59 protein-coding genes and 1 tRNA gene (2 of these 60 only partly in view) are annotated in these 57,671 nt (G+C 38.0%); 25 read left to right on the top strand and 35 right to left on the bottom strand.

Features of this window, described 5'->3' with window-relative positions:
- From G6W45_RS07385 to G6W45_RS07370, 4 genes are all read left to right on the top strand, one after another.
- Positions 1-1,040: the 3' portion of a GntP family permease gene (locus tag G6W45_RS07385; RefSeq protein WP_021091588.1), read on the top strand. Its footprint begins 355 nt before the window's first position; only the last 1,040 of its 1,395 coding nucleotides appear in the window; the start codon falls outside the window, past its left edge; its stop codon occupies positions 1,038-1,040.
- On the top strand, positions 1,037-2,170 hold the full coding sequence (locus G6W45_RS07380; protein WP_194168051.1) for a glycerate kinase family protein: 1,134 nt from the start codon (positions 1,037-1,039) through the stop codon (positions 2,168-2,170). Before G6W45_RS07385 ends, G6W45_RS07380 begins: the two co-directional genes overlap by 4 nt.
- Positions 2,171-2,364: 194 nt before the next feature.
- A complete protein-coding gene (locus G6W45_RS07375; protein ID WP_194168050.1) occupies positions 2,365-3,102 on the top strand; it encodes a 4Fe-4S dicluster domain-containing protein in 738 nt (245 codons plus the stop codon).
- 13 nt (positions 3,103-3,115) lie between these two features.
- Positions 3,116-6,106: a molybdopterin-dependent oxidoreductase gene (locus G6W45_RS07370; protein ID WP_194168049.1), complete on the top strand. Its 2,991-nt coding sequence runs from the start codon at positions 3,116-3,118 to the stop codon at positions 6,104-6,106.
- A 222-nt stretch (positions 6,107-6,328) separates the two neighbouring features.
- Here the strand turns inward: G6W45_RS07370 and G6W45_RS07365 are convergent, their stop codons facing one another.
- The 12 genes from G6W45_RS07365 to G6W45_RS07310 all read right to left on the bottom strand — a co-directional run bounded on the left by G6W45_RS07365 (position 6,329) and on the right by G6W45_RS07310 (position 15,099).
- A complete protein-coding gene (locus G6W45_RS07365; RefSeq protein WP_194168048.1) occupies positions 6,329-7,390 on the bottom strand; it encodes a tyrosine-type recombinase/integrase in 1,062 nt (353 codons plus the stop codon).
- 76 nt (positions 7,391-7,466) lie between these two features.
- A complete protein-coding gene (locus G6W45_RS07360; RefSeq protein WP_194168047.1) occupies positions 7,467-8,327 on the bottom strand; it encodes an AMIN domain-containing protein in 861 nt (286 codons plus the stop codon).
- A gap of 5 nt (positions 8,328-8,332) precedes the next feature.
- Positions 8,333-8,623: a hypothetical protein gene (locus tag G6W45_RS07355; protein WP_054197225.1), complete on the bottom strand. Its 291-nt coding sequence runs from the start codon at positions 8,621-8,623 to the stop codon at positions 8,333-8,335.
- Positions 8,620-9,870 (bottom strand): phosphopyruvate hydratase, encoded by a 1,251-nt coding sequence (gene eno, locus G6W45_RS07350; RefSeq protein WP_194168046.1) that lies wholly within the window; start codon positions 9,868-9,870, stop codon positions 8,620-8,622. The genes G6W45_RS07355 and eno overlap by 4 nt, the downstream gene beginning before the upstream one ends.
- A complete protein-coding gene (gene recA, locus G6W45_RS07345) occupies positions 9,870-10,967 on the bottom strand; it encodes a recombinase RecA (protein ID WP_002940852.1) in 1,098 nt (365 codons plus the stop codon). The genes eno and recA overlap by 1 nt, the downstream gene beginning before the upstream one ends.
- 62 nt (positions 10,968-11,029) lie before the next feature.
- Entirely contained in the window at positions 11,030-11,518 is a 489-nt protein-coding gene (locus G6W45_RS07340) for a hypothetical protein (RefSeq protein WP_194168045.1), read from the bottom strand.
- An 8-nt stretch (positions 11,519-11,526) separates the two neighbouring features.
- The gene (locus G6W45_RS07335; protein ID WP_194168044.1) at positions 11,527-12,324 is read right to left on the bottom strand and encodes a UDP-N-acetylmuramate dehydrogenase; all 798 of its coding nucleotides are present in this window, start codon (positions 12,322-12,324) and stop codon (positions 11,527-11,529) included.
- Entirely contained in the window at positions 12,321-12,590 is a 270-nt protein-coding gene (gene fliQ / locus G6W45_RS07330; RefSeq protein ID WP_223154231.1) for a flagellar biosynthesis protein FliQ, read from the bottom strand. Before fliQ ends, G6W45_RS07335 begins: the two co-directional genes overlap by 4 nt.
- Positions 12,587-13,402 (bottom strand): menaquinone biosynthesis family protein, encoded by an 816-nt coding sequence (locus G6W45_RS07325; RefSeq protein WP_242039082.1) that lies wholly within the window; start codon positions 13,400-13,402, stop codon positions 12,587-12,589. Before G6W45_RS07325 ends, fliQ begins: the two co-directional genes overlap by 4 nt.
- Before the next feature lie 112 nt (positions 13,403-13,514).
- Entirely contained in the window at positions 13,515-13,805 is a 291-nt protein-coding gene (locus G6W45_RS07320; protein WP_194168042.1) for a hypothetical protein, read from the bottom strand.
- Positions 13,799-14,002 carry a hypothetical protein gene (locus G6W45_RS07315; RefSeq protein WP_194168041.1) on the bottom strand — a complete coding sequence of 68 codons (204 nt, stop codon included), beginning with the start codon at positions 14,000-14,002 and terminating at the stop codon, positions 13,799-13,801. The genes G6W45_RS07320 and G6W45_RS07315 overlap by 7 nt, the downstream gene beginning before the upstream one ends.
- Positions 14,003-14,010: 8 nt before the next feature.
- Positions 14,011-15,099 (bottom strand): nicotinate phosphoribosyltransferase, encoded by a 1,089-nt coding sequence (locus G6W45_RS07310; RefSeq protein WP_194168040.1) that lies wholly within the window; start codon positions 15,097-15,099, stop codon positions 14,011-14,013.
- Between the two features lie 124 nt (positions 15,100-15,223).
- On the opposite strand from G6W45_RS07310, the gene modA (G6W45_RS07305) reads away from it, so the two are divergent.
- On the top strand, positions 15,224-15,922 hold the full coding sequence (gene modA / locus G6W45_RS07305; RefSeq protein ID WP_194168039.1) for a molybdate ABC transporter substrate-binding protein: 699 nt from the start codon (positions 15,224-15,226) through the stop codon (positions 15,920-15,922).
- A gap of 8 nt (positions 15,923-15,930) precedes the next feature.
- Positions 15,931-16,590: a molybdate ABC transporter permease subunit gene (locus G6W45_RS07300; RefSeq protein WP_194168038.1), complete on the top strand. Its 660-nt coding sequence runs from the start codon at positions 15,931-15,933 to the stop codon at positions 16,588-16,590.
- 6 nt (positions 16,591-16,596) lie between these two features.
- On the opposite strand, the gene G6W45_RS07295 is transcribed toward G6W45_RS07300, so the two are convergent.
- Positions 16,597-16,694: transfer RNA gene (locus tag G6W45_RS07295), tRNA-Sec, on the bottom strand.
- A gap of 75 nt (positions 16,695-16,769) precedes the next feature.
- On the opposite strand from G6W45_RS07295, the gene G6W45_RS07290 reads away from it, so the two are divergent.
- The gene (locus tag G6W45_RS07290; RefSeq protein ID WP_087580773.1) at positions 16,770-17,345 is read left to right on the top strand and encodes a BON domain-containing protein; all 576 of its coding nucleotides are present in this window, start codon (positions 16,770-16,772) and stop codon (positions 17,343-17,345) included.
- Positions 17,346-17,352: 7 nt separating this feature from the next.
- On the opposite strand, the gene G6W45_RS07285 is transcribed toward G6W45_RS07290, so the two are convergent.
- Genes G6W45_RS07285 through G6W45_RS07275 form a run of 3 tightly spaced genes read right to left on the bottom strand, consistent with a single transcriptional unit; the run spans position 17,353 to position 21,112 of the window.
- Positions 17,353-19,797 carry an efflux RND transporter permease subunit gene (locus tag G6W45_RS07285; protein ID WP_194168037.1) on the bottom strand — a complete coding sequence of 815 codons (2,445 nt, stop codon included), beginning with the start codon at positions 19,795-19,797 and terminating at the stop codon, positions 17,353-17,355.
- Positions 19,797-20,399, bottom strand: a complete 603-nt coding sequence (locus G6W45_RS07280) for a Tgt2/MlaC family protein (protein ID WP_194168036.1) — start codon at positions 20,397-20,399, stop codon at positions 19,797-19,799. Before G6W45_RS07280 ends, G6W45_RS07285 begins: the two co-directional genes overlap by 1 nt.
- A gap of 2 nt (positions 20,400-20,401) precedes the next feature.
- The gene (locus tag G6W45_RS07275; protein WP_194168035.1) at positions 20,402-21,112 is read right to left on the bottom strand and encodes an MlaA family lipoprotein; all 711 of its coding nucleotides are present in this window, start codon (positions 21,110-21,112) and stop codon (positions 20,402-20,404) included.
- 165 nt (positions 21,113-21,277) lie between these two features.
- Between G6W45_RS07275 and modE the strand changes: the two genes are divergently transcribed.
- Genes modE through G6W45_RS07240 form a run of 7 tightly spaced genes read left to right on the top strand, consistent with a single transcriptional unit; the run spans position 21,278 to position 26,846 of the window.
- A complete protein-coding gene (modE, locus tag G6W45_RS07270; RefSeq protein WP_194168034.1) occupies positions 21,278-22,060 on the top strand; it encodes a molybdenum-dependent transcriptional regulator ModE in 783 nt (260 codons plus the stop codon).
- Positions 22,061-22,816 carry a molybdate ABC transporter substrate-binding protein gene (gene modA, locus G6W45_RS07265; protein WP_194168033.1) on the top strand — a complete coding sequence of 252 codons (756 nt, stop codon included), beginning with the start codon at positions 22,061-22,063 and terminating at the stop codon, positions 22,814-22,816.
- Complete coding sequence (locus tag G6W45_RS07260) at positions 22,813-23,208, top strand: TOBE domain-containing protein (RefSeq protein ID WP_194168032.1); 396 nt, start codon at positions 22,813-22,815, stop codon at positions 23,206-23,208. The genes modA (G6W45_RS07265) and G6W45_RS07260 overlap by 4 nt, the downstream gene beginning before the upstream one ends.
- Complete coding sequence (locus tag G6W45_RS07255) at positions 23,205-24,062, top strand: sulfate/molybdate ABC transporter ATP-binding protein (protein WP_194168031.1); 858 nt, start codon at positions 23,205-23,207, stop codon at positions 24,060-24,062. The genes G6W45_RS07260 and G6W45_RS07255 overlap by 4 nt, the downstream gene beginning before the upstream one ends.
- Positions 24,059-24,736, top strand: coding sequence for a molybdate ABC transporter permease subunit (gene modB, locus G6W45_RS07250; RefSeq protein WP_084109623.1), 678 nt, complete (start codon positions 24,059-24,061; stop codon positions 24,734-24,736). Before G6W45_RS07255 ends, modB begins: the two co-directional genes overlap by 4 nt.
- Before the next feature lie 47 nt (positions 24,737-24,783).
- Positions 24,784-25,281 (top strand): redoxin family protein, encoded by a 498-nt coding sequence (locus tag G6W45_RS07245; RefSeq protein ID WP_194168030.1) that lies wholly within the window; start codon positions 24,784-24,786, stop codon positions 25,279-25,281.
- An 8-nt stretch (positions 25,282-25,289) separates the two neighbouring features.
- A complete protein-coding gene (locus G6W45_RS07240) occupies positions 25,290-26,846 on the top strand; it encodes a methyltransferase regulatory domain-containing protein (RefSeq protein WP_194168029.1) in 1,557 nt (518 codons plus the stop codon).
- Between the two features lie 3 nt (positions 26,847-26,849).
- Here the strand turns inward: G6W45_RS07240 and G6W45_RS07235 are convergent, their stop codons facing one another.
- The 3 genes from G6W45_RS07235 to G6W45_RS07225 are packed head-to-tail and all read right to left on the bottom strand — an operon-like array spanning position 26,850 to position 30,096.
- Complete coding sequence (locus G6W45_RS07235; protein ID WP_194168028.1) at positions 26,850-27,656, bottom strand: 3'(2'),5'-bisphosphate nucleotidase CysQ family protein; 807 nt, start codon at positions 27,654-27,656, stop codon at positions 26,850-26,852.
- Complete coding sequence (locus G6W45_RS07230) at positions 27,653-28,930, bottom strand: citrate synthase (RefSeq protein WP_084109619.1); 1,278 nt, start codon at positions 28,928-28,930, stop codon at positions 27,653-27,655. Before G6W45_RS07230 ends, G6W45_RS07235 begins: the two co-directional genes overlap by 4 nt.
- Positions 28,931-28,932: 2 nt before the next feature.
- A complete protein-coding gene (locus tag G6W45_RS07225) occupies positions 28,933-30,096 on the bottom strand; it encodes a cation:proton antiporter (RefSeq protein WP_194168027.1) in 1,164 nt (387 codons plus the stop codon).
- 117 nt (positions 30,097-30,213) lie between these two features.
- Between G6W45_RS07225 and G6W45_RS07220 the strand changes: the two genes are divergently transcribed.
- Positions 30,214-30,696 (top strand): hypothetical protein, encoded by a 483-nt coding sequence (locus G6W45_RS07220; protein WP_107710061.1) that lies wholly within the window; start codon positions 30,214-30,216, stop codon positions 30,694-30,696.
- A 417-nt stretch (positions 30,697-31,113) separates the two neighbouring features.
- Here G6W45_RS07220 and crcB read toward each other — a convergent pair whose 3' ends face one another.
- The 3 genes from crcB to topA all read right to left on the bottom strand — a co-directional run bounded on the left by crcB (position 31,114) and on the right by topA (position 35,107).
- The gene (gene crcB / locus G6W45_RS07215) at positions 31,114-31,467 is read right to left on the bottom strand and encodes a fluoride efflux transporter CrcB (RefSeq protein WP_194168026.1); all 354 of its coding nucleotides are present in this window, start codon (positions 31,465-31,467) and stop codon (positions 31,114-31,116) included.
- The gene (locus G6W45_RS07210) at positions 31,467-32,306 is read right to left on the bottom strand and encodes a biotin synthase (RefSeq protein WP_194168025.1); all 840 of its coding nucleotides are present in this window, start codon (positions 32,304-32,306) and stop codon (positions 31,467-31,469) included. The genes crcB and G6W45_RS07210 overlap by 1 nt, the downstream gene beginning before the upstream one ends.
- A 683-nt stretch (positions 32,307-32,989) precedes the next feature.
- The gene (gene topA, locus G6W45_RS07205; RefSeq protein WP_194168024.1) at positions 32,990-35,107 is read right to left on the bottom strand and encodes a type I DNA topoisomerase; all 2,118 of its coding nucleotides are present in this window, start codon (positions 35,105-35,107) and stop codon (positions 32,990-32,992) included.
- A gap of 192 nt (positions 35,108-35,299) precedes the next feature.
- Here topA and G6W45_RS07200 point away from each other — a divergent pair, with 192 nt between their 5' ends.
- A complete protein-coding gene (locus tag G6W45_RS07200; RefSeq protein ID WP_103577495.1) occupies positions 35,300-36,793 on the top strand; it encodes a flagellin B in 1,494 nt (497 codons plus the stop codon).
- Between the two features lie 215 nt (positions 36,794-37,008).
- Here the strand turns inward: G6W45_RS07200 and G6W45_RS07195 are convergent, their stop codons facing one another.
- From G6W45_RS07195 to dcd, 11 genes are all read right to left on the bottom strand, one after another.
- Entirely contained in the window at positions 37,009-37,779 is a 771-nt protein-coding gene (locus tag G6W45_RS07195) for an oxidoreductase (protein ID WP_194168023.1), read from the bottom strand.
- Positions 37,766-38,473, bottom strand: a complete 708-nt coding sequence (locus tag G6W45_RS07190) for an acylneuraminate cytidylyltransferase family protein (RefSeq protein WP_107812058.1) — start codon at positions 38,471-38,473, stop codon at positions 37,766-37,768. Before G6W45_RS07190 ends, G6W45_RS07195 begins: the two co-directional genes overlap by 14 nt.
- Positions 38,466-39,368, bottom strand: a complete 903-nt coding sequence (locus G6W45_RS07185) for a Gfo/Idh/MocA family protein (RefSeq protein WP_194168022.1) — start codon at positions 39,366-39,368, stop codon at positions 38,466-38,468. Before G6W45_RS07185 ends, G6W45_RS07190 begins: the two co-directional genes overlap by 8 nt.
- A gap of 13 nt (positions 39,369-39,381) precedes the next feature.
- Complete coding sequence (locus G6W45_RS07180; RefSeq protein WP_107812060.1) at positions 39,382-40,428, bottom strand: nucleotidyltransferase family protein; 1,047 nt, start codon at positions 40,426-40,428, stop codon at positions 39,382-39,384.
- Complete coding sequence (gene neuC, locus G6W45_RS07175; RefSeq protein ID WP_194168021.1) at positions 40,425-41,585, bottom strand: UDP-N-acetylglucosamine 2-epimerase; 1,161 nt, start codon at positions 41,583-41,585, stop codon at positions 40,425-40,427. The genes G6W45_RS07180 and neuC overlap by 4 nt, the downstream gene beginning before the upstream one ends.
- Positions 41,582-42,583 carry an N-acetylneuraminate synthase gene (gene neuB / locus G6W45_RS07170; RefSeq protein ID WP_194168020.1) on the bottom strand — a complete coding sequence of 334 codons (1,002 nt, stop codon included), beginning with the start codon at positions 42,581-42,583 and terminating at the stop codon, positions 41,582-41,584. The genes neuC and neuB overlap by 4 nt, the downstream gene beginning before the upstream one ends.
- 23 nt (positions 42,584-42,606) lie before the next feature.
- Complete coding sequence (locus G6W45_RS07165) at positions 42,607-43,218, bottom strand: NeuD/PglB/VioB family sugar acetyltransferase (protein WP_194168019.1); 612 nt, start codon at positions 43,216-43,218, stop codon at positions 42,607-42,609.
- Between the two features lie 2 nt (positions 43,219-43,220).
- Positions 43,221-44,372 carry a LegC family aminotransferase gene (locus G6W45_RS07160; protein ID WP_194168018.1) on the bottom strand — a complete coding sequence of 384 codons (1,152 nt, stop codon included), beginning with the start codon at positions 44,370-44,372 and terminating at the stop codon, positions 43,221-43,223.
- Positions 44,359-45,546, bottom strand: a complete 1,188-nt coding sequence (locus tag G6W45_RS07155; protein ID WP_194168017.1) for a UDP-N-acetylglucosamine 4,6-dehydratase — start codon at positions 45,544-45,546, stop codon at positions 44,359-44,361. The genes G6W45_RS07160 and G6W45_RS07155 overlap by 14 nt, the downstream gene beginning before the upstream one ends.
- Positions 45,547-45,549: 3 nt before the next feature.
- A complete protein-coding gene (locus G6W45_RS07150) occupies positions 45,550-47,511 on the bottom strand; it encodes a motility associated factor glycosyltransferase family protein (RefSeq protein ID WP_194168016.1) in 1,962 nt (653 codons plus the stop codon).
- 197 nt (positions 47,512-47,708) lie between these two features.
- Entirely contained in the window at positions 47,709-48,269 is a 561-nt protein-coding gene (dcd, locus tag G6W45_RS07145; protein WP_194168015.1) for a dCTP deaminase, read from the bottom strand.
- Between the two features lie 118 nt (positions 48,270-48,387).
- Here dcd and G6W45_RS07140 point away from each other — a divergent pair, with 118 nt between their 5' ends.
- The 9 genes from G6W45_RS07140 (at position 48,388) to G6W45_RS07100 (ending at position 55,638) form a co-directional block, all read left to right on the top strand.
- Complete coding sequence (locus G6W45_RS07140; protein ID WP_194168014.1) at positions 48,388-49,230, top strand: DUF3737 family protein; 843 nt, start codon at positions 48,388-48,390, stop codon at positions 49,228-49,230.
- A gap of 109 nt (positions 49,231-49,339) precedes the next feature.
- Positions 49,340-49,786 carry an acetyl-CoA carboxylase biotin carboxyl carrier protein gene (accB, locus tag G6W45_RS07135; protein WP_084041901.1) on the top strand — a complete coding sequence of 149 codons (447 nt, stop codon included), beginning with the start codon at positions 49,340-49,342 and terminating at the stop codon, positions 49,784-49,786.
- Entirely contained in the window at positions 49,786-51,117 is a 1,332-nt protein-coding gene (locus G6W45_RS07130; protein ID WP_194168013.1) for an acetyl-CoA carboxylase biotin carboxylase subunit, read from the top strand. Before accB ends, G6W45_RS07130 begins: the two co-directional genes overlap by 1 nt.
- 78 nt (positions 51,118-51,195) lie before the next feature.
- Positions 51,196-52,554: an MATE family efflux transporter gene (locus G6W45_RS07125; protein ID WP_194168012.1), complete on the top strand. Its 1,359-nt coding sequence runs from the start codon at positions 51,196-51,198 to the stop codon at positions 52,552-52,554.
- Between the two features lie 47 nt (positions 52,555-52,601).
- The gene (locus G6W45_RS07120; protein ID WP_194168011.1) at positions 52,602-53,270 is read left to right on the top strand and encodes a CsgG/HfaB family protein; all 669 of its coding nucleotides are present in this window, start codon (positions 52,602-52,604) and stop codon (positions 53,268-53,270) included.
- Positions 53,255-53,659 carry a DUF4810 domain-containing protein gene (locus G6W45_RS07115; RefSeq protein WP_194168010.1) on the top strand — a complete coding sequence of 135 codons (405 nt, stop codon included), beginning with the start codon at positions 53,255-53,257 and terminating at the stop codon, positions 53,657-53,659. The genes G6W45_RS07120 and G6W45_RS07115 overlap by 16 nt, the downstream gene beginning before the upstream one ends.
- Positions 53,649-54,326, top strand: coding sequence for a DUF799 domain-containing protein (locus G6W45_RS07110; RefSeq protein WP_194168009.1), 678 nt, complete (start codon positions 53,649-53,651; stop codon positions 54,324-54,326). Before G6W45_RS07115 ends, G6W45_RS07110 begins: the two co-directional genes overlap by 11 nt.
- A 5-nt stretch (positions 54,327-54,331) precedes the next feature.
- The gene (locus G6W45_RS07105; RefSeq protein ID WP_194168008.1) at positions 54,332-55,219 is read left to right on the top strand and encodes a DMT family transporter; all 888 of its coding nucleotides are present in this window, start codon (positions 54,332-54,334) and stop codon (positions 55,217-55,219) included.
- A complete protein-coding gene (locus G6W45_RS07100) occupies positions 55,216-55,638 on the top strand; it encodes a threonylcarbamoyl-AMP synthase (RefSeq protein WP_021091590.1) in 423 nt (140 codons plus the stop codon). The genes G6W45_RS07105 and G6W45_RS07100 overlap by 4 nt, the downstream gene beginning before the upstream one ends.
- 9 nt (positions 55,639-55,647) lie before the next feature.
- Here G6W45_RS07100 and G6W45_RS07095 read toward each other — a convergent pair whose 3' ends face one another.
- Together G6W45_RS07095 and dcuC are read right to left on the bottom strand one after the other, a co-directional pair.
- Positions 55,648-57,375, bottom strand: a complete 1,728-nt coding sequence (locus G6W45_RS07095) for a gluzincin family metallopeptidase (protein ID WP_194168007.1) — start codon at positions 57,373-57,375, stop codon at positions 55,648-55,650.
- A gap of 9 nt (positions 57,376-57,384) precedes the next feature.
- Positions 57,385-57,671 carry the end of a C4-dicarboxylate transporter DcuC gene (gene dcuC / locus G6W45_RS07090; RefSeq protein WP_194168006.1) on the bottom strand. Its footprint extends 1,108 nt past the window's final position, so 287 of the gene's 1,395 nt are visible here — the last part of the coding sequence; the start codon falls outside the window, past its right edge; it ends in the stop codon at positions 57,385-57,387.

Below are 57,671 nucleotides of genomic sequence, written 5' to 3'. Positions count from 1 at the left end.
ATAGTGGATTTGTCGTTTTAAACTCTATTCGCGAGGCACTTTATAAGAAAATTTCAGCAAGCCCAGTCGCGATGTCAGTCGCACTTAGTGGCGGCCTATACGCATCTCACGTCTTCATCCCGCCAACTCCTGGCCCAATAGCAGCTGCAGGAACACTTGGTCTTGGCGGAAATTTACTCCTTGTCATCATCATGGGAACAGTCGTTTCAGTGCCTGTGTTGATAGCTGTTTATTTCTTTTCAAAGAGTGTTGGCAAAAGTGTGACTATCAGCGACAAAGATGCTGACGCTACCATCACAGCTACCTACGAAGAGCTTTTAAAGAAATTTGGCACGCTACCTAGCGGATTTTTGAGCCTTGCTCCTATCATCATGCCTATCATTTTTATGGCGATCGGCTCTATTGTCGATGTTTTAGCAAAACAAGGCATGTTTGATAAAACGGCTCTCTTGCCAAAGATACTTTTATTTTTAGGAAATCCTATCATTGCTCTTGCAATCGGCGTGATCTTTTGTGTATTTTTATTGGTCGAAGCCAGAAAGATAAGAGAATTTGACCACATCACGAACGAGTCTTTAAAGATTGCTGGTCCTATACTCTTTATCACAGCAGCTGGCGGTGTTTTGGGTAATGTCATCACTGAGGCTGGCTTTGTAAATTTCATAAAAGAAAATGCAACCGCCATAAAAGCGATAGGAATTTTCTTCCCATTTATCATCTCAGCCGTACTAAAAACCGCTCAAGGAAGCTCGACCGTGGCTATCATCACGACAGCATCTATCATGGGTGCATTTAGTGCCGACAACTCGCTCATGCATACACTTGGCTTTACGACCGAGCTTTCAGCTGCACTTTGTGTCATGGCGATAGCATCTGGTGCGATGTGCGTATCTCACGCAAATGACAGCTACTTCTGGGTTGTGACAAATTTTAGTAAGATGAGCGCAGAACAAGGATATCGCACACAAACAGCTATGACGTTTATAATGGGCATCGTTGGTATAATTAGCGTTTACATATTATCTTTGGTGCTTTTATGAGAATTTTAGTTGCGATTGATTCATTAAAAGGCTCGCTTAGCTCGCTTGAAGCGGGCCTTGCTGTAAAAGAAGGACTAGAAGAGATTGGCTGCGAGGTCGTTGTCAAGCCTATCGCAGATGGTGGCGAGGGTAGTGTAGAGGCGATGGCTGATGCACTTGGTGCGAAATTTATAGATACGATAGTTAAAAATCCACTTGGAATTGAAATTTTAGCTAGATATGCACTAAAAGATGACCTTGCTATACTTGAAATGTCAAGTGCTTCTGGCCTTACACTCATAAATCCAGATGAGAGAAATCCACTAAAAACTAGCACATTTGGCTTTGGTCAGATGATAAAAGATGCCATTGCTAAAGGCGCTAGAAAATTTATCATAGGTATCGGCGGAAGCGCGACAAATGACGCTGGTACAGGTATGCTTAGTGCACTTGGCTTTAAATTTTATGATAAAGATGGTGCTTTACTTGAAGGAAAAGGCGAGAATTTAGCCAAAATTTATGAGTTTACAGATGAAGAGGCACTAAAAGAGCTAAAGGATTGCGAATTTTTAATCGCCTGCGATGTAGATAATCCGCTTTATGGCATGAATGGAGCAGCCCATGTTTATGCCCCTCAAAAGGGTGCAAATGGTCGCATGGTAAAAGAGCTTGATGATGGGCTAAAACGCTTTGCAGCTCTTGTAAAGGAAAAGACTAATAGCAAATTTCACACACAAAAAGGTGCTGGTGCCGCTGGCGGACTCGGTTTTGCATTCGTGGCATTTCTAGGAGCGAAACTTCGCCCAGGTATTGAGATCATTACACAGACTATTGCTCTTGAGGATGAGATCAAAAAGGCTGATCTAGTCATCACTGGTGAAGGCCGTATGGATTTTCAAAGCTCAATGGGCAAGACACCAACTGGGGTTGCAAAACTAGCCAAAAAGTATCATAAGCCAGTGATCGCATTTGCTGGAAGCGTACAAAAATGCGCCAAAGATTGCCATAAAAATGGGATTGATGCCTATTTTTGTATATTAAATGAGCCAGTGAGTCTTGAAGAAGCGATGAGAAAAGATGTCGCGATTAGAAATTTAAAGATGACAGCAGAGCAAGTCATTCGCCTTTATATGCTAAACTACAAAGCATAAATTTAAGAAGATAGAAGTTTATTTTCTATCTTTTTCCCACTTCTTTCTAAATTTTACTATCCAAATTCTATCTTTTAAGTGCTACAAAAATTCTCAAAATTTAATACATTTTGCAAAAATATAAAATAAACTTTAGAAAAAATATTTACTATGTTAAAATAAGAAAAAATTCTAAAAAGAAAGGAGAATTTTTTATGCAACAGACCTTAAATTCTCGTCGCAGCTTCATTGCAGCTGCAGGATTATTTTTTGCTACGACCGCACTAAAGGCTGCACCAAAGGACTTTAGTAGTAGTGGTGTTCGCTACGGCATGGCGATAGATCTAACAAGATGTGTTGGATGTCAGTCATGTACTATGAGCTGTATGTTAGAAAACGACGTTCAGCCAGGCGCTTTTAGAACCATTGTTTCCGAGTACGAGGCAAGAGATAAAAGCGGTAAAATGGCAGTCATTGCGTCACTTCCAAGGCTTTGCAACCACTGCAACAATCCAGCCTGTATTAGCGTTTGTCCAACTGGTGCTAGCCATCAAAGAAGTAATGGCATAGTAAAGATTGACACAAAAGAGTGCATAGGCTGTGCGCTTTGCGTAGAGGCCTGTCCATATCACGCAAGATATCTTAGCCTGCATACCTATAAGGCCGATAAATGTACCTTTTGTGATCACAGACTAAGAGCAGGGCTTCAGCCAGCATGTGTAGAGAGCTGTGTGGGCGGTAGCCGTATAATAGGCGATCTTAATGATCCTAACTCAAATATTAGAAAATTTCTAGCCACACATGAGACTATGGTTATAGATAGCCCTAAAAATACAAATCCACAGGTGTTCTACCACGGAGTTAGCGAAATTTTGGCTAAAAACAATAAAAAACTCGAGCTTAATAATGGATATAAAAAGGTTATCAGCTGGAGCGAAGAGATAGCACAGTAAAAGGAAATAAATAATGCAAAGAAGAGAATTTTTAAAAAGATCAGCCGTGCTCTCAACACTAACCACGAGTGCTATGCTGGCAGATGAAGATAAGGACGACTATAAACCGCAGGCAAACTCACTAGAGCCTGAATTTCGAGTAAAGGACGGCAAAATTTCACTTAGTGATGGACATAGTGTTATTTTTTCGATGTGCCATGGCTGTACGACGAAGTGTGGCATAAGGCTTCATGTGGATGACAAAAACGACCGCGTTTTAAGATGTAGCGGCAACCCATACCACCCACTTTCAAACGTACACTGGGCAAATTTTGACACATCGATAAATGACGCACTTCTTGCCACAACACTAAGTGGCGAAGACGAAAAGCGAGCCACAGTTTGCGCTAGAGGAGCGATATTGCCTGAGATGATAGACTCACCTGCAAGGATACTAACGCCACTAAAGAGAGTTGGTAAAAGGGGTGAGGGAAAGTGGAAGAGCATAAGCTTTGAGCAGCTAGTAGAAGAGGTAGTGGAGGGCGGAGATCTCTTTGGTGAGGGGCATGTTGATGGGCTAAGAGCAATATATAGCGATGAGCTAATCGATAGCGAAAATCCAGAGTACGGTACCAAACGCAATCAATTTTTAAGTTTTTATCTATATGACGGACGCTCTGACATTGTTGATCGCTTTGTTAAAAAGTCATTTGGCACTATAAATCACTACTCTCACGGCGGAATTTGCGGTGGTGGCTTTAGGGTCGGTGGCAAGATCGCTCACAACGCAAAGGGCTTTGCACACACTAAGCCAGACTATGAAAACTCTAAATTTGTCATCTACTGGGGCACTTCGCCGTCAAATGGTGGCAACCCTTTCCAAAAACAGGCAAAAATGCTCTCTTACGCAAGAGGCACTAGAGATGACTTTGCCTATGCAGTGGTCGACCCAAGCGTTACAAACGCTGTAAAATACGCCTCTTCAGACAAAGGTCGCTGGATAGCGATAAAGCCAGGCACCGACTCAGCTCTAGCCATGGCGATGATACGCTGGATCATAGAAAATGAAAAATACGCTACAAACTACCTTATCCAGCCAAATTTAGACCAGGCAAAGCTAGCTGGCGAGATACACTGGTGCAACGCCACGCATCTAGTCATCACCGAAAAAGGTCACAAAGACTACGGCAAATTTGCACTTATCAATAACGAGTGGCAGGTCTGTTCGCAAGATGGCAAGATACAAAGCTACAAGGTAAATGAACCAGCCAAGCTCTACTACAAAGGTAAAATTTTAATAGACGGTAAAAAAGTCGAGGTAAAAAGCTCAATGCAGCTTTTAAAAGAGTCAGCTTATAAACATAGCTTAGAGGAGTACTCAAAAATTTGCGGTGTGAGTGTTGAAGATATCATCTGGCTTTGCGAAAATTTTACTAAAAATGGCAGACAGGTGAGCACAAACGTGCATGGCGGTATGATGCATACTCAAGCTGGTATGACTACTTTTGCGATCCTTTGTCTAAACACGCTAATGGGCACTTACGGCTACAAAGGCGGCAACGTCAATGCAAGTGCCGGCACACACGAGTTTTTAAAGGGCAGATATGACCTTGAGAGCTTTGAGGGTGCTTATAAGCCAAATGGTCTAAATTTATCAAGATCAGGCAAATACTACGAAACAAGCTCTGAGTATAAACGCAAAGTGGCAGCTGGCAGCAGCGGCTATCCATCAACTCAGCCATGGTATCCTATCTCTATGCCACTTGTAAACGAAACACTTACGAGCCACAAGGCTGGCTATCCATACAAAGTAAAAGTTTTTATAAACTATATGACAAACGTACTTTACGGCCAAGCAGGACTTGAAAGAGCGGTTTTAGACGTACTAAAAGATAGTAAAAATTTACCACTTTTTGTGGGCATCGACGCCTTTATAAACGAGACAAACTCCTATGCTGACTACATCGTGCCAGATGGGGTAAATTTAGAAAACTGGGCACTTCCAAACTCTCTTTGGGGAACGATCGCTAAAACTTCAGTCGTGCGCTATCCAGCTGTTAGCTCAAAGCAGGCAAAGGATAAAAACGGCGGCGCGATCGACGTTGAGGCATTTTATATAGCCGTGGCAAAGAGGCTTGGACTAAAAGGCTTTGGCAAAAATGCCTTCAAAGACAAAGACGGAAATTTCATGAACCTTGACGTAAAAGAGCAGTATTACGCGGCTGCACTAGCAAATTTAGCCTTTGATGGCGAGGGTGTAAAAGATATAAGCGACGAGGACAAAAAGCTTAGTAAGATATCAAGAGTGATGACAAAACTCGATCCTTATCTAAAAGACGAAGAGAAGCCAAAAGTAGCGCACATACTAGCAAAAGGCGGCAGATACGATAGCTACGATAGCGCATATAAGGGCGATAAAGCAACCGTAAAAGTGCCAGCGCCTATGCCAGCTTCTATCTACTATGAGCCACTTGGTGGGCATAGACACTCAATAACAGGCGAATTTATGCCAGGTGTGCCAAGTCTAATGCTGCCAGTAGCAAGTGACGGTACGCCGCTTGAGAAATTTTTCCCACGCTCTGAGTGGAAATACACAGTAAGCTCAAGAAAGTCAAATATCCAACACTTCTACACATTTGTTAGTCCAAGGCTAAGATCTGTTCATCCTAAGAATTTCATAAGAGTATCGACAGATGTGGCTAGCGAGCAAGGCATTCGCTCAGGCGATAAGGTCAAAGTGACTACTCCTTATGGTGCGCAAGTTGGTGAGGCGTTTGTGACGGATGGCGTTGCTAGCGGAGTTATTAGTATCGAGCATGGATTTGGCCATGATGAGTTTGGTATAAGAACGCACACTGTCGATGGAAAGCCAGCTTTTGGGATCGCAAATTTAGAAAAAGGGGTCAATCATAATAAACTTGGACTTCTTGATCCAAAAAGAAGTGGCGAATTTAGTTTAAATGACTGGTTGGTTGGTACTTGCGCTAGACAAGCACTTCCTGCAAAGATAAGAAAGATCGGCTAGTTTGATATAAATTTGGCGAGTAGAGTAAAATTTGCTTGCCAAATTTCACTTTTTGTAAGAGCTTTTGACTGGTGGATTGTAAATTTAGATACAGAGCAAGCTTTTAGGCTGCTTGCAAGCTAAAATTTCCTCATATATTTATAGGGTTTCATAGTTAAATAATGTTTTAAATTTTGCATGAGTTAAATTTAGTATTGCTAGTTTGCTTTGGCTTTAAGTGCTCTAGTTTGCTAGATCCTCAGCTACTTTTGCAGCAAGTTTTAGCTTATCGCTATCAAAGTGAGTATAAATTCTTGAGGTATTTAAGCTTGCATGCCCTAGAGCTTCTTGCACTAAAACAAGGTCCTTTTGCTTTTTGTAAAGCATCGTTGCAAAGGTGTGGCGCAACATGTGAGCACCGTTTTTCTCTTTTCTAATACCAGCCTTAAAAAGGATCTGCTCTACTATGCGACTTACGTAGGCTTGCGTCAGTCTGGTACCTTTTTTATTGATAAAAAGATAGCCTTCTTTATTGATGTAGTTTATTGCGATCGCATTTAGATGAGCTTCTATGAGGTGACGTTTTATCATAACGATGCGGTATTTGTTGCCTTTGCCTCGTATCCTAATGATAAAAAGATCGCCATCTTCAGTAATGTCTTTTCGCTTTAAATTTAGAGCCTCACTCACACGAATGCCAGTAAAAATTATCGTTTTTATTATGAGCTTATTGCGATTTGAGTTTTGCTTAAAGTCACTTTCTTCGATCGCATCTAGAAATTTTTTGACCTCATCTTCACCCATAAACTCAGGTAACTTTTGCCCTTTGCTGCCACTAACTCCGCCCCAGTTTTTTAAATTTATATCAAAAACATGAGCCTTGCCATCCTCTTCGTTTTGTTTGTCTAAAAATGCAAAGAAATTTATCACTGAGATGCGGTAATTTTTCTTGCTAGCATCGCTTAGTCCGCCAGTTGTGCTAGCTAATATTTCACTTAACAGCTCTTCATCGATCTGCTTTAGGCTGCTAAGCTCGTAAAATTTCATCGTTTCATATATTTTTTTAAGCGGATTAAAGTAGGTATTTATACCAGTAAGCCCTGCATTTCTCGCACTTTTTACCAAACCATCAAGCTGATCAATGTTCTTTACCTCGCGGCTTAGAGCGAAATTTACACTTGCAAGTGCCTTTGGATCTCGAAGCTCTTTATTCGAAAGTGAGCTAAGTTTAAATTTGACGTAGCGAGTGAGCCAAAATATGAATGAGTTTTCAAAATTATCTTTACAATCAAGTGGATATTTCAAAACAATAACCTTAAATTTTTATTTTGAAAAGTATTATATTTGAAATTTTATAAAATCTACTCTTTTTAAAATTCAACTATAAAAGCTTAAGCAAATATCCATTTTCAGCGGCTTCAAGCTTATATTTATGCATCTTATCAAGTTCTAAAACCACTCTGAAATATCTATCATGCCAGCCTATGATCACATTTTTAAAATATTCATTTTCAAGTTTTAAGCTCTTAGTTTTAAAGCTTCTTGGCGGCTTTGCAAAGTCAAGAACGATCTTATTTTTCTCATAAGCAAAATGCTTTAAATTTTTAGCTTTTGTAGCGATTTTTAGCTCTTTGTCGTTGGCTAGAAAGCTTATAAAACCTAGAAATTTAACATCTTTTCCATTTTTGACACTATCAACGGGTTTTACACTAGGCTCGATCTTTATCTCGACCACCTTTTGTTCAGGCTTTATGGTAGTTTCTTTTGTTTTGTCTGTGCTAAGATCGATTACTACAACATTTGGAGTTGGCATATCTGAAGTTTTATTTCTATCTTTATTTGAAATTTTAGTTTCATTTTTTTCTATTATCACAGGAGTGCTTACTTTTTGACTAGGCATATTTGCCATTGTGACTGAAACATCTAGCTTTTTTGCCACGACTGGTTCTGGATTTTTTACCTTATTTAAAGCAAATTCATCGCTGTAATCGATAGTTTTATTTATATCAGCTAGTCTTTTTTCCTTTATGGTGCCGTCATTTGCTCTATATCTTATGGTGACATCTAGTAAAAGTGCTGCATCGCTTGGAAATTTAAACGAAAGAGAATCAAATCTATCAAATTTTTCTATGATATTTGTTGTCATAACGCTTGTATTTAGCTCGCTAATAGGCATAAATGGGTTCTCTCTAGCAAACACGCTTGCTGCAAATATAGATAAAACTAACCAAATTTTTTTCATCATTCCTACTTTTTATTAAAGTCCGGCTCAAGGCCTTGTAATTCAAAATAATCTTTTTGCAGACGCGCGTTCATTTTTTTTAAAATTTCCACGTCCTCGCTAAGTCTATCTTTTTTACTTTGAAGGCTTAGCATAACATCAAGTGAGCGTTTGCCAAACATCATATTGCCTACGTAAAAAGCAAACATAGCCACACAAATTGTGGCTATGACATATCGTAATGTTGGTCTAATGTATTTTAAAATTTTATGAAATATGCCATCGGTGTTGCCATATTCGTCTAAAATTTCGCTCAAATATTATCCCCCAAAAACTCTCCAGCCTCAAGTTCGATCTCAAGCAAGCGGTTGTATTTTGCGTTACGCTCGCTTCTTGAAGTAGCACCTGTCTTTATCTCGCCAGTATTTAGTGCGACTGCAAAGTCAGCGATGAACGCATCTTCGCTCTCACCGCTTCTGTGGCTCATTATGCAGCGATATCCGTTTCTTTGAGCAAGGCGGACAGTTTGCATGGTTTGTGTGACTGAGCCTATTTGATTTGGCTTGATTAAGATTGCATTTGCGATGTTTTTCTCGATACCTTCGCGTAAAATTTTCTCATTTGTGACAAAAAGATCGTCGCCAACTAGCTGAACCTTGCTGCCAAGCCTTTTTGTAAGCTCAGCCCAGCCACTCCAGTCGTCCTCGCTAAGGCCATCTTCGATAGAGAATATCGGATATTTTTCGCAAAGTTTTTCGTAGTAGCTAATGAGCTCGTCGCTGCTAAATTTCTTGCCCTCAAGCTCGTATTTGCTGTCTTTATAAAGCTCACTTGAAGCGACGTCAAGCGCTAGTTTTATCTGGCTGCCTAGCTCATATCCAGCCTCTTTTACAGCCTGAGAGATAAGCTTTAGTGGCTCTTCGTTGTCTTTTAAATTTGGAGCAAAGCCACCCTCGTCGCCGACAGCCGTGCTGTGGCCGGCTGCGTTTAGGATAGATTTTAGCTTGTGATAAATTTCAGTTGCAGCTCTTAGCGCCTCGCTAAATGTGCTAAAGCCAAATGGCATGATCATAAATTCTTGAAAATCAACGCTATTATTTGCGTGTGCGCCGCCATTTATGATGTTAAACATTGGCACTGGCAAGATACTAGCGTTTGCACCGCCAAGGTAGCGATAGAGTGGGATATTTAGGCTCTTTGCAGCTGCGCGAGCTACTGCCATAGATACGCCAAGGACAGCGTTTGCGCCTAAATTTGAGTAGTTGTGCGTGCCATCAAGCTCAAGCATCTCCGCATCGACTGCTTTTTGGTTGTAAGCATCAAGTCCTATCACTGCTTCTGCGATCTTTTCATTTACGTTTGAAACAGCCTTTAAAACACCTTTGCCAGCGTATCTCTCGTCTTTATCACGAAGCTCTAGCGCCTCACGCTTACCAGTGCTTGCGCCGCTTGGTACGATCGCGCTTGCCTCGGTGCCGTCGCTTAGTCTAACTGTCGCACGAACTGTTGGGTTGCCTCTGCTGTCTAAAACCTCGTGAGCTTCTACATCTTCAATAAATACCATTATTCATCTCCTGCTTCATTTGTGTCGTCGTCTTCGTCTTTTGCGCCGCTGCTTATTAGGTGATCTATCCCCATTGAGCCTTTTATCGCAGCTACTATCTCATCAGAAATTTCTGGGTGCTCTTTTAGGTAGGCTTTGGCGTTTTCTCTGCCTTGACCCAGTTTTTCAGCCTTGTAGCTAAACCATGCGCCTGATTTGTCGATGATGTCGAGCTTTACGCCATAGTCGATGATCTCACCCTCTTTGCTCACACCCTCGCCAAACATGATGTCAAATTCAGCCACTTTAAATGGAGGTGCGACCTTGTTTTTAACCACTTTTGCTTTTGTGCGGTTGCCGATAGGTTCGTCGTTTTGTTTAAGTGTGGCTATCTTTCTAACGTCAATTCTTACAGATGAGTAAAATTTAAGCGCATTACCGCCAGTTGTAGTCTCTGGCGTGCCATATCCCATCATACCGATCTTCATACGAATTTGGTTGATGAAGATAACAGTTGTCTTCATCTTGCTTAAAATTCCAGTTAGCTTTCTAAGCGCCTGACTCATTAGCCTTGCTTGCAGGCCAACGTGCTGATCGCCCATGTCGCCATCTATCTCGCTCTTTGGAGTAAGGGCTGCTACGCTATCAACTACGATAAGATCGATCGCACCGCTTCTAGCAAGCGTCTCAACGATCTCAAGTGCCTGCTCGCCAAAGTCTGGCTGAGAGACGTAAAGGTTGTCGGTATTTACACCTAAATTTGAAGCATATTTTACGTCTAGTGCGTGCTCTGCATCGACAAATGCACAAATTCCGCCAGCTTTTTGTGCTTCAGCGATGATGTGAAGTGTGAGCGTGGTCTTACCAGAGCTCTCTGGTCCGTATATCTCGATGATCCTGCCTTTTGGGACGCCGCCTATGCCAAGAGCCAGATCAAGTCCTAGCGAGCCAGTCGGTATCGACTCGATAGCCTCAACCTCTTTGTCGCCAAGTCTTAAAAGCGTGCCTTTGCCAAAAGCTTTATCGATCTGCTTTAGCGCAAGCTCGAGTGCCTTTTTCTTGTCCGCTTCGCTCTCTGGGATAGCTATCTTTTTGTCACTATCTTTTTCTTTTGCCATTTTTTACCTTATAGTTGAAATTTGGCTTGATTTTATCTAAAAAGAGATGAATTTTACTTGATTTACTCGCAAATTATAATATTTTCGCCAAGCAGTGCAGCGCTATCAATAAGAGCAAAAAGGCGCTCTTTTTCAAACAAAAATCCATAAATTTGATCTTCGTTTTTTAGTATTGCAAGATTTAGTGGCTCTATAAGCGAGCTCGCGCAAAGGTTTAAAAAAGCTTCATCGATATGATTTTGTGAAATTTGGGGTTTGGTTTTGAAATTTTCATCTTTTATAAAAGAGAGAAATTCCTCTTGTGAGGTAGATTTATTAAATTTAAAAATTAGTTTTTCTTTTAAGGCCTCGGCTAAAATTCCATCAAATTTAACTAGATCGATGTAGTTTTGCACACCTAAAATTTGAGCAAAATTTAGCAGATTTTTATCATAATCAGTCATATTTTTCTCATGCTCGCTTTGCGCCTTTTTAGCCCTATAAATGGCATAAAAACCAATCATAATAAACAAAAATGAAAGTGTTAAAACTTCTGCTAAAAACTCACTCATCACTATCCTTATAAAATGCAAACTTCAGTCTTAAGCTCTACGCCAAATTTCTCTAAAACCCTAGCCTTTGCTAAATTTATAAGATTTGTGGCGTCTTCAAAGCTTGCGTGGTTAAAATTTATCAAGAAATTTGCGTGCTCTTCGCTAAATTTCGCTCCGCCGATCACGTATCCCTTTAACCCCACCGCTTCAATCAATGCCCCTGCAAAGTGCCCATCTGGATTAACAAAGCAGCTGCCAAAGCTAGCCCCTTTTGGCTGATTTGCTCTTTTTACACTTATGGTCTCAGAAATGCTCGTATCAAAGCCACTACAAAGCTCAAATTTAGCCCCCAAAATGGCCTCATCTATACCGCTGTGACGGTAGCTAAAGCTTATCTCATCTTTGCCTACCCAGCCACGAGCCAGACGCACATGTGTGAGATTGTCGCTTATGCTAAATTTAAGCAGCCCAGCATTCATTTTTATAAGTCCGCCAAGTGTGCCTGGGATATTTTTTAAAAACTCAAGGCCAGCAATGTTATTTTGCTTGCAGAAGTTATAAATTTTAGCTGATTTTGTTGCAGCACCTATCTCAAGATAAATTTTATCGCCTAAGCGTTCTAAATTTATATAGTCAAAGCTCTTGCCAAGTATCGCCATTTTTGGGGGATTTGGCGAGATGAGTAGATTGTTACCTCCGCCTATCATCACAGCACCCAAGAATTCAGGCGAATTTAGATCATCAAGGCAATTAAGCTCAAAAATTTCATGCACGCCACCTATCCTAACCGAAGTAAATTTAGAAAAATCAACAAACCTCGTCACTGGATAAATTCCGGTATAAAATCAAGCATGCGAGTGGTAAATTCAACCATCATCGAGATCATCCAAGGCATCAAAAATATGATTACAACGACGACTAGCAAAATTTTTGGCACAAAGCTTAGCGTGGTTTCGTTTATCTGCGTGGTCGCTTGAAAAATGGAGATGATAAGACCTGCGATTAGGCCGCTTAGCAGCATCGGAAGGCTGATGTAAAGGGCGATCTTAAAGGTTTCAACTCCAAGCGAGACAAGCGTACTTTGCATCAGCTAAACCTTACTTCGTTGTATTCAGTTGGAATTAAATAGTCGTTTACGTCGATTGGCTTTTCGAAAAAGCCTTTGTCATAGCCTATTTGATAGAGCTTATTTAGCGCTTTTAGCTGCGTTTCGTTCATGCTTATCGACTCGTCATTTGCGTATAAATTTAGATACGTTTTAAGCTCCTCTTTGCCAACTCTGATGAGGTTTCGCTCCATTAGCATGTGAGATAAAAATGGCTTGTGCGAAGTGGCGATCCTAACGGCCTCGCTAAGCACTCTCTCGCATTCAATCGCGTCAGTTATCGGTAGGCTTCGTCTAAGTGCCATGCCGCCAAGTGGAAGCGGTAAATTTTCGCCGTTTAGCTCGCTCCAGATGTCCCAAATTTCACGCTCTACGCAGAGCTGATCGGAGAAATTTAAGATGCTTTCATGTATGAGTACGCCAGCATCGACCTCGCCACTAAGCACAGCATTTTCGATCTCAAGAAAATTTTTATAAACGATCCTTGCCTCTGGGTAGGCTATGCGAAATAGCAGGGCATTTGTCGTGTTTTTGCCAGAGAGCGCGACTTTAAAATTTCGCTTTAGCTGCTTATCTTTTAGCTTGATAAGCTTTGGGCCATATCCATTGCCAAAGCTCACGGCGCAGCGTAAAAGTGCATACTCGTCGCAAATTTTTGGATAGAGTGCAAAGCTGATCGCTGTGGCCTCGTAAGTGCCTTTTAGCGCCTCTTCGTTTAGCGTTTCGATATCAAGCGCCTTTGATGTAAAGGCTAAATTTTTACTGCTAACCCAGCCAAATTTGACCGCGGCATACATGAAAATATCGTCAGCGTCCGGCGAGTGAGCGACGTTTATAGTTTTTAGATTATGCAAAGATGATCCTTTTTTTGATTACGCCATTTTAATGAAATTTATTTAAAATAAAGTTTTAAGGGCGGTTTTTAAACGATTTTACCAGCTTTGCCTCTTTGAAATTTAGCACGTATTTCACGTCTATGGCGTCTTTAGCACCTTTTCTTCGTGCTAGGATCGTTGAGTAAAACGGATGCTTAAGCTCTAACATCTTAAGTAGCTTTTGATCGCTATCTTCTTTTTTTATATTTTCAACGATTATTGTCGTTATAAATTTGCCCTCAAACTCGTAAAATGGCCACACTATTACGCCAGTATCGCTTGTTTTAAAGTCATTGATTTTAGATTTTTTAGGGATATTTAGCATCGAGATGATCTTTTTTCTGCGTTTTGCACCGAGATCACCTTTACAAGCAGGTCTTTTTTGACGCCAAGGCCATTTTGGCTAAAGCGATAAACTCCGTCTTCAAGGATGCCAACCTTTTCAAAAGCGTTAGCATAGTTTGTGGCGGTGCAAGCAGTTAACAAAAGCGACAAAAACATTAAAATTTTTATAAATTTCATCTTTTTTCTTAAAATTTCACTCTTTTTAGTCTATCCGAAGCGAAATTTTTCCTACCAAATTTAGCCTCATCTTTACCGTTTAGCTCGACCAGATCGCCAGTAAAGCCACAAATGTCATTTTTAACAAGATAACTTCCAACGCCATAAGTATCAACTGGTGTGTTATAAGCTTCAAATTCTTTTATAATTTTAGGGCTAAAGCCTGAGCTAACGACGATTTTAACGTATTTAAAACCAGCTTTGTCAAGCGCCTCTCTTAGAGCAAATATAAGCTCCTTGCAAACGCCGTGTGGGTCAAATTTACTCGTGTCTTTGTTCTCAAAATATTTATCTATCAAATTTTTACTAGTATCGACTCTAACCGCGCCAAGCCTCTCTTTTAAGGCATTTGCAGCCTTTAATGCATCTGTGATCACGTCGTTATTATAGTCCACTAAGGCCGTGATCTTCTCATTTCCAAAGGTTTTAGCATAAATTTCTGAGGCTTTTACTATATCTCCACCGCACATTTGAATAAGCGCATGAGGCATGGTACCACCACCTTTTAGCCCTGTAAGCTCGCCCTGAGCGTCAGTAGCGACCTTTTTTATACCGCCAATAAATGAGGCATAGCCGTCACCTGGCTGTGTGCAGATGTCATCTTGTCTATCAGCCATGCTAAAAACCACCTTGCCATTTGCCGCTTTTATCACATCTCTGGAGTTTGTCGCCACGCAGCTTCTTCTAGTAAGCGTCGCGTCGATCACATTTTCTAAAAATCCGAAATTTTCATACTTGCCACTTATCTTTAAAACTGGCTCGTTTGCATTTATGATATCACCATCATCAAGTGCGTAAATCTCAAGCTCGCTTGGATTTTTGGCAAATTTATTGATGATAGCTAAAACCTCGTCAATGCCGCAAAGCACGATATCATCGCGCCTTTGGAAAAACTGCATCGTCACATGTTGATCGGGTAAGTTTTGCTTAATTATCTCATTTACTTTTAGAAAATATTTCGCAGTAAAGTAGCCCTCGCCGATCCTTGGATCTAGCCTAAAAGTCTTATCTGTTAGCCTTTTTATCTTGCCTTGCATCTTTAGCTCAAGTTCGTTCATGTCTGTCCTTTTTTAGCGTGATTATAGCATTTTGGTAGAAAAGTGAAAATTATAAAAATATATTTTAAGAATGTATAAGAGTATATTTTATAAAATCTTGAAATTTTAGTTTTAAAGGAAAAATATGAAAAAGTTCTTACTTTTAATGGTTGCAATTTTTGCATTTGGCAATGAAAATTTGCTAGTAAGTGCGGGCGGCGGATATAAAAAGATAGTCGAAGCAGTCACGCAAAATCTCAAAAAAGATGGCGTAAATATCGACACTTCTTTTGCAAACATCACAGCTATTATGGCTCAGGCAAAAGAGGGCAAAACTGACGTGATCGTAGGCGATGAGGACTTTTTGAAAAAATCTGATCTCAAGATCGCTGAGTATGTAAATTTGGGCTCAGGCGCCTTGGTGCTAGCTACTAAAAAGGGTGTAAAAATTGAAAAAGCTGAAGAGCTAAAAGCGCTTTCTAAGATCGCTATGCCAGACGCAATAAAGACAGTTTATGGTAAAAGAGCAAATGAATTTATGCAAAAAGCAAATTTAAGTGGTGAGCTAAAGGATAAAATTTTAGCAGTTGCTGGCGTGCCACAAGTCGTTACTTATGTATTAAACGGTGAAGTTGATGCTGGGTTCATCAACCAAACTGAAATAAACGCACACAAAGACGAATTTGGTAGTTTTATTTTGATAGACAGAGCGCTTTATACTCCAGCAAACATTGTAGCTGCAAAGCTTGAAGAATGCGATAAAAAGGCTGATTGTGAGAAATTTTTAAATGAGCTAAAAAGTGAAAGATCAAAAGAAATTTACACTAAATTTGGCATAAGATAAGGCGAAATTTGCAAGAGCTCTCTTGGCTGTTTGATCCGCTATTTTTAAGCATAAAGGTCATTTTGTGCCAAGGGGCTTTGCTTATCATTTTTGGGCTGGCTTTGGCTTATTATTTAGCTTTTGGTAAGGCCAAATTTAAAGCTATTTTAGAGATGATCGTAACTTTTCCGCTCATCTTTCCACCCATTGCGACCGGATTTTTACTGCTTTATCTGCTTGGTAAAAATGGCATCGTCGGTAAGGCTTTAAATTTAGAAATTATTTTTAGTTTTAAGGCTCTTGTGTTAGCTGCTTTTATAGCCTCGTTGCCACTATTTGTAAAGCCTGTCGCTTCTGCTCTTGGCTCACTTTCAAAAAGCCTAAGTGAAGCAGCATACAGCCTTGGGAAAGATAAATTTCAAACAGCTATTTTTGTGCTCTTCCCGTGTGTTGCAAAAAGCGTAGCAGCGGCTTTTATCTTAGCGATCTCGCGTGGGCTTGGCGAGGTTGGCATAACACTAATTTTGGGTGGCAATATCATAGGCAAAACAGACACTATTTCGCTTGCCATTTATAATGCCGTATATGATGGTAAAAGTGATGAAGCGCTGATTTTAAGCCTTGTTTTGGTTGTATTAAGCTTTATTTTATTTGGGATTATAAATTTGCTTGATAAAAGTAAAATTTAAAGTGAGTGGCGAGAGGATGAGAGAATCGAACTCCCCACCAGACGGTCAACCGCCCAGTCATCGGGTTTGAAGCCCGTGAGCATCACCAGATTACTTTATCCTCCGTGCGCGTTATTTTAGCAGATTTAGATAAATTTTAGCCCATTTTCTATAAACTTTTTGAAATTACAAAAGGATTTCTGATTTTAAAATTTAGCGTTTTTGCATTTTTGGCTCTATTTTTTTGCTCTTGCTCTTCGGTTCTTTCTCCAGCAACTGCACCACTAAATGTATATGATGCGTACTCTATTTCGCGTGATAAACGTGGTATTTACTCAATCACAAGAGATAAATTTATACAAAGCAAATTGCAAAGCAAAATTTTATTTTCAAAAGGGCTTAGTAATATCGACATCGAGATAGAGGTCTTTTACGGAGATGCCTATCTGATCGGACTTGTTGATAGTAAAGAGCTTGAAGATAAGCTAGTAGAACTAGCCAAAAGTACAGATGGCGTGCGAAAAATTTATACCTATCTTCGTATCAAAAAGCCAGAATATCCATGCGATAGTCTAAAAATTCTCGCAAACTTAAAGCAAAATCTTTTTAAAGATAGTATAGTTGAGGGCACAAATGTGCGTGTTAGCATAGTTGGCTGCGATGTTGTATTTAGCGGCGTAGTTGATAGTATTGAACAAGAAAAACATGCTATTTGGTATGCTAAGCATATTGATGGCGTGGCCGATGTCTACTCGTTCATCAAAGTTATCAAATAAATTTAGCTTAAATATCGCTCTTTTTTACAAAGCTTGCAATGAGGCTTGGTAAGATGATTAGTGCGCCAAGAAGCATAAATACCATAACAAGATCGGTTAGTAAGCCAAAATATATAGTTGGGATAAAGTTGCTGGTTATCATCACACTAAAGCCAAGAAAAATGGTGAATGATGTGTAATACATCGCATATCCGATGCTTGCATGAGCAGCTTTAATACTCTCAAAAACACTTTTTGTAAGCATTTCTTCTTTAAAGCGGTGGATGTAGTGGATGATATCATCAACGCCGATACCTATACTAATGGCTGCGATCGTGATACTCATCACATCAAGCGGAATGCCAAAAAAACCCATCACACCAAAGAGTGTGCAAAGCGGGATTAAATTTGAAACTATCGCAATGGTTGCTAACTTTATACTCCTAAAGATAAAGCAAAATATGACAAAAAGTATAGCGACAGTTAGTCCAAAAGTATCAACTTGTGAGCTAAGTAAATTTTGAAGCATATTGTTATAAAGCACCATCATACCGGCAACTTCTATACTTACATTGTCATTTTTAGTAAGCTGTGCTAGCCCTTCTCTAAGCTCCTTTAGAAATAAATTTCGTCTAAGCTCGGAGTCGCTATCGACGATCCTTATGCTAAATCTAAGCTCATCATCTTCAACGCTTACATAAGGACTTAATAAGATATTTTTATAATTTTGTGGTAATTTCTCATACATCGCAGCTAATAAAAAATCATCACTAGCGCCGTTATTTAGCTCTTTTATGGCTTTTATAAGGGTTGCTAGCGAGCTTACATGTCCGACAAATTTTTGCTCTTTTAGATAATCGTGAATTTTCTCAGCAACCCTTGTGTGATAGCTATTAAACCAGTATTTTGCATCCTTAGCGTTGCTTTCAAACTCATTTTCAAACTCATCTTGCTCAGTATTTTTATCTTGTTTTTGCTCTTTAAATTTCACTATCACATCAACTGGTATCGTGCCACCAAGTTTAGTATCAATGACTTGCATTCCTTGGCGAATTTCTGTGCTTTCTTTAAAGTAGCCAATGAAGCTATTTTCAACCTTTATCTTGCTGATACCATAAATGCCAAAACAGACAACTAGAGCGCAAACTACGTAGATAATCTTTCTTGAGTTTAGAGCTAAATTCGCGCAGTATTTTGTAAATTTAAAGCTATTTTCAAAGGTTCTAATAGGAGCTAATTTTTCTAAATTTACATTTATTGCACCAAATAGCAAAAACGCAAGCACAAGCGAAACGCTAATGCCAGTGCTCATCATAATGCCAAGCATGATAACTGGCTTTATGTCAGCACTCATAAGCGAGCTAAAGCCAATAACCGTGGTAAATATCGCCCAAAAAGATGGAGAGAATTTATCACGAAGCGTTAGATAAATTAGCTGATTTTGGCTATATTTTGGATGCTTTGCGTAAAATTCTCTATAACTAACGACAAGATGAATCACAGTTGAAATGGTAATGATGAGCTGAAGTGCGATGTAGTTTGAGCTAATGACCGTCACTTCCCAGTCAAATATGCCAAAAATTCCGGTCGTAAAAATGGCACTTATGGCACATATAAACATCGGCAAAACTATCCATCTAACCTGTCTGAAAAATAGCCACAAACTAAAGCTAAGAAGAGCAAGTACGCTTAAGCCATAGACCAAAAGATCGCTCTTTATAAAGCCTATCATATCATCGGCGATCATATTTGCACCGCCTAAAAATAGCTCGTCATTTGCGTTAAATTTAGCTATGGTTGCTTTTATAGCCTCAAGGTTTTCGTGATCACTTTTTCTAAGCTCATCTCGGTAGGCTTTAAACTCATAGGCAAGAGCCTCTAGCTTAAGTCGCTCAGCTTGTGTGATAGTGCCGTTTGACTCTTTTTGGCTAAGCAAATTTCTCTCATTTACAAGCTCATTAAATTTCTCATCTTGTTTTAAATTTAGAGCAATTGCTGTGGTTTTTAGATCTTTGCTTATCAAATTTCCGCTGTAAATCGGACTTTTGGCAAACTCAAGCTTTGCTTTTGAAATATTTATATCTTTATCACTTAGCGTTGGAGTATGATCTAAGATGCCCGTAATCCCGCCTTTTACACTATTTAAAAGCGGAATATTTATTATAGAGATGACGCTATTTACCATATCGTTTTTAGCTAGTTCATCGCCTAAATTTTTGATAAGTTCTAAATTTTTAGGTGAAAAAAGATCATCTTTTGGAGTAAAAGCAACCACTAAAAATCCAGGTGAGTCGTAGCGTTTAGCTATCTCTCTATAAGCTTTTAAGTCAGGATCATGCTCAAGTAGTAGCGTTTCAGCTGAAGCATCGACGCTAAGCTTGGTACTAAGATAGCCAAAAACTACGCTTAAAGCTAAAATTAGAGCAATAATAAGCTTGTTTTTAGCAATGATAAATTTAAAAATTTGTCGCATTAAGGGTTAGTTTTATTTTGATCAGGCAAAACAGCTTCGTTTAGCTTTTGTAAAAGAGTATTGAAATCAGCGTTATTTAGCACATCACCAAACTGACTTCTGTATGTTTGAATGATGCTTACACCAACGATATCAAGGTCATAAATGAGCCAGCCATGCTCTTTTGCGTCATAAAATTTATAGACAAATTCGTAGCTCTTTCCGTCATTTACAAGCTCAGATGTTAGCCAGTACCTATTTTTTTGTGGTTCACTCTCGCCAGTTATACGTATCTCTTGATCTTTATACCCTAAAAGTTTATCTATGTATGAGCTTTTTAGTTTTTGCTCAAATGCTGCGTCAAATTTAGCCTGCTCATCGCTACTTAGGCTATTGTAACGTTTACCAAGGCTTATCTTTGCCATTTGTTTATAGTCAAAAAATGGATCAAGAAGAGCAAAAATTTCTTTTGTCTTCGCATTATTGTCTAAATTTGTATCTTTTAAAATTTCAATAACCTTTGTTGTTTTCATCTCTACTTCAGGCTTGATCTGCTCTTTCGAAATAGCAAAAAGGCTAGTTGTAAAAAGTAAAATCATAGTTAAAATTTTTAAAATTTTCATATTTACTCCTTGATAAGCTTGTCGCGTCTTTGCTCGTAAGCATCGCGTAAAAATGGATAAAGATCAATAGCATCTTTTCTTAGTTTTTCATAAGCAGTTGGATCTTGTGAAAAGCTATTAAACGCTCTATATGACTTGATACCAGTTGATAAAAGTATAGGATCAACGTAGCTAATAGGATCAGCAAAATAATCTCCGACCATGCCACCAGTATCTCTTAAATTTGATGGTCCAATAAGTGGCCAAACGATATGAAAACCACCGCCAAGCCCCCAATATCCAAGCGTTTGTCCAAAATCTTCATCGTGAGGCTTAAGATTGTAGTATTTTGCTCCGTCTGTTAGTCCGCCAAAGCCTATTATCGTATTTGCTAAAAATCTTAATGTCTCTTCACCAGCATTTCGAAATTTAAACTGAAGTAAGTTGTTTACAAAGCGAACTGGGAAAAGCAGATTATCAAAGAAATTTGAAACCATTGTTCTAGCTGTTTTTGGCACAACATAGGCATAGCCTTTTGCCACCGGAGTTAGCATATTTACATAGATAAAGTCATTTGCATGTGTCATCATTCTATTGTAGCCACTAAGTGGGTCAAAAACATCTTTTCTTGCTTCAAATTCAACATCAAATTCATCACTTTCGCTATTCGTATTTATGTCCGTATTAGCACAGGCTAAAAGCAAACTAAAAAAGATAGAAAGCAAAAATTTCATACTAAGCCTTATTTTTATTTATAAAATGTAGCTCGATTTTATCTTTTAAAAACTTTACAAGAAATTAAGAGAAATTTATAAATCGACTTAAATCTTTAAGCTTAAGGATTAATATAATTAGATATACTTCACAAATTATTCTCTAATATAGTAAAGGTAAAAATTTTGAAAGCAGATATAAATTTAGAACTATTTTTAGGCGAAGATACACAGGTTTTAGCTAAACATATTACATTATTAAAGGCCATAAAAGAGACAAAAAGTATCACAAAAGCAGCGGAATTGGTTGGTATATCATATAAAAATGCTTGGGACTGTCTTGATACGATAAATAACAAAAGTAGCAAGCCACTTATTATTAGAGCTGATGGAAATAAGAAAAATAGTGGCTCCGAGCTAAGCGAGTATGCCGATAAACTGATAAAAATTTATGATGCCATTCTTGAGACTCAAAAGGACTTTTTACAAAAAATTTGTCAAAAAGTAGATTTTGAGGATGTAGATATTATAAATCTTCAAAGAATGAATATGAACTTAAGTGCTAGAAATCAGCTCTCATGTGAGATTATTGGCATAAATAGAGGTGCGGTAAATTCTCAAATAGTTGCAAAACTAAGTAATGGCTGCACGCTTGAGTCAAACATCACGGTTGAAAGTGAGAAAAATTTAGGCCTAAAAGTTGGACAAAAAGTTATTTATATTTTTAAAGCTCCAGCTGTCATTTTGGCTAAGGATCTAGATATAAAAATAAGCACAAAAAATCAATTAAAAGGCGAAGTGATCGAAGCAAAGATAGGTGCTGTAAATGCTGAAATCACTTTAAAACTAAGTGATGAGCAGACCCTAACTGCCATCATCACAAAAGATAGCGCGATGGATATGCAAATAGGCGTTGGTGACACGCTTTTAGCCATAGTAAAATCATCTCAAACCATAATAGGAGTATAAATGAAAAAGGTTTTTAAATTTCTATGCGCAGTAGCTCTGCTTGCCATAAACGCATTTGGCGCTGAAGTAAATGTATATGCTGCGGCAAACACAACATACGCATTTCCAGAGCTTATAAAAGAGTTTAACAAGCTTCATCCAGACGCTAAGATCAATCTAACTCTTGGCGCAAGCGGTGGCCTTGTCACGCAGATACAAAACTCGGCTCCAGCTGATATCTTCATGGCTGCTGATATGGGCTTTGCGCAAAAGGCCTACGACACAGGCTTTGCAGTGGTTGCTCCAAAAGTTTATGCACAAGGCGCTGTTGCTATTTTTTCTATTAGAAATGTTGATTTCAAAAAAGGTATTGAGGTTGTTCGTGGCTTAAAAGCGATCTCTATCGCAAATCCACAAACTGCGCCATACGGCAAAGCTAGTATAGAGGCTCTTAAAAACGCAAAGCTTTATGATGAAGTAGAAAAAAATATCGTCTATGCTCAAAAAATTTCTGAAACTCTATCTCAAGCATTAAGTGCTTCTGATGTAGGCTTTATCGCAGCTAGTGCACTTTTTGATGAGAAAATGTCAAAATACAAAGAGGGCATTAATTACATCCTTGTTCCACAAAAACTATACACTCCGATCGATCAAGGCATAGTTCTTCTAAAACATGCTGAAAAAAATGATGATGCAAAAGCATTTTATGAGTTTATCTTAGGTGATAAATCAAGAGAAATTTTCAAGAAATTTGGTTACAACGTTCCAGCTAAATGATAAGAGCAAAGATCGTTGGAATTTTAACTAAAGATGACGTTAGCCTATTTGAGCTAAAGGGTCTAAATTTAGAGGCAAATTTATTTATGCTAGTCTTGAATGAGGCTAGCAAATTCGCCTTAGATGATGAGATTGACTTAGGTTTTAAAAGCTCCGATGTTATCTTGGCAAAAGACAAACTAAGTAATAGCTCGCTTGAAAACGAGCTAAAGTGCGTGATTGAGGCTATAAATTTTGGTGAAATTTTAAGTGTTATTAGCTTAAAGTGTGGCGAAATTTACTTTGAAGCTATTATCTCAAATCACGCATTAAAAACCATGAACGTAGGTGAAAACGATGAAGTCTTTGCCTATATAAAATCTACAAGCATTCACATAAGTACACAAAAATGATAGAAATTTCTTGTAAAAAAGAGCTAAATGGCGGTGGCGGAAAATTTTTACTTGAGGCCGACCTTAGCTTTGAAAGTGGTGATTTTGTCGCACTTTATGGAGCAAGCGGTGGCGGAAAGACCACTATTTTACGCTTGATCGCTGGTTTTGAAGCACCACAAAGTGGCTTTATAAAGGTTGGAGATAAAATTTTCTTTGATGAAAAGACAAATTTGGCCCCACAAAAGCGAAATATCGGCTTTTTATTTCAAGACTATGCACTTTTTGAAAATATGAATGTCTTTAAAAATTTACTCTTTGCAAAAAACGATCTAGCTCTAGCGAACAAGCTTCTTGATATTTGCGGCCTAACAAGTCTAAAAAATGCAAAAATTAGCACTCTTTCTGGCGGTCAAAAGCAACGTGTTGCTCTGGCTCGTGCGGTTATGAGAAAGCCTGAAATTTTACTACTTGATGAGCCGTTAAGTGCGCTTGATAACGCCATGCGCGAGAAACTTCAAGACTATTTACTGGCACTTCATGATGAGTTTAAGATGAGCATTATTTTAGTAAGTCATGATATTGCTGAAATTTATAAGCTTTGCAATAAAGTCTTTGTCCTTGAAAATGGAAAAATTTCAAGATCAGGTAGTGCAAGTGAGATATTTTTAAAGAGTGCAGGATCGCAGAAATTTGCCTTTAATGCTAAAATTTTAGAGATAAAAAAACGTGATGCTATTTACGTGGCAAATGTATTAATAAACCGCCAAATTTGTGAAGTGGTGCTAAGTAGCAGCGAAGCAATGAATATAAAATCAGGCGATATGGTAGTAGTTAGCACAAAAGCATTTAGCGTAAATTTGGAAAAAGCATGATAGATGAGTTAAAAAGTATCGATTACGAGCCATTTTGGCTATCACTAAAATTATCTTTTATAACAACTTTTATTTTATTTTTTGTCTGCATCGCACTTGCCTATTTTATGTCGCAGAAAAAATTTTTTGGCAAATCATTTTTAGAGTCGGTAATCTCACTGCCCTTGGTCTTGCCACCAAGTGTTCTTGGCTTTTATCTGCTCATTTTTCTTTCGCCTTATTCGGCCTTTGGTAAATTTATCGAAGAAATTTTTGGAGTTAGGCTTGTTTTTAACTTCACAGGTCTTGTTGTGGCAAGTTGTATCTATTCATTGCCATTTATGTTTGGGCCGATTTATGCTGGACTAAATAGCCTAAAAAAGAGCCTTTTTGAAGCAAGTTATAGTCTTGGTAAAAATAAGCTCACGACTATTTTTAGGGTAATTTTGCCAAGTATCAGATCAAATTTATTAACAGCTACTGTCGTTAGCTTTGCTCACACTATGGGTGAGTTTGGTGTTGTTTTAATGATAGGCGGTAGTGTAGCTGGAGAGAGCAAGGTCGCTAGCATTGCGATATTTGAAGCGGTTGAAATGCTTGATTACACCAAGGCTCATATCTATGCACTTTTGATGCTAATAATTAGCTTTTTTGTCCTTTTTGTAGTTTATCTTTTAAATTCTAAAAAAGCTTAAGACAAAGCTTATAAAGATATAATAGTAAAAATTTTAAAGGATGAAGTATGATAAAAGTGCCTACAAGTATATATTTAAATACCTTAGACGGTAAGGAATTTGATTTTTCCGCCTTTGCAAGGACACACGACTGCGTTATTTTCATCTATCCAAAGATAGGCGAGGACTTTAGTCTTTTAAGCGAGCAATTACAAAATACTGCAGGCATGAAGGGCTGCACCAAACAAGCGATAAACTACAAGAAATTTTTAAAAGATTTTAACGATCTTGGTTTTATGGTCATAGCTATTGGCTCCCAAGATATAGCAGCTCAAAAGAAATTTCAAGAAGAAACTTCAGCTGGAGTTATGTTTTTAAATGATAGTGAGTTTATGCTTGAGAAAGCACTTGAACTTCCAGTTTTTTCTGCATCAAATGGCCATAAATTCTACTTTAGACAAACACTTATCATAAAAGATGGCAAGGTAAGGCACGCATATATAGTGGATGATCCTGAGAATGATGCCAAAAATATGCTAGAAAAACTCAAAGAAAAAGACTACTAGGAGCTAAAATGAGTCAAAATAGCAAAATCGAAAAGTCTTATGACGAACTAACTTATAAATCCATAGCTTTTGCACAATCATCACCTTACAGGCTTGAAGCTTGTGCTACACTTCTTGGCGTAAACCCGCCGCCGTGCAAAAATGCAAGAGTTTTAGAGATAGGATGTAGCTTTGACGGAAATTTGATCCCATTTGCAGCGAATAATAAAAACGCAAAAGTAGTTGGTATAGACCTCAGTGGAGAGCAGATAAGGCGTGGGCAAGAGATCGTTAAAGAGATGGGGCTTACAAATTTAGAGCTTATCCATGGCGATATTTGCGAATTTAACGGCGATGAGAAATTTGACTATATCATTGCTCATGGTGTTTTTAGTTGGGTACCTGACTTTGTAAAAGAAGCCATATTAAAAGTCGTAAGAGAGAATTTAAGTGCAAATGGCGTGGCATTTATCTCCTATAATGTTTATCCTGGTTGGAAAGTAAAAGACATCGTAAGAGATATAATGCTACTTGCCACAAAAGATAAAGAGAGCATGCAAGATAAGCTAAAAGCAGCCAAGGAAGCACTTTTAATCTATAAAGAATATTTGCTTAGTAAAGATAATATAACTTATGAAAATAAAATGCCTACAAGAATGCTGTTGTTTTGGATAGATGAGATACTTTCAAAAGATGACTTCTACATAGCTCACGAGTTTTTGGAAGATACAAATAATCCATTTTATTTCAAGGATTTTAATACCATGCTCACCAGAAATGAGCTTGCTTATCTTTGTGAATATACGCTTGATGATATCTTTGTTCCAGATATTGGCATAGCCACAGTAGATGAATACAAAAACAATAAATTTAAAGATAGGATCGATTTGGAACAGTTTATGGACATAGTTAGCAATAAGGTCTTCAGACAAAGCCTAATAGTCCATAACAAAACTTACGAGGGCATAGCCAATAAGCAAATAGGCCCAGGCGACATTAATAAAATTCACGTTGTAGCAAATTTTACAAAGAAAGGCAATGAGTGGCAAGACAGTTGCTCCGTTATGCCACAAGACATATCATGGCTTTGCGAGGTCTTTTATAAGATGTATCCAGCTAGCATAAACCTTTCTCAGATTTTAGAAATTTTACCAGAAGATAAACTCATGGTTTATAGCGCCTTTGTAAGAATTTTAACAAACTCGACTGATGCAATGATCTTAAAAGATGAGCAAAAAAATATTGAGTATAAGCCCGGATACTCAAGACTTAGCGTAAATTTAACAAACTATGTAAAGTATTTTTTAAATCATAAAAATAACGCTGATGTTACTTTTGCTAATAAATTTAGCATTTTAGGAAAATTTAATACCGTCGATTATTACATACTTTTACTGCTTGATGGTAAAAATAGTTTAGAAGAAGTAGCCGCAAAGGCTTTGAAATTTATCAAAGAAAGCAACGAGAATATATTGGATATAGATGGGAAAGTACTTAAAAAAGATAAGGTTGCCGCAAATATAATGAACTATGTGCTAGGCACAGCAAAAATAGCTAGTATGCTTTATCTACTAGAAGAAATTTAAGGTTTAAGTTTTACTTTGTTTATATAGTTGTGTGATTTTATCTTTTAGATTTAGTGTATTTTTTGAGAGAGCTATGAAAAATGGGCTTTTTAAATTAGCAAGCTCGTAGCTGATCTCTTTGCTGCTATTAGCGTCAAATACTTTTCCGCCACAAAAATTTACGAGCGCTTCTCCTGCAGCATTGTCCCAAAGGTAGCTTGGCGCAAATCTCAAATAAGCTCCACCAAATTCAACCAAACGGCAAAATTTTATGGCTGAGCCGATGCACCTTTGCTTAAAATTTAAGCTCTGTCCTATAAGTTCTATCTCTTTGGCATCACCTCTTCTGCTTGAAAAGATTAGATTGTCTAAATTTTTATCTTTTTTGTTTAGATCGATCCTCTTTATGATTTCATTATTGTCACCTAAAATTTCTTTAAAAGCGCCGTTTTCATCAGCATAAAAAAGCTCTTTGCTAACTGGGATAAAAATGACACCAAGCACCGGTCTAGCTTTCTTTATAAGCGCTATGCAAACGCAAAATTCGCCATTTCTAGCTAGAAATTCTTTCGTGCCATCAAGAGGATCTACGAGCCAAAACTCGTCTTTATCGCTTTCTTGCAAGATACTCTCTTCAGAGCAAATTTTTATCCCACTTTTGCTTAGAATTTTTATTATCGCTTCATTTGCAGCTAGATCAGCGCTAGTTAGTGGCGAGCTGTCATCTTTTAGGCAGACTTTAAGAGCCGTATTATCTGCAGAGTAAAATTTCATTATTTGCGCTCCAGCATTAACGGCTGCTTTTTTAGCTAAATTTAGAAGCTCACTCATTTTGGTGTTCTGTTTGTCTCTCCAACATAAAGCTGTCTTGGGCGGACGATCTTTATCGTATCTTGCTCTTTTAGCTCGATCCACTGGCTGATCCAGCCTGGAGTCCTGCCGATGACGAAGATTACAGCAAACATATTATTTGGTATACCAAGCGCCTTTAGGATGAGCCCTGAGTGAAAATCAACGTTTGGATATAAATTTCTACTCACAAAGTAGTCGTCATTTAGCGCGATCTCTTCGATGCGGTTTGCGATCTTGATAAGCTCTGAGTTAATGCCTATCTCATCCATAAGCTGATCTCTCATCTTCTTAAGCACTTTTGCGCGAGGGTCAAAGTTTTTATAGACCCTATGGCCAAAGCCCATTAGCCTAAATGGATCGTTTTTATCCTTTGCTCTAGCGATGTATCTATCGACATTTGCGACCGAGCCGATCTCTTCAAGCTGGCGGATGACACCCTCGTTTGCCCCACCATGAGCCCAGCCCCAAAGTGCTCCAATACCTGCACTTATACATGCGTATGGGTGAGCATGCGTTGAGCCAACAGTCCTAACAGTCGTTGTTGAAGCATTTTGCTCGTGATCTGCGTGCAGCATAAAGACCGTGTCAAGTGCTTTTATCTCGATTGGCTTAAGATCGACGTGCTCGTATGGATAGCCCCTCATCATGTAGAGGAAATTTTCAGTAAAGCCACGATCTAAATTTGGATATATGATAGGAAGTCCGCGTGAGTAGCGGTAGCTAAAGGCCGCGATCGTTGGAATTTTAGCGATTATACGCATAGCCATCTCGTGATACTCTTCAGGTTTATCCATATTTAGGTGATCTGAGTAAAAGGCACTTAGCGCTGATACTGCTGCTTGCAATATCGCCATAGGGTGCGCCTTGTCTGGAAATGCGTCAAATAGCTTCATCATGCCCTCATGTATAAAGCTTCTTTTTTTAAGCTCGGTTTTAAAATTTATATACTGATCATTTGTTGGAAGCTCTTTGTTTAAAAGTAAGTATGCCACATCTAAAAATGTCTTATTTTCAGCCAAATACGCGATATCATAACCTCTATACATTAGCTCGCCTTTTAAGCCGTCTATATAAGTTATCGCCGAGCGACACATCGCAGTTGAAGTATAGCCTCTGTCAAAAGTAAACATTCCAGTATCACTAAAAAATGTCGAGATGTCTATCACATCAGGCCCCATAGTGCCTTTTAGTATAGGAAACTCGTAACTCTTGCCGGTTCTGTTATCAGTTAGCGTAGCTGTATTTGATGACATTTTTACTCCTTACTTCTTGATTGCATTAGAAATTTTATAATTATTGTCCCTATTATAGCTTGAGCTAGGCTTGCTAGGATAAAAGATGAGTAAGAATAGTCACTTATCTCACCTGATCTGTGTGCGATAGTAGCAACTGCTACTAGAAGCGTTAGTGGCATAGATTGTGAGAGAGAAAACAAAAATATCCCTTTAAATCCTAATTTTGCTATAAATAACACACTTGAAAAAAGCCTTGTGGCAAGCATCGCACAAAATATAAAAATAGCATCTTTTATCACTTCATTTGAGCTTAGGCTTGAGAGCTTGAAGGTTGAGCCTATGTGTATAAAAAATATCGGTACCAAAAATCCAAATCCAAAACTTGAAAGCTTGTGCGGTAAGTCTTTTTTATGATCAAAAAATGTCGCTATAAACATACCTGCGATAAACGCGCCAAAGGCAACTTCTAAATTCAAATAAAGCATAAGTGCAATCATCGAAAAAAATACAGCAATGCTTAGCCTAATATCTTTTTCGTCCTTATCGTAGTGTGGCATAAGGATCACTTTAAGCCCCGGATACCACCAAAAAAGCACATCTAAAATTTTAAAGCTTAGCACGCTGATAGCTAAAAATAAGATCAAATAGCCAATCGTTAGCCATAAATTTATACTAGCTCCAAACTGCAAATAGGCTGCTATAAATGTCAAAAGCGTAATGCTTATAAGCTCGCCAATAGTTGCAATAAGCATGCTTAAATTTAGCCATTTTACATCTCTGCCATACTCTTTAAATAGCGTAAATATCATGCCAACGGCCATTATCGGGATAATGATGATATAGAGCAAACTAAGATCAAAACTAAATGTAAGTGCAGTTGCTAGCGAGTAAATGAGGGCAAGATAGATAAGCCCCAGACGTAAAATTTTACGGTCAATGTTTATAAGCATTCTAAGATCGATCTCCATACCAGCTAGAAACATCAAAAAGAAAAAGCCAACTTCGCTAATTAGCTTAAACATCTCATTTTCGCCGACAAGTCCGATGTAGCTAGCTAGTGCTCCAAGTATTATCTCAGCAGGAGCGACAGGAATGCGTAAAATTTTAGAAATATAAGGCGAAGCAAAGACGATAAATGCCAAAACGACAAGAATACTAAGCTCGCTAGCTTGATGTAACTGCAAAAAAATCCTTAAATTAAAAATGTTTGATTGTATAAAAAGCTTTGTTATTTTTTGATTAAGCTAAGCGATTTTTGGGCAAAATGGCGACAAATTTTTAAAAATTTGGAGTGCAAATTTATGCGTAAATTTCTATTTTTTGTCTTGATGTTTTTTGGAATTTCTGGCTTTGCAGATGAGCTAAGTTTAGTTCAAAGTTTTAAATTTGATGGAAGTATTTTTTATAAGAAAAATACAGCCAAAGATGAGAGCTTTTACTTTTTAAAAAATGAAAATTTTGATGAGCATTTTGTAGGCTTTAGAGTGAAATTTGATAAAAATATAAAAGGTGAAAGTATGCTTGTTGAGCTAAAAAGAAAGATAAAAGAGGCTAAAGAGGTGCTTTATAGCGAAGAGAATGATCAAATTTTAGCTCTCATAAAAGATGAAACTAGCAGTAAAAATATAGAAATAATCCACTTTTTACTTAGAAAAGATGGAGTCTTAATGCTTTCATATGAGAGAATTTATGATCCAAAAACTCTGGTAGATGGGCTTAAGCCTGTACTTTTAAGTGAAGCTAGAAATTTTATGCTTCAGATGCCAAAGGTAGAAGCTAGGTAGAAAGGTGGATGTGGCGGTATTTTGCACTGCATGCGATTAAAAACTACGACAAATTTTTATTTATCAAGTCAGATAAGCGTCAAGTAAATTTTAAAATTTCATGAACGAGTAATTTCGGCTCTGATTTTAGTGGCAAGCTTTGCGAGACCTAAAATCAATAGTCAATTCTTGCGAGTGAATAGAATTTTAAAATTTTCGCGATAGTAAAATTCTATTTTTAAAAATACAGACTTTTCTATTTTTAGGTTCTTTTATTCAAAAGGGAGACAAGGGGACTCGAGTTACGAAGCCGTCCCCTATCCCCCTTTTTAAATCCCCAATCCCCTCGCACGTTCAAAGTGCATGCAATGGTACTAAAGCACTGCATGCGATTAAGAAAATCTAGCAAAATTTAAACTCTATTAAATTTGCAAACTCTCATAAACTCTTGCCAAGTAAAATGCCAAGATAGCTTGCAAGTAGGCAAAAAACAAGGTTTAAAAAGATATTTAAAAAGCCTTTTATCAGCTCGCCTTCTATTAAAAATTTCACGCTATCAAGGCTAAAGCTTGAAAATGTTGTAAATCCGCCAAGTATGCCAACGACCAAAAATACTCTCACGCTTTGGCTTAAATTTAGACAAAACAAAACGCCGATAATAAAGCTGCCAAGCACATTTACGCCAAGTGTGGCTAGCGGAAAGTGACTAAATTTTAGCAGCTCGCCAGCTAAAAACCTGCATCCAGCCCCGATAAAGCCTCCAAGCCCTGCGAAAAGCAAATTTGCAAGCATTAGTGACAGATACTAGCGAAGTTAAAACCACGCTTTGTAAGCTCCTCGATATCCTTGCTAGCTTTCTCGCCTTTTGCGGTGAGATAGTCGCCAATGACGATCGCATCGGCGCCATTTTCAAAGATCTCGTATTGTCTATCGCCTAAAATTTTCTCTCTGCCGCCAGCTATCATGACTCTAGTTTCTGGTAGATCTCTTTTGGTCTCACGCACTATTTTTAGGGCTTCATCCGTACTAAGAGGAGGCAGATCAAGAGTTAGAGCTTCATTTTTAATGAAAAAATTTATCGGTGACGAAAATGGCTCAAGCTCTTTTAGACTAGCTCTAAAGCTCACCCTGTCAGCCTCACTCTCACCAACGCCGTAAATACCACCAGCGCAAAGCATAAGACCTGCTCTTTTTGCATCTAAATTTGTCTGATATCTCTCGTCCCAAGTGTGAGTTTTACAAATTTTTGGAAAAAATTCTCGGCTTGTTTCAAGGTTGTGGTTGTAGCTAAAAACGCCAGCCTTTTTAAGCTCGATAAGCTGCTCGTAAGTTGCCATGCCGTTACATGCGATGAGCATCAAATTTGGTACTTCTTTGCTCACGGCTCTTGCTAAAGATGCGATGTAGTCGGTCTTTTTGTCGTTCAGTCTAGCACCACTTGTAACTAAACAAAAGCCAAGAGCGTGGTTTTTATAAGCCATTTTGGCTTCGTCCACCACCTGTTGCACGCTTTTTTCTTTAAATTTTGAGATATCGGCACCAGCTTTGGCACTTTGCGTGCAATAAGCGCAGTCCTCGGCGCAGTTTCCTTGAGTGACTGAGCATATCGCACAGAGCATAATTGTTTTCATTTTTCATCCTTTTTTGGGGCGTATTATAGCTTTGATAGGTTTAAAATTTAAGTAGGGTGATTTATGAATTTGCAAAAATAGTTTGATGAAATGTATAAAATTATTTTTATTCAAAGATGGACAAAGGGGCTTGAGTTACGGTCTGCTCGCAGCTGCGAGCTAGCGAAGCAAAGCCGTCCCTTTTCTTCCTTTTAATCCCCTAAACCATTCGCACGTTAGAAGTGCATGTAATAGTACTTTGCACCGCATGCGTTCGTATATATAGCAAGTGTCAAGTAAATTTTAAAAATTCAAGAACGAGTAATTTTGGCTCTAAAATTTGAGTTAAGCGGTAAGCGAAGCTAAATTTTAGCAGTCAATTCTTGCAAGTGAGTGAAATTTTAAAATTGCTCCACGATATAAACTTATTAAAAACTATGCGAAAAGCTTAAATCTTATGACATTACTTTCTCTTATAAATTTCCGCTCTCTCTTTTAAAAGACTAGTTTTTAAATTTGGCAAAGCGCTAAGCTCGCCAAAAAAGTACGTACTGCGATGTGAAGCTACCATCTAACTGAGTGTAGTTGGTGACGAGGTTTTTGCCCTTTATGCTGGCTAAGCTTAGCGGTGGTGTCAGGCACTTAAATTCCAAATTTATAAAAGCCAAATTTAGGCTCAAGGGCTCAGATTTGGCTAGAATTTTTTAGTTTTCAGAGATAAGGGTCTTTTTCTTGCACTTTGTGCACTCTATAAATGTGCCTTTTTTAAGATCTTTTTTGATCATATCGCCGCCACATTCGTCGCATTTTTGCTCAACTGGCTCGTAGTTTGAGACGAAGTCGCATTTTGGATAGTTGGCACATCCATAAAATTTACCGCGCCTGCTAAACCTTTCGACGATCTCACCGCCACATTTTGGACATGGCACATCAAGCTTTTTAAGCTCGCGTTTTGGCTTTGCTGCCGCAGTAGCAGCGCCTGCCTCTGCGCTCTTTTCATTATCTTTTGCGACGTTTCTTGAGTATTTGCATTTTGGAAAATTTGAGCAAGCGATAAACTCGCCGTATCTGCCCTTTCTAAGCACTAGCTCGCTTCCGCACTCTGGGCACTTCTCTCCGATCGGAGTAGCCGTTTTTAGGCTCTTTATGCCAGTTTTTCCAGCACTAATTTTTTCCATAAATGGATAGTAAAAGTCGCTTAGCACCTTTTGCCAGTCAGCCTTATCAAGTGCTATCTCATCGAGCTTTTCTTCAAGATGTGAGGTAAATTCGCTATCAACGATATTGCTAAAGTGCTCCTCCAAAACACCTATCATGCTGAATGCGATATCGTTTGGTATGAGCTGCTTTTTCTCGACTCTCACGTAGTCTCTTGAGGTTAGCAGCGTGATAGTCGGTGCATAGGTACTTGGGCGGCCGATGCCAAGGCTTTCAAGCTTTTTAACAAGGCCAGCTTCTGAGTACCTAGCTGGTGGCTCGGTGAAATTTTGCGTGCTTTTTATGCTTTGCAAGTTCATCTCGTCGCCCTTTTTTAAATTTGGCAAAATTTTATCCTTATCAAGCTCGCCATAAACTTTGTAAAAGCCGTCAAATAGTACCTTTCTGCCGCTTATCTTAAACTCGCCTTTTTCGCTTGCGACATAGACATTTTGCGTTTGACTCACACATGCGCTCATTTGGCAGGCTAAAAATCTATTATAGATGAGTGTGTAGAGTTTAAGCGCGTCTTTTTCTAAAAATTTAGCGGCGATTTGTGGAGTGAAGTTTAAATTTGTAGGGCGAATCGCTTCGTGGGCTTCTTGCGCGGCTTTTGAACTTGTCGTGTAGCTTATCGCTTTGGCCGGCAGATACTCTTTGCCGTAGTTTTGCAATATATGCTCTCTAGCGGCCGCGACAGCCTCTTTGGCTAAATTTAAGCTATCTGTTCTCATATATGTGATAGCACCCATGAAGCCTTCGTGAGTTTGTACGCCTTCATAGAGGCTTTGTGCGATCATCATCGTCTTTTTAGGGCTAAAGCCAAGACGGTTGCTCGCACTTTGCTGAAGGGTTGAAGTCATAAATGGCGGGCTTGGCTGGATCTTTCTATCTTTACTCTCGATCTCACGGACACTAAATTTCTCATTTTGTAAATTTTCAATGATGTATTTTGCGCGGTCTGGGTTTTGGATGGTAAGCTTTTCGATCTTTTGGTTTTCAAATTTAACTAGCTCAGCGTCTAGGTCTTTTTTAAAAACGGTGTCAATGGTGTAGTATTCAACTGGCTTAAATGCCTGGATTTCACGCTCGCGGTCGACTATTATCTTTAGTGCCGCACTTTGAACACGGCCAGCGCTTAAGCCTTTTTGTATCTTTAAATTTAAAAGCGGACTTAGCTTGTAGCCAACTATGCGGTCGAGCAAACGCCTTGTTTGCTGGGCATTGACGCTATTCATATCGACGTGTCTTGGGCTTTTTAGAGCGTTTTGTATGGCGCTTTTGGTGATCTCGTGAAAGACGATGCGAGGCAGACTAGTTGGCTCTTTGCCGATAGCGTTTGCGATGTGAAATGCGATCGCCTCACCCTCTCTATCCTCATCGGTCGCGAGGTAAATTTCATCAGCACCCTTAGCAAGCTCTTTTATCTCTTTTACGATGGCGGAGTGATCACTGCTGATGCGATACTCTGGGGTAAATTTATCATCTTCTATCTTGATACCAAAGCTTGTTTTTGGCAGGTCTCTGATGTGGCCCTTTGAGGCGATGACGTTGTAGCTTTTATCTAGAAAATTTTTGATAGTCTTTGCTTTTGCGGGAGATTCCACGATGATTAAGCTTTTCATTTATATATAGCCTTTGAATTTTTTGGCGTAATTGTAGCAGAAATAATTTTTAAAGTATCAAGACATAAAAATTAAATCCGTCTTTATTATTTTAAAAATTTTTTCATTCATGCCTATAAAGTTTTTAGAAAATTTCACGATATAGTTTTTGTGCGACAAGAAGTCGTAACTAAAAAATTAAAAGGATTTACAATGAGTTTTCGTATTAACACAAACGTAAACGCACTTAACACACACGCTAACGCAGTTAGCAACAACACTGACCTATCTAAGTCACTTAACAAACTTAGCTCAGGTCTTAGGATTCAAACAGCTGCAGACGATGCTTCAGGTCTATCTATTGCAGATAGCTTAAGAAGTCAAGCTTCAGCTTTAGGTCAAGCTATTGCAAACGGTAATGATGCTATTGGTATCATTCAAGTTGCCGATAAAGCTATGGACGAGCAGCTAAAAATTCTTGATACTATCAAGACAAAAGCTACTCAATCAGCTCAAGACGGCCAAACAACTCAATCACGCCAAGCATTGCAAGCTGATATCGTTCGTCTAATGGAAGAGCTTGACAATATCGGTAACACTACTTCATTTAACGGTCAGCAACTACTAAACGGAACATTCTCTAATAAAGAATTCCAAATAGGTGCTTACTCAAACCAAACTGTTAAAGCAAGTATTGGTGCGACTACATCTGATAAGATCGGCCTTACACGTTTTGAGAGTTCAAAATTACTTACCGCTATGGGTGAAGTAAAGCTTAAATTCTTAAACGTTGATGGTGTAAATGATGTTGGCGTTACAGCTGCTACTATTTCAACAGGTATAGGTAAAGGACTTGGTGCTCTAGCTGAGAATATTAATAAAGTTGCTGATAAAACTGGTGTTAGAGCGACAGCTGATGTTACTTGGAAAGCTAGTGTTGCTATTGCTGGTGGTCTAATTAAATCTTTAACAATCAACGGCGTTAAGATCGGCGACCTAGAGGTTAAAGCAAATGATGCAAACGGTGCACTAGTAAATGCTATCAACTCTGTAAAAGATCAAACTGGTGTTGAAGCTTCTGTTGATGCTGAAACAGGCAAAATGGTACTAACAAGCCGTGATGGTCGTGCTATAGTTGCAACTGGTACAGACATTGAGAAAGGACTTGGCGGAAAAGGTAACAATTTAACAAAAGGCTTTGTTGGAAGACTAAATTTGGTTCGTCTTGATGGTAGAGATATTAAACTAGAAGGTGGCGGTGCTACTAAATTGTCAATAGCATTCTCTGCTGATGGTGGTGCTCAACAATCAGTATCTCTAAGAGACATAAGAGGCCAAATAGATAAAACCCTAGCAACTGCTATGGGCTTCCAAAGAATGAGTAAAGCTTTATCAGTAGCTCAATCTGCTGGTGTTATGACACTTCGTGGCGCGATGGCTGTTATGAGTATCGCTGAGTCTGCTCAAAAAACACTTGATCAAGTTCGTTCAGACCTTGGTTCAGTTCAAAATCAACTTCAAGCTACAGTTAATAACATCACTGTAACTCAAGTTAACGTAAAATCAGCAGAATCTCAAATCAGAGATGTTGATTTTGCTAGCGAGTCTGCTAACTTCTCGAAACATAACATCCTAGCTCAATCAGGTGCTTATGCTATGAGTCAAGCAAACAGCGTACAACAAAACGTAATGAAGCTTCTACAATAGTTTCATTAAGGTTTTAGATAGAGGCTTTGTCGTAGTAACAAAGCCTTAAGAGTGTTAATGCTTTTACAATACGCAAACCCACGCCCCAAAGTTCTAACTTTGGGGTTTTATACTTTTGCAATCAATAAAATATCTTAAACTTTGTATATGAGCTTTTAAAATACTCATGCTAAATTTGATGCTTTAAAGCCTTAGCAATAAACTAAGGCTTTAAATTATAAACTAAATCCATCATCAACTACAATATTTTGTCCATTTACATATTTTGATACATCACTTAGTAAATAAATCAAAGCACCGCAAATATCATTTGCATCAAGCATTCCTTTCATGCCACATCTTTTTTTATATTGGCTTAAAAATGGCTCAGGCTGTCCATCTAAAATTCCTCCAGGACTTATAGAATTTACGCGGATATTGTCTTTTTTAAACATCTTTGCCATGTATTTTGTCATGCCAAGAAGGCCATGTTTTACTACTGTATATTCGACAGGAGAGTGCATATTTGTTCCCTCGTAGGTCTCAAAAGCAGGAGCTCCGATACCTTGTATAGATGAGATATTTATGATATTACCGTGACCTTGCTCTAAAAAGTATTTTATAAAATTTTGCGAGATATTAAAGTATCCGCCAAGGTGTAAATTTAAGAAGGCATTGAAATCATTCATATCTATCTCAAAAAATTTCTTACCGTAATTTTTATTTTTTGGATAGGCGTTATTTACCAGTGCATCTATGTGGCCATATTTTGAGTGTAAGAAATTTATGGCTTCATTAACAGAATTTACGTCACTGATGTCAATTTGTAAAACTTCGATTTTCGCATCTTTGTTTGAGTTTTTTATCTCATCTTTTAGTAAATTTGCTCTTTTTGTGTCGACTTCTGCTATTACTCCAACTCCGTTTTGACTAGCGATGGCTCTTATGAAAGCACTTCCTATCCTACCAGCCCCTCCCGTTACTACTATGACTTTATCTGTTAGCATTTTTTTCCTTCATTAAAAACTCTACAAATTTAAAATCCAGTTCACAATCTATATCGATTGATCTGTCTTCACTCATCACATAAAGCCCAGTTTTTGGCAAAAACAATGTATCGTTATTTAGTAAGGCTTCACGTTTCCAGATATAGATAGAAGCGTTCATATCATAAGTCTTTGGTGCATCTTGTCGTCTTACAATAGCTTTTGCTAAAGTTTTCGCAAGCCCCACATGTCCATCAGGATAAATTTCAACCAAGTTAAAGTACGGACTTCTTCTGCTTGGCATTGCAGTTATTAGATTGTCATTTTCATCGCGCAGAAACTGATTGTAAGCGTTTATGATATCGCTCACATCACGAAGTGGAGCTGTTGCATCAAGATCGATCTCATAATCAAATTTTTGCGCATAATGTTGTTCACTTTTTAAAAAAGCATCTTTTATCACATCAAGCTTTCCAGCTGTATCGCTGGCCATAGCAGCATCTCTTTTAAAAAAGACTTCTGCGCCGTATTTTACTGCCGTTTCTGCGATCAAATCGCTATCAGTACTAATTACTATATGTTCAAATAAATTTGACTCTCTGGCTTGCTCTATGGTGTAAGCGATAAGGGGTTTTCCACAAAGCTCACGTACATTTTTCCCTTTTACACCCTTGCTACCGCCTCTCGCACATATCGTACATAAAACATTACTCATTATTTTGCCTTTGAATTTGATCTATTACTCCCATAGTATCTTGTCCTTCACTAAAGCCACAAACGTATCTTTGCTCACCCAAGACATCTTTATGCATAGCTAAAAACATCTCATTTCTTGCCAAATTTGGCATGTTAAAAATTTGCCTATTGATATCTTGTTTTATGAGAGTACCTTTTATGAAATTAAGCTCATAAGTGGAGCCTTCGCACTCCACTCGCACGTTTCTATGCGTCATATGGCTTAGATAATCAATGCTTATATTGGCTACTACATTATTATCTGTTTTGCCAAAGATCAAACATAAATCATCGCTTGTTATCTGCAAATTTGAGATTTTATTTTGAAAGCTTTTTACGCTCTTAAATTTGCCACACAGCCACATGGTATAGTCTAACTCATGACTAAGATCTAGCAAAACCCCACCGCCTTTTTCTTTGCTAGCACTATAACATTTTCTATAGTCTTCATTCCTCCAGCTTGGTAGATACTGTCCACAACTAGCATTTATGTATAAAATTTTTTCACTCTCCAAAAACTCTTTTAGTTTTTGTAAAAGTGGATGAAATCTAAGCACGTAGCCTACAAAAATTTTATTGTTTTTTGGTGTAAAATCGTAAAATTTCTCAAACAAAGGCTTTTCACAAAGTATTATTTTATCTTTTACTTTCTCGTCTAGAAATTTTAAATTTTGCAAATGTAAAAATGTGGGAGTTGCTATGACAAAGTAGTCAAACTTGTCTAAATTTGAGACTTCTTCTAAACTTTTGTAACAAATTTTATTGGCTACATTTTGGCTAGTAACGAGGCAGATCTCATCTATCTGCGGTAAAGCTTCCAATACTTCGTAATGCCTTTTACCAATCGAACCATAGCCTAAGATAAGAGCTTTCATCTAAAATGCCTCATCAAAATATTTTTGCGTATTCTTCATTTGCTTTTTGATACTCTTCTAAGCGGCCTATATCGATCCAGTACTCATGTATAGGAAACGAGATTACGTTTTTACCTTGGCTTATTGCTTTTTCAAAAAGAGTCGGCATATCGTAAAACTCATTTTGTGGTATTAGATCTAAAATTTCTGGCGAGAGCATATATATCCCAGCACTTACAAAAAATTTCTGCACCGGTTTTTCTGAGATCTCTACTATCTTGTTGTCATTCATTTTTACCACGCCGTAAGGAACCTCATAGTCATACTCCCTGACGCACATTGTAGCCGTCGCTTTATTTAGTGTGTGGTAGTTAAAGATATGCTCGAAATTTACATTTGTAAGAAGATCGCCATTCATTACAAAAAATGGTTCGTTTGGTCGCTCTTTAAGTAGGCTTAATGCACCTGCTGTACCCATTCTTTTTTGCTCCAAAATGTAGTCGATGTTTACTCCAAATTCTTTGCCGTCACCAAAATAGTCCTTGATGATGTCTGCATTAAAATTTACACACATCGTGATATTTACAAAGCCATACTCTGCAAATTTCTCAACTATCGTTTGAAGTATCGGCTTGTTTCCGACCTTTAACATTGGCTTTGGAGTATCTTGCGTAAGCGGTCTAAGCCTAGTACCAAGGCCTCCTACCATTAAAATGACTTTGTTTGTTTTACTGGCCGGTTTTATAATATCTTCGATATCTTCTATGCCAACTAGCTTTCCAAGTTCATCTATTAGTGGGATTTTATGAAGCTTTTTTGCAAGTGCTATTTTTAGTATTGACTCTTTTGTGTCGCCAACATTTGCAATACTTGGACTCTTGTGCACTATAAGATTTATATTGCTATTTAGATCAAGACCATTTAATAGTCCACGCCTAATATCCCCATCTGTTACTGTACCTACAAGGCTATCGTTTTCATCCACGACGATAGCTATTTGGAGCCCACCATTATTGATTGTTTGTAGGGCGTCTTTTATGGTTGAATTTACGCTTAGCTTTATATCGTTTACTATTCTCATTTCAAACCTATATCATAAAATTTCTTTTTCAAAATATCATCAAGCTCGATCTCTTTTAAAATTTTAACCATTTTTTTGCTTGAATTACCACCATCATATGGATTGGTAGTATCTTTTAAAACTTGCTCAAATTCTTTTGAACATACCCTTTTGATAGCGGCTAAAATTTCTTCTTTAACGGGCCTAACGTCTATCACACTGCTAGCTTTTGCACGTCCTTTTTGGCGGTCGCCTATATTTATGGTGGCCTTTTTAAAGCTTGGGACTTCTGAAAGGCCACTTGAGCTATTCCCTAGGACTATATCAACAAATTTTATCGCACTTAGATATCTCAGCTGTCCAAGTGAAGCAAATGCCACAGCTTTTTGTGAATTTTTACTCACATACTCGTCTATCATGTTATTTATCACATCACTATCTGTATCGCTATTTGCCTTCGTAAAGATAAAATTTGTATCTTTTAACTCATCTATTGCTTTTAAAAGCTCGCTAAATTGCTCTTTTGCACTACTATTTTCAAGTGTTACCGGATGAAATGTGATTAGTATATTTTTTTTAGCAAGCTTAAAATTTATAGACTTTTCAAACTCATCTTTATTTAGTAAATTTAGCTTTTTTATATTTTCAATGCCAGGACCGCCGACATTAAAGACTCTGCTAGGTTCTTCTCCTAGCTGGATTATACGATTTGCATACTCTCTTGTAGCTGCAAAATGAATATGGCTCATCTTTGTTATGCTGTGCCTAAAAGCCTCATCAAATGCCCCTTGAGTAGTTTCTCCACCATGTATGTGTGCTATTGGTATTTGCATGATACCAGCTACGCCAGCTACGCCAAATATCTCGTATCTATCGCCAAGAAGCACCAATATATCTGGTTTAAGTTCGCTAAAAGCTGGGGCAAATTTTTCATAAACCTTTGCCATCTCAGTGCATATATCAAGCTTTGAGTGCGAAGAGCCTAAAATTTCTATCTTTTTATCTATCTTAAATTCTTTTTCAATCTCTTTGTATGTGAGTCCAAACTCAGGACTTAGGTGCATGCCAGTGACAATAAGCTGAAGCTCAAGCTCACTATCTGCCTCAATTTCTTTTAAGAGCCAGTAAAGTAGGCCATATTCAGCTCTGGTGCTTGTCACTACACAAATTTTTCTCATATCAGATCATCTTGTTTATAATCTTTTTGTGAAATTTGTCCAATTACTTCATCCCATCTCATAGGATTTATGCCATCCCCTGGACGTTTTACACAGATATTTTGTTCGCTAAAAATTTCGCCTTTTTTTATATCACACTTTGCTACAATCGATTTTCTAGCTATTTTTATATTTTCACTCTCACTTTTGCTAAAGTGCTTAAGTCTATTTCCAAGTGCTAATTCAATATTTCTAATGCTCCTAACCATAGCCGCCAGCTCATCTGGCTCAAGGCTAGCCTTGTGATCAGGTCCAGGCATGCTCTTATCAAGCGTAAAGTGCTTTTCTATGATCTTTGCACCCATGGCAACCGCTGCGATATCGACCTCAATACCAAGCGTATGATCACTATATCCGACCTCAAGCCCAAAGGCATTTTTTAGAGTTATCATCGCCTTTAAATTTACATCCTCCATCGGCGTTGGATACTGCGTATTTGCATGAAGAAGGCTTATGTTTTCACGTTTCGTGCCGCTTTTTACAAGTACATCTATTGCGGCTTCTACCTCGCCTAAATTTGCCATACCAGTTGAGAGGATGATCTTTTTATTTAAGCCACCTATCTGCCTAAGATAGGGTAAATTTGTTATCTCGCCACTTGGGATTTTAAATGTACTAAGCCCAAGCTCATGAAGAAGCTTTATGCTATCGCTATCAAAAGGAGTTGAGAGAAATGTGATATTTTTTTGTTTGCAGTAGGCAATGAGCTCCTTGTGCATATTTTCATTTAACTCGAGTTTTTTTATCATATCAAATTGACTCTCGTTTTTATCGGTAGTTTGTTTTTGGTAGCTAGCTTTTTGTGCATTTTTTGAAACTAGATTTTGAGCTTTAAAGGTTTGAAATTTCACTGCATTAGCGCCAGCTTTAGCTGCCACGTCGATCAGCTTTTTGGCTAAATTTATATCACCATTGTGGTTAACCCCAGCTTCAGCTATGATAAAAACACTATTTGACATCAAATTTCCTTAAAATTCCAGTTTTACGCCTTTATAAAAGCGTTTTTCTCCAAGCTTCTCATCACACTAGTTCCGCCGCCTATGATAGAATTTTCGCCTATCACGATATACTCTTTGCTGGTTGCATTGCTGCCAAAAAATGTCTCATCTTGCACGACAACACCACCATTTACCACGCTTGCTGTTGAGATATGGCAATGATCGCCGATAGTTGCGTCATGCTCCACAAGCGCCTTTGTATTTATGATGCAGTTTTTGCCGACACTTGCACCAGCGTTAATCAAGGCATGATGCATCACAACCGTTCCCTCACCTACACTTGCATGCTTTGAGATATACGCAAGCGGAGAGATAATGACTGGAAGGCCAAAACCTATCTCTTTTAGTAGCGCAAACAGCCTTTTTCTAGGCTCACTGCTTTTTATCTGCCCAACCGTCACCACAGCATTTTTGCATGATGTAAAAACCTCAGCCAGATCATCATCGCTACCTATAATCTCATAGCCAAGCACCTTTTTGCCAATATTTTCTGCCGTATCTATAATGCCAATTATATTAAATTTAGCTTCACTCTCAATAACATCTATCACACTCTTGCAGTGCCCGCCGCCACCTATTAAAACTATATCTTGCACGGCTATACTCTTGCACTACTTGGGATATTTACTATCCTATCACTTAGAAATTTAGCATTTTTTAGCTCATCTTTTTGGCACTCCTTAAACATATCAAGCTCATTCATAAGCTGCCAGATAGGACGCGTAAAAACGCCATTTTCATTACTAAATTTCAAAAACTCATCTCTTCTTTCATGGCTCTCAAACAGCACCGCATTTAGCCAAAAATTTGACCTAGCATCCACCGGCTCATCTATAAATTTCACATCATCAAATTTAGAAAAATACTTTTTATAGATCATCGCAAGCTCGCGTTTGCTCTTTAAAAATAGCTCCAAATTTTCTAGCTGAGCCACAAGCAGGGCCGCGTTTAAATTTGGTAGGCGGTAGTTGTAGCCGATCTCGCTGTGGCGGTATTCAAAAGGATGTGGCACCTTGGCCGTTGTGGTGATAAATTTAGCGTGCTTTGCTATCTCCTCGTCGTTTGTGATGACAGCTCCACCACCTCCACTTGTGACTATCTTATTGCCATTAAAGCTCATGGCCGCAAGCTTGCCAAAATTTCCTGTATGAGCGCCTTTATAGTAGCTACCAAGGCTCTCGGCACTATCTTCTACCAAAGCGATGTTCCAATGCTTGCAAATTTCAGCTATCTCATCTACCTTGCAAGGCAGTCCAAAAGTGTGCATAGGAACGCAGGCACGCACTATCCTGCCGCTAGTTTTATTTACACAGTTGCCCTCTTTTAGCTCGCAGTTTTTCTCCAAAAACGCACTAAGTGACGTTGGCGACATACCAAGCGTGTCAAGGTCAACGTCCACGAAAACTGGCTTTGCAAAAAGGTAGCTAATGGCGTTGCAAGTGGCTATAAAAGTAACTGGTTGCGTAATCACTTCGTCATTTTGCCCAACACCAGCTAGTTTTAGACAGATATGAAGCGCAGAGGTGCCATTTGTCGTAGCAACTGCGAATTTAGCACCAACCATTTGAGCTAGCTTACTCTCAAGCTCATCTACAAATTTACCGACACTTGAGACGAAACTAGAGTCGATGCACTCAAGTAGATATTTTTTCTCATTGCCTATAAATTTAGGCTCGTGAAGCGGGACTTTATCCTTGCCAAAGGTGCTTTTTATAAATTTCAAAACCTCGTCAAAATCACATCTTTTCATCGAGATATTTTCCTGTTTCTTTATGCATAAAATTTGGTATGAGTTCGAAGACCTCGCGCAAAACGTCCTCTTTGCTCCATGCTAAGCTTGATTTTAAATTTAAGATATTGTTTTTAAAAATTTCTAGCTTTTTGCTGTCAAAATTTGCATCATTTTTGACTATGCCGATATTTTGAAGCCTTTGCATATCAAGCCTCTCACCGTCAACAAAAAACTCCTCATAGTCCTTCTCTCCAGTCGTGTCACTAGGCGCAAAAAGGCAAGGGTAAAAGCCATCTTTTGGAAGCTCTTTTGCAAGCTTTCTGGCCTCCTCCTCATTTTCACATAAAAATGGCTCGTATCCTAAATTAGCCAAGTAGCGCTTGGCTATCTCGCTAAATGTTATAAGGTCTAAATTTTCATCTAGTTTTGGGAAAAATATATCTCTATTTTCACCAAAAATGGTACTTAAAAGACAAAGCTCGCCGCTCTCTTTTGGCGTTAGGAAGTAGCGCCTGACGTCGTTTGGGGCGACTATAGGCTGAAGTTTTTCTATGCGCTTTTGAAATCCAAAAAGAAGTGAGCCGTCGCTAAATGCCACGTTTGCAAATCTAGCCATTGAGACGTCGATCTCTAAAGAGTGCCTAAATGCAAACATCTCCATGATACGCTTGCTAGCTCCCATTAAATTTACAGGATTTGCAGCCTTATCGGTGCTAACGCAAAAGTATTTTTTTGACTTCATATCCGAAGTTTGAGCCAGCGTTTTATCAGTGTTAAAGATGTTTGTTTCAAGCATTCTCATGAGTGTAAATGGGTCTTTTTCGCTTCTAACATGCTTTAGCGCTGATAAATTTAACACGTAGTCAAATCCACCACTCTGCGCTAAAAGTGCGTCAAATTCGGCACTTGCAACATCTATAGCAAAAGTTTTAAAGTCACCATTTATATATCCAAACTCACTTCTTATGTCACGCACTAGCTCAACAAGGTTGTTTTCAGAGATATCAACGACGTAGAGTTTTTTGGGGTCTCTTATAAAAATTTCTTTTGTCACGGCTGAACCGATAGAACCGGCACCACCAATAACTAGAAAGCTCGAACTTGAAACTATCTCTTTTAAGTCTTTACCAAGCGCATTTATGTCATCTTCAAAGAGGTTTTTCGTGCGTCCTATTAAGCTTAATATATCCATGCTTTAGTCTTTTTTTGGAAAGATGCCACGTTTTTTAAGCTCTTTTATAAGAGGTTTTGAGGCTTCTTTTGTTGTTTCTATATCCGCATTTATACCACCAGCTGCTGAAAATAGCCAGTATTTATGAAATTCTATCCATTCAACTAATTTATTAGTTTTTTCTTCGTCTGTATCACTTGGTGCTACTGATACTTTAGCAAGCTCTAGTTCTTGGTGATAAGTCGAGATAACAAAGATATTTTCTATATATCTCATATACTTTTTATGAGATATGCAATTTTTAAGCTTATCTATCTTGTTTGATATCCCTACAAGCTGTTTAAAATGCTTTGTATTTATTTCATTCTTATCTCTTAAAAGCATAAAATTATCAATTTTTGGAGTTAATTCTAAAAATACTTTTTCTATTTTTTCTTTAGCTTGTGTTTGAACTCTTATTTTGTTTTGTATTACTTCATAGGCTTTTAACAAATTTTTGTTAGCCACTTTATCGCTATCTTTTTTGATATTTGGTAAATTTTTAACTTTTTTACCTTTGCAAAGCTCATTCATAACTTCTAAAAAAGGTTTCTCTATGGCACCATTTATTCTAGCTCCACCTTCAGTGCAGTTATATGATTTTATATCTTCTAATTTAGCCTGCTCGATATCATTTTCAAATTGATTTTTAAAGAGCATCCATACATAAGTTGTTCTTACTTCTCCTTCGCCACCATAGGCAATAGTATATAAATTTTCGTCCGGCTGAGCGATAGTGTGACCTTTGGCATGACTTGCACCATCTTTACCAAAAGCAAGATCTTGACCTATAAAAATAATATTTTTATGTCCTAGTACATACGCTAACTGGTAGGCCATATTTGCACAACTGTGTCCGACACCAAGATATCCATATTTGTTGAGTCTAAACATTTTTTCTTCTTGTTGAGGCCTCATCGTAAGCACTAAACGTCTAGGTAATATATTTTTTACAGTTTGGCTGTGTGTTACTGAAGCCACAATAAAATTTATATCATCATCAAATCCAGGGTGCTTTTTTTCAAAAAATGTAGAAGTAGGTATCATTCGCTCAATTGATGTTACATAATCTGGCTTTATGCCATTTCTTGCAAGTATCGGATATGATGCATCGACACTTATAATGCTTACATAAGGTGCAAATTTCTTAAGTGTTTCTAGCTGTTTATCTAGGCTTGGCCCTGTTGAAACAATGATCGCTGTATCCATAAGACCGTGTCTTTTTTTAACTAAATTTGTATAGCAGTAATTAGTAAGCATATGAGGTAGATTCTCAATATGCTGTTTTGTGCCTATTAGAAGATCATCTATACTATTTCCATGGGAAACTACATTTTGAGAAAAAGCTCTTGTTATATCTTTGTTTATTTTGATATAGTCATCTGCAAAATTATCATAATAGTTAGAGTGGATTATTAAGCTATAAGTTTTAGCATATATATCTAAATCACTATGCGATACGAGATAGTAAAACTGTACATATGTAGCAAATTCGGAATAAAAAAGAACAATTTGTTCATCTTTAAGCTCATCTGATATATCAATAATATTTAAAACAAGATGTATGATTTCAAGTTCTGGTTCTATGATAACAATTTTTTTATGAGTCTTATTTTTTGCTAAAGCTTTATAAAATATACCAGTTCCTAAGCCATAAAAGAAAAGTCCTGGATATCTTTTATATTTTTTTTCTATATCATCAAGCATTTTACTAATTTCTTCAACCGGATCTTTATATATTGTTTCATTAGATTCTTTATTGATGATGTTTATGTGTATTGGATCACTTTTATCTAGAATGATTTCGTATTTAGTTTGTATACTCATACCAAAAAGTCTAGCAGCCAAGACCTCATCTTGTTGAAATAGTGCTTGAAGATTTTTTTCAAAAATAGGGTTTGTTATTCCACTTAAATTTCTTTCTTTTGTCTTTTTTTTATCTGACATGAATATCCTTAAAAATATGCTAAGTATAGTATTAAAACACTAAAAATTTAAGCAAAAGCTATGCCAAAATTTTAAAATTTATTACAAAAGTTTTTATCTTTCTAGATTCTATTTCGTCAAATTTTAATTAATGTTTAGAGGAAATTATAAAAGCAGCGTTTAAATTTTGCCTTTGCAAAGTCGCAAAGGCATGAAAATTACTTCAAAATTCTAGGCAGCGTAATGCCTTCTTGGGCTTGGTATTTGCCGTTTTTATCAGCATAAGTTACCTCGCAAAGCTCATCACCCTCGATAAATAGCACCTGCGCGATGCCTTCGTTCGCATAAATTTTTGCAGGAAGTGGCGTTGTGTTTGAAATTTCTATCGTGATGTGCCCCTTAAATCCAGGCTCAAAAGGCGTGACGTTTACGATGATACCGCACCTTGCGTATGTGCTCTTGCCAAGGCAGATCGCTAGCACGTTATCAGGCATGTTGAAGTACTCAATCGTGCGCGCTAAAGCAAAAGAATTTGGCGGTACGATGCAGACGTCGCCCTTAAAATCCACTACGTTTTTCTCGTCGAAATTTTTCGGATCGACCACGGTTCCGCCGATGTTTGTAAAAATTTTAAACTCATCACCAACGCGGATATCGTAGCCGTAGCTAGAAACGCCGTAACTAACGACGCCGCGTCCGACTTGTTCCTCAGCAAATGGCACTATCATATTTTTCTCAACAGACATTTTTCTTATCCAAGAATCTGACTTTAAACCCATTTTTGCTCCTTTTTTGGGCGATTATAACGCTTTGCGTCTTTAAAGTAAATTTAATAAAGCGAATAAATTAGATGAAAATTAGTATAATTTTAACAGCAAAAATTAATAAAGGACAAAAATGCAAGAGAAAAATGCAGAAATTTTTACTGGCGAGCGTGCGATGTTTGGGGCAAAAAGTGTAAATTTTACAAACTGTATCTTTGAAGATGGCGAGTCGCCGCTAAAGCATAGTTCAAATTTAAAGCTAAATGAGTGCGTTTTTGCCTACAAATACCCACTTTGGTACGCAAGCGATGCCACGCTAAATGGCGGATACTTGGAGCCTCTAGCAAGAGCTGGCATGTGGTACAGTACAAATTTAAGCTTCAAAGACGTGGTCATCAACGCTCCAAAAAGTTTTAGAAAAAGCTCGCAAATTTCGCTAGAAAATATAAATTTTTCAGATGCTAGTGAAACACTTTGGGGATGCACGGATGTGAAGATAAAAAATGTCTTTGCCAGTGGCGATTACTTTGGGGCAAATAGTGAAAATTTAGAGATCGATGGGCTAAATTTAGATGGAAACTACTGCTTTGATGGTTGTAAAAATGTCCATATCACAAACTCAAAGCTCATTTCAAAAGATGCATTTTGGAACTGTGAAAACGTGACCGCGCAAAACTGCCTAATCTCAGGCGAATATCTGGCTTGGAACTCAAAAAATGTAACGCTCATAAACTGCACGATAAAGAGCTTGCAAGCACTTTGTTACGTGGAAAATTTGATCGTAAAAGATTGCATTTTTATGGATACGAGTCTTGCGTTTGAATATTCAAGTGTCGATGTAAGCACAATCGGAGCGATAAAAAGCATAAAAAATCCAAAAAGTGGCGTGATAAGGGCAGCAAAGATAGATGAGATCATCATCGATGAAAATTTAGTTGATACTAAAGGCATTAAGATAATTATTACTGAAAAATAACTTAGCAAAAAAGAGTAGCTTTGAGTTCTCGTTTTTGCTTCATAAAAAAAATTTTTATCTAATTTTCGCTACAATTAGACGCTTATATAAAAATTTAGGAGAAATTTCTATGAAAAAAGAAGATATAAAAGAGCTTATCGAATTTTTTAATGATATGGAGATGAATCATATCAAAATAAAAAGTGGTGATTTTGAGGTAGAGCTTGAAAAATTTTCAGATTATTGCGCGCCTGCTAAACCAGCAGCACAAGCACCAGCTCCAGCACCTGTAAATGTAGTCGTTAATTCAGAGGTAAAACCAGCTGCAAACTCGCCAAAAGATAGCATAAAATCTCCTATGGTAGGTACTTTCTATGCTGCTCCAAGCCCAGGTGCTGCCCCATTTGTAAAAGTAGGTCAAAGAGTGAGAAAAGGCGATGTAGTAGGCATCATTGAAGCTATGAAGATCATGAATGAGATCGAGGCTGAGTTTGACTGCCAGATCACTGAGATGCTAGTCTCTGACGGACAGCCAGTTGAGTTTGGATTGCCTTTATTTGGCGTGGAGAAAAATTAATGGAATTAAAAAGAATTTTAATCGCAAACCGCGGCGAGATCGCTCTTCGTGCTTTGCGAACGATAAAGGAGATGGGTAAAGAAGCCGTTGTAGTCTATTCAACCGCTGATAAAGACGCACTTTACGTAAAATATGCTGACGTAGCCATTTGCATCGGTAAAGAGCGCTCAAGCGATAGCTATCTAAATATCCCAGCTATCATAAGTGCCGCTGAGATCAGTGAAGCAGACGCTATTTTCCCCGGATATGGCTTTTTAAGTGAAAATCAAAATTTTGTTGAAATTTGCTCACATCACAAGATCAAATTTATAGGACCAAGTGTCGCTGCGATGGCTTTGATGAGCGATAAAAGTAAGGCAAAGCAAGTCATGCAAAGAGCTGGCGTACCAGTCATTCCCGGCTCAGACGGTGCTGTGGCTGACACAAAGGCTGCAAAAGAGCTAGCTAAAAAGATAGGCTATCCTGTCATCTTAAAAGCTGCTGCAGGTGGTGGCGGACGTGGTATGCGCGTGGTTGAAAAGGAGGCTGATTTAGAAAAAGCGTTTTGGTCTGCTGAGAGCGAGGCGATGAGTGCATTTGGTGATGGCACAATGTATATGGAAAAATATATCCTAAACCCACGCCACATCGAAGTTCAAGTAATTGGCGATAGCCATGGCAATGTACTTCACATAGGCGAGCGTGACTGCTCCATGCAGCGTCGCCACCAAAAACTAATCGAAGAAAGCCCAGCTATTTTGCTTGATGAAAAGACAAGAGAGAGACTTCACGAAACAGCCATAAAAGCGGCAAAAGCGATTGGTTACGAGGGAGCTGGTACGTTTGAGTTTTTGGTTGATAAAAATTTGGACTTTTACTTCATCGAGATGAATACAAGACTTCAAGTTGAGCACACAGTAAGCGAAATGGTAAGCGGACTTGATATCATCGAGCTTATGATAAAAGTGGCTGAAGGCGAGGCACTACCATCACAAGAGAGCATTGAGCTAAAAGGTCATGCGATCGAGTGCAGGATAACAGCTGAAGATCCAAATACATTTACGCCGTGTCCTGGCAAGATCACAAAATATGTCTGCCCAGGTGGCCGCAATGTAAGAATGGATAGCCATATCTATCAAGACTACTCTATACCGCCGTATTACGATAGTATGATCGGCAAACTTGTGGTTTGGGATATCGATAGAAATAGGGCGATCCATAAGATGAAAGTAGCTCTTGATCAGCTCATAATAAATGGCATCAAAACAACAAAAGATTTTCACATCGCTATGATGGAAAACAAAGACTTTTTAAGCAATAACTACGATACAAATTATCTTTCAAGACACTAAAATTTTTAAGTCAGGATTTGCAAAAAGCAGATCTTGGCTTAAATATTAAAATTTTTTTAAGTTTATCTTAGGGGAAGCATGGTAAACAAAATCAAAGATCAAAATACAAAATTTTTCTCAAATGCTAATCTTGCAAAGCTCTTTTTCCCTATTGCGGTTGAGCAGTTTTTAGAGTATAGCCTAGGGCTTGCAAACTCGCTAATGGCAGCAAGTGTTAGCGAAAGTGCTGTAAGTGCGATTAGTCTTGTGGAATTTGTCATGGCGCTATTTGTTAGCATATTTACTGCTATCGCTACTGGAGGCTCAGTGGTTGCTAGCCAGTATCTTGGCAATAAACAAAGTGGCAATGCCAAAATCACAGCAAATCAGCTCGTTTGGTTTAGTTTTATCTTTGCCCTTTTTATCGCAGTGGTCATCATAGTTTTAAAAGATATTATCCTAGATTATGTCTTTGGTGATATTGGTGAGCAAGTAAGGCATGATGCTAGCCACTATCTTGTTTTCTCGGCCATTTCCGCGCCATTTTTAGCTGTCTATGCAGCAGCTGCGGCGATCTTTCGCACGATGTCAAATGCCAAGCTTCCTATGTATATTATGGCGGCTGCAAATTTATTAAATGTATTGCTCACTGCCATTAGTATTTATACATTTCATACTGGTATTTTAGGTATCGCCATCAGTACGCTTATAGCCAAGGTGCTCGCTTGCTTTGTTATAGTCTATCTACTCCTTGATATAAGGCTAAAACTTCACGTAAGAAAGAGCTTTATCTATAAATTTGACTACGAGATCATCAAGAAAATTTTAAATATCGGAGTGCCTTATGGCTTTGAAAATTCGATGTTTTATGTGGGTCGCATCATCGTTTTGAGCCTTGTTTCACTCTTTGGCACAGCAAGTATCGCTGCAAATGCCGTGGGAGGGACGATCGTGATGTTTCAAGTGCTTCCTGGTATGGCGATAGGCACAGGGCTTAGCGTGGTTATCTCAAGGTGTGTTGGTGCAAACGACTTTGCTCAGGCTAAATTTTACGTAAAAAAATCGATGATAAGCATCTATATTGTCCAGCTTTTTAGCACAGCAGTAATTTTGCTTTTACTTGAGCCACTGCTTAGGGTTTATAATCTCTCAAGCGAAGCTATAAATTTAACAAGACAGATCGTCTGGTATCACGGTATCGCTATGTGTCTTATCTGGCCACTTGCCTACACATATCCAACCGTTTTTCGAGCAGCAGGGGATGCTAAATATCCGATGATTGTAAATTTAGTTTGTATGTTTGCTTGTAGAGTCATCTTGGCCTATGTCTTTGCACTTACATTTGATCTTGGCATGATAGGTACTTGGTTTGCAATGTTTGCTGACTGGGCCGTAAAGGCGGTGCTTTTTACGATTAGATACTTAAAAGGTACATGGATGAAATTTAAAGCTATTTAAAAAGAAATTTAGTAATATACAAGCGATTTTGTCGCAAAGGATAAAAAATGAAAAATATATTTAAATTTGGTGCAGTTTTGCTTACGGCAGCTCTTTTTGCTGGATGTGCGAGTGAGAGTTCAAGGGTTGTTGAGACTCCAAAAGTAGCAAGCTACGGCACAGTTTACAATGGTCAAAAAATTTCGGTTTCGATAGGTCGATTTAATAATCAATCAGCTTACCAAAATGGTGTATTTGCTGATGGCGAGGATAGGCTTGGCAACCAAGCTCAAAGCATTTTGATCACAAATTTACAGCAAAGTGGTAGATTTTTGGTGCTTGATAGATCAAATATGAAAGTGATCAAACAAGAGAGCGAGCTAAGTAAAACCGCTCAAAATCTAAAAGGCGCAAGATACGTTATAACTGGTGATGTGACCGAGTTTGGACGAAAAACTACGGGTGATCATCAGCTATTTGGCATACTTGGCAAAGGCAAGCAACAAACTGCCTATTCAAAGGTAAATTTAAATATCGTTGATACCAAAACAGCCGAGGTTGTCTATTCAGTTAGCGGTGCTGGAGAATACACCCTTTCAAACAGAGAGATCATCGGTTTTGGTGGCACAGCAGGATACGACTCTACGCTAAATGGCAAGGTTTTAAGTCTAGCTATTATTGAAGCAGTAAATAATCTAGTAAATGACATAGAAAGTGGAGCATGGCAAGTAAAATAAAGCTTGCCAGCCTCGCGCTTTTTGTGCTATTTTTAGCGGGTTGCGGTCATTCAAACGGCCCAAGATCACTTTATTATTGGGACGGATCATATAGTAGCTCGCTATATAGTTATCTAAATGAAGAGGGCGATACAAACGAGCAAATTTCACGCTTAGAAAATTTGGTGCAGATATCAACACAAAAGGGCTATAAGATCGCTCCTGGCGTATACGCACACCTTGGACTTTTATACTTAAATAACGGAAATTTAGGCGCTGCAAATGCAAATTTTGACAAAGAGGTTCAAAATTTCCCAGAGTCAATGGAGTATATAAATTTCATCAAAGGCTCTAAAAATTTAACTCCAAAAAAAGTAGAGCAAAAAGAGGGGGCAAATAATGAAAAATAGCCTTAAATTTATAGCCGCTATATTTTTGGTAGTTTTTTTTACGGGTTGCTCTATAAAAGAGCCTGAGCCATACGACTACTCAGAATTTTTACAAAAAAGACCTCACTCTATCTTAGTGCTTATGCCAACAAACGATAGCACAGAAATTTCAGGTCCAGCTGCTGTTTTAGCAAATGCAGTCGCACCACTAAGTGAGGCAGGATACTATGTATTTCCAGTGGCTCTTGTAAATGATACCTTTAAGCTAAATGGTATAACCGAGCCAAGTGAGATCGCAGCCGTGCCACTAAATAAGCTTGATAAAATTTTCCATGCTGATAGTGTGCTTTACGTCAATATAAAAGATTATGGCACGAGCTATGCGGTCATCTCAAGCTCAACAAAGGTTGTCCTTGAAGCAAAGCTTATTGATATAAAAAGCGGCGCTACTCTTTGGCAAGGCAGTGCCATAGCAGCAGAAGATAGCAGTAGTGGCCAAAGTAGCCTACTTGGCATGTTAGTCTCAGCTGTCATCTCACAAGTGGCAAATACCATCTCAGATAGATCATACGATCTAGCAGTAATGGCAGATGCTTATTTATTTTCAAGAGATTGCCATAACTGCATACTTTATGGACCATATTCGCCGTATTATGGCAAAGATGCACAGCTTCATAAAGATAGATAAATTCAATGAATACTCATCGTCTTGGGATACTCCTTACTTTAGTTGGTGGTATCCTTTGGGGATTTAGTGGGGTTTGTGGGCAATATCTATTTTCACTTGGTATAAGTTCTGATTTTTTGGTGCCATATAGACTTATGCTAGCTGGCATTGTTATTGTGATTTTTTATGCTTTTAAAGAACCAAGTGCCGTTTTTGCTCCGATTAAAGATATAAAGCTACTTGGCGAGTTTTTAGTCTATGCCCTGCTTGGGCTTATGATGACGCAGTACGCTTATTTTTACTCCATTGAGCTTTCAAATGCCGCAGTTGCGACTGTTATTCAATACACTGCGCCAGTTCTCATCCTAGCCGTCATCTGCCTAAAAGAGAAGCGAGCACCAAGACCACTTGAAATTTTAGCTCTGCTTTGCGCGATGCTTGGCGTATTTTTCCTAAGCACACATGCTCAAATTTCATCTATTGTCATCTCGCCAAAAGCGCTATTTTGGTGCTTAGTTAGCGCTATTTGCGTCTGCGTTTATAACCTAGCTCCAGCAAGGCTAAATACGAAATATTCAGTCACTCTCACGCTTGGCTGGGGCATGGTTATGGGCGGAGTAGTGCTTGCTTGTTATATGAGAGTTTGGAATTTTGCTGGGCTTAATGGGATAAATCAATGGCTGGCATTTATTGCTGTTATTACGCTTGGCACCATTTTTGCATTTAGCTTTTATATGATAGGTGTTAAGCTAATAGGCGCAGCAAAAGCTAGTTTATTAGCCTGCATAGAGCCACTAAGTGCAGCCTTCTTTGGCTACTTTTGGCTTGGGACAAAATTTGTATTTTGGGACTTTTTGGGATTTGCCCTAATAATCTCTTGTATATTTTTACTATCAAAAAGAGAAAAATTATGATATTTCTAGCACAAACCGATACGACAGCTGGCTTTTTGAGTAAAGATTATAAAGAGATAAATAAGGCCAAAATGCGTGATGAGAATAAACCTTGCCTTATCACGACGGCAAAATTTAGCGTTTTAAATGAGCTTGTTAGAGTGCCAAAAAAGTATAAAAATTTTATACGCCGTTCAAGAAAAGCTACATTTTTGTATCCAAATTTAAAGGCTATTAGAGTCGTAAAAGAGTGCGAGCACGAAAAATTTTTAGCTAAATTTGACTGGCTTTATTCAAGTAGTGCGAACAAAAATGGGCAAAATTTTAATGAAGCTTGGGCTATGAGCGTGGCTGATGAAATAGTAGATGATCATTTTTTCGAAGATGCACCATCAAAAATTTATAAAATTTCTCGAAAAAAGATAAAACGTTTAAGATAACTAGCGAATTTATACGGTCACTACCTTTTTAAACTCATCTAAATTTTTTAGCGCTTCATCTATGCCAATCAGCCAAAATTCACACTTTGTCGTATCTTTTTTAAAGTGTTTTTTCACTAGCTCTTCTACGCTTTTCGTGCCGCACTCTATTAAAAATTGTTTATAAATTTTGCAAAATTTTGCTTCGTCTTTTTTAAACTCACTTAGAAAGAATTGTGATAGTAGATAACCGACACTATAAGGATAGTTGTAGATATAATTATCTGTTTTATAAAAATGTGGCTTAAAATATGGCAAAAATTCTTCAACATCGCTCGTGCTGTCTTTATAAAATTTATCCCAAGCTTGCTTTAAAAGATCGTTTGCATCTTTTTTGCTGACTTGACCTTTTTGTCGTAGTTTTAAAAAGCTAGTTTCAAACTCGTATCTAACGCTTATATGTAGTAAAAAATTTGCAGCACTTTTTAGCTCTTGCCATAAAATTTCTACCCTAAGTGAGTCATCTTTTTTTAGTTCATTTCGTAAAAGAGTCTCATTAAATGTACTCGCGCTCTCGGCTAAGCTCATTGGAAAGTTTGCGCTTAAAACCGGAAGATCACGCATCAAGTAGTAGTGCCAAGCATGCCCAAGCTCATGAGCTTGCTGGATTAAGTGCGAAAGAGTATTCATGTATGTGGTAAAAATTCTTGGTTGCTTAAATTTTGGTAAACTTACAAAAAATGCTCCACCAGCTTTATTTTCTCGTACATCGCTTTCTATCCAGTGTTTGTCTATCATAAGCTTGATAAAGCTATCTTCACCCAGTGGTTTTAATGCTTTCTTGATGATTTTAATAGCCTCGTCATGAGAAATTTTACTGTGCTTGCTAAGTGGATAAGGTGCCAAAAGATCGCAACTTCTCATACTTTTGCCACCTAAAAAGCTAGCTCTTACTCTTACGCATTCTCTTATTTTTTTCACTCTTTTGCTAATAGCTTCTTGCATGGCGTTTAAAGTGTCAAGGCTCATTTTATTTTCTTCAAGGCTTGGAGTTAAAAAATCAACTTTTGCTGCCTTAAATTTAGCCAGTCTAAATCCATGAAGCATATTTAAGATATCAAGATAAAGATCGGAAAATTTATCATAGTGAGAACTTAGAGCATCAAACACATTTTTGCGTAAAATTTCATCATCTGATCCTTTTAATATGCCCATACATTTTGCAAGATTATAGCTTTGTGTTTTTGCATTTTTATTGGTAGCAGAGATATTTATTAAATTATTTAGATGTCTAAAATTTGTAAAAAGTGGGAAAAAATTTGTGAGCGCTAAATTTGCAAAAAAATCTCTTTCACTCTTTTTTCGTATTTTGCTCTTGCTATTTTTATGCCCTAAATATAGAAATTTTATATGTTTAAATTGAGTGCTTTGAAAAATTTTATTATCATTTTTTAGGCTATCAAATTTATCAAAAAGTAGCTCCTTTGCCGTATCAAGTTTAGCTTTTTGCTCTTTTATTTTTAGCTCAAATTTACTAGCTAGCTCATCTTTTGTATTATCACTACTTTTGCAACGACAAAATGCGAGTAGGCTAGCCGCTTCTTTGTACGCTTCTTCGTATGAGATGATAGCTTTGGTAAGCTCGCTATTGTTTAAAAAATTAACCAAATTTTCATTTTGTGCTTTTAAATTTTCAAACGATGAGGTAAAAATTTCGTTATCAAAATCTACATAAGAATCATCAAAGCTCCATCTCATATTTTCTCCTTAAAATGATAGTAAAAATACAAATATATGGTGGCTTATAAGACCTAAAATAGCTGGTACGCTACATCTTTTAATGAGCGAAAGCGGGCTAATGTGAAGCATACCTGAAATGGCTACAACTACGCCAGAGACAGGTGAAAGTGGTCTAGCTATTGTGGAGGCTTGATGCATAGGAAGCACGAGCATAACAGAGTTGATGTTTAAACTCTTAGCTATATTTGGCACCATATTTAAAAGTGGATAAAAGCTTGCGCCATTTGAGCCAGCTATGATTGTAACGATGGTTG

The organism is Campylobacter concisus (assembly GCF_015229955.1).
In the GTDB taxonomy this organism is placed as follows: domain Bacteria; phylum Campylobacterota; class Campylobacteria; order Campylobacterales; family Campylobacteraceae; genus Campylobacter_A; species Campylobacter_A concisus_AT.
This window is presented reverse-complemented; position numbering and strand designations above follow the sequence as displayed.

Bases quoted from the DNA above. Each gene is read 5' to 3' on its own strand.
- G6W45_RS07185 (WP_194168022.1), bottom strand. From the start codon at position 39,368: ATGAAAGCTCTTATCTTAGGCTATGGTTCGATTGGTAAAAGGCATTAC.
- G6W45_RS07190 (WP_107812058.1), bottom strand. From the start codon at position 38,473: ATGAGTAATGTTTTATGTACGATATGTGCGAGAGGCGGTAGCAAGGGT.
- modA (WP_194168039.1), top strand. From the start codon at position 15,224: ATGAAAAAGTTCTTACTTTTAATGGTTGCAATTTTTGCATTTGGCAAT.
- G6W45_RS07155 (WP_194168017.1), bottom strand. From the start codon at position 45,546: ATGGATATATTAAGCTTAATAGGACGCACGAAAAACCTCTTTGAAGAT.
- crcB (WP_194168026.1), bottom strand. From the start codon at position 31,467: ATGCTTGCAAATTTGCTTTTCGCAGGGCTTGGAGGCTTTATCGGGGCT.
- G6W45_RS07095 (WP_194168007.1), bottom strand. From the start codon at position 57,375: ATGAGATGGAGCTTTGATGATTCTTATGTAGATTTTGATAACGAAATT.
- accB (WP_084041901.1), top strand. From the start codon at position 49,340: ATGAAAAAAGAAGATATAAAAGAGCTTATCGAATTTTTTAATGATATG.
- G6W45_RS07260 (WP_194168032.1), top strand. From the start codon at position 22,813: ATGATAAGAGCAAAGATCGTTGGAATTTTAACTAAAGATGACGTTAGC.
- G6W45_RS07160 (WP_194168018.1), bottom strand. From the start codon at position 44,372: ATGAAAAGATGTGATTTTGACGAGGTTTTGAAATTTATAAAAAGCACC.
- G6W45_RS07320 (WP_194168042.1), bottom strand. From the start codon at position 13,805: ATGCTAAATATCCCTAAAAAATCTAAAATCAATGACTTTAAAACAAGC.
- neuC (WP_194168021.1), bottom strand. From the start codon at position 41,585: ATGAGAAAAATTTGTGTAGTGACAAGCACCAGAGCTGAATATGGCCTA.
- G6W45_RS07310 (WP_194168040.1), bottom strand. From the start codon at position 15,099: ATGAACGAACTTGAGCTAAAGATGCAAGGCAAGATAAAAAGGCTAACA.
- G6W45_RS07210 (WP_194168025.1), bottom strand. From the start codon at position 32,306: ATGAAAACAATTATGCTCTGTGCGATATGCTCAGTCACTCAAGGAAAC.
- G6W45_RS07220 (WP_107710061.1), top strand. From the start codon at position 30,214: ATGCGTAAATTTCTATTTTTTGTCTTGATGTTTTTTGGAATTTCTGGC.
- G6W45_RS07380 (WP_194168051.1), top strand. From the start codon at position 1,037: ATGAGAATTTTAGTTGCGATTGATTCATTAAAAGGCTCGCTTAGCTCG.
- G6W45_RS07130 (WP_194168013.1), top strand. From the start codon at position 49,786: ATGGAATTAAAAAGAATTTTAATCGCAAACCGCGGCGAGATCGCTCTT.
- G6W45_RS07105 (WP_194168008.1), top strand. From the start codon at position 54,332: ATGAATACTCATCGTCTTGGGATACTCCTTACTTTAGTTGGTGGTATC.
- G6W45_RS07100 (WP_021091590.1), top strand. From the start codon at position 55,216: ATGATATTTCTAGCACAAACCGATACGACAGCTGGCTTTTTGAGTAAA.
- G6W45_RS07375 (WP_194168050.1), top strand. From the start codon at position 2,365: ATGCAACAGACCTTAAATTCTCGTCGCAGCTTCATTGCAGCTGCAGGA.
- G6W45_RS07315 (WP_194168041.1), bottom strand. From the start codon at position 14,002: ATGAAATTTATAAAAATTTTAATGTTTTTGTCGCTTTTGTTAACTGCT.
- eno (WP_194168046.1), bottom strand. From the start codon at position 9,870: ATGGTATTTATTGAAGATGTAGAAGCTCACGAGGTTTTAGACAGCAGA.
- G6W45_RS07245 (WP_194168030.1), top strand. From the start codon at position 24,784: ATGATAAAAGTGCCTACAAGTATATATTTAAATACCTTAGACGGTAAG.
- G6W45_RS07325 (WP_242039082.1), bottom strand. From the start codon at position 13,402: ATGTATGCCGCGGTCAAATTTGGCTGGGTTAGCAGTAAAAATTTAGCC.
- G6W45_RS07280 (WP_194168036.1), bottom strand. From the start codon at position 20,399: ATGAAAATTTTAAAAATTTTAACTATGATTTTACTTTTTACAACTAGC.
- G6W45_RS07180 (WP_107812060.1), bottom strand. From the start codon at position 40,428: ATGAGAATAGTAAACGATATAAAGCTAAGCGTAAATTCAACCATAAAA.
- G6W45_RS07370 (WP_194168049.1), top strand. From the start codon at position 3,116: ATGCAAAGAAGAGAATTTTTAAAAAGATCAGCCGTGCTCTCAACACTA.
- G6W45_RS07120 (WP_194168011.1), top strand. From the start codon at position 52,602: ATGAAAAATATATTTAAATTTGGTGCAGTTTTGCTTACGGCAGCTCTT.
- G6W45_RS07140 (WP_194168014.1), top strand. From the start codon at position 48,388: ATGCAAGAGAAAAATGCAGAAATTTTTACTGGCGAGCGTGCGATGTTT.
- G6W45_RS07200 (WP_103577495.1), top strand. From the start codon at position 35,300: ATGAGTTTTCGTATTAACACAAACGTAAACGCACTTAACACACACGCT.
- recA (WP_002940852.1), bottom strand. From the start codon at position 10,967: ATGGCAAAAGAAAAAGATAGTGACAAAAAGATAGCTATCCCAGAGAGC.
- G6W45_RS07275 (WP_194168035.1), bottom strand. From the start codon at position 21,112: ATGAAATTTTTGCTTTCTATCTTTTTTAGTTTGCTTTTAGCCTGTGCT.
- G6W45_RS07360 (WP_194168047.1), bottom strand. From the start codon at position 8,327: ATGAAAAAAATTTGGTTAGTTTTATCTATATTTGCAGCAAGCGTGTTT.
- G6W45_RS07230 (WP_084109619.1), bottom strand. From the start codon at position 28,930: ATGTCATCAAATACAGCTACGCTAACTGATAACAGAACCGGCAAGAGT.
- topA (WP_194168024.1), bottom strand. From the start codon at position 35,107: ATGAAAAGCTTAATCATCGTGGAATCTCCCGCAAAAGCAAAGACTATC.
- dcd (WP_194168015.1), bottom strand. From the start codon at position 48,269: ATGGGTTTAAAGTCAGATTCTTGGATAAGAAAAATGTCTGTTGAGAAA.
- G6W45_RS07110 (WP_194168009.1), top strand. From the start codon at position 53,649: ATGAAAAATAGCCTTAAATTTATAGCCGCTATATTTTTGGTAGTTTTT.
- G6W45_RS07285 (WP_194168037.1), bottom strand. From the start codon at position 19,797: ATGCGACAAATTTTTAAATTTATCATTGCTAAAAACAAGCTTATTATT.
- G6W45_RS07115 (WP_194168010.1), top strand. From the start codon at position 53,255: ATGGCAAGTAAAATAAAGCTTGCCAGCCTCGCGCTTTTTGTGCTATTT.
- G6W45_RS07240 (WP_194168029.1), top strand. From the start codon at position 25,290: ATGAGTCAAAATAGCAAAATCGAAAAGTCTTATGACGAACTAACTTAT.
- neuB (WP_194168020.1), bottom strand. From the start codon at position 42,583: ATGTCAAATAGTGTTTTTATCATAGCTGAAGCTGGGGTTAACCACAAT.
- G6W45_RS07255 (WP_194168031.1), top strand. From the start codon at position 23,205: ATGATAGAAATTTCTTGTAAAAAAGAGCTAAATGGCGGTGGCGGAAAA.
- modB (WP_084109623.1), top strand. From the start codon at position 24,059: ATGATAGATGAGTTAAAAAGTATCGATTACGAGCCATTTTGGCTATCA.
- G6W45_RS07195 (WP_194168023.1), bottom strand. From the start codon at position 37,779: ATGCTAACAGATAAAGTCATAGTAGTAACGGGAGGGGCTGGTAGGATA.
- G6W45_RS07340 (WP_194168045.1), bottom strand. From the start codon at position 11,518: ATGAGTGAGTTTTTAGCAGAAGTTTTAACACTTTCATTTTTGTTTATT.
- G6W45_RS07235 (WP_194168028.1), bottom strand. From the start codon at position 27,656: ATGAGTGAGCTTCTAAATTTAGCTAAAAAAGCAGCCGTTAATGCTGGA.
- G6W45_RS07125 (WP_194168012.1), top strand. From the start codon at position 51,196: ATGGTAAACAAAATCAAAGATCAAAATACAAAATTTTTCTCAAATGCT.
- modA (WP_194168033.1), top strand. From the start codon at position 22,061: ATGAAAAAGGTTTTTAAATTTCTATGCGCAGTAGCTCTGCTTGCCATA.
- G6W45_RS07150 (WP_194168016.1), bottom strand. From the start codon at position 47,511: ATGTCAGATAAAAAAAAGACAAAAGAAAGAAATTTAAGTGGAATAACA.